The organism is Streptomyces sp. NPDC028289 (assembly GCF_055565975.1).
On the sequence record NZ_JBVHTI010000003.1, the window covers coordinates 506,840 to 563,225 of the forward strand.

Here is a 56,386-nt window from a genome sequence, read left to right on the forward strand (position 1 = left end):
AGCGCGTCGAACTTCGACAGGTCGGTGGTCGACGAACCCCCGTACGTGAGGGCGCTCGTCGCGGTCTTCAGGCTGTAGTCGCCGGTCTTCTGCAGGGCGATGCCCCATGACGACAGCGCACCGGTCCAGTCCTTGTCGGAGGACGGGGAGGAGTCCTGGGCCAGCGGGTCGGGCTTGCTGGTGGAGATGATCCAGTCCGCGTTGCCGGCCTCCTCGGCGTGGCCGTCGTCGAACAGGACGCGGTAGGTGGTGGCCGCGTGGGCGGGGGTCGCGGAACTGGTGGCCTGGACCGCCGCACCGGCGGTGAGCAGGCCGAGCACGGCCAGGGCCGTGGTGAGTTTGCGGCGCGGGATGGCGAAGCCGGGCATCTGTCATTCCTCCATCGGTGGGGGGTGCGAGAGGGATGGCGGTGCGGGTGGTGCGTCACGAGTCGTTCTGCGCGCGTAGAGAGAAAGGCGGTTCCGTGGGGCGGAACGTGTTCTGCGCGCGTAGAGTCCGAAGTTGATCGTTCACCTACGGACAGCTGGACGGTACCGGCGGCGTGCGGTGCGCCGACAGGAACCCGGCGTCTTCACATGATTTTCTTACCTGGACATGACAAGTGGGCCCCGGGCGTCGCATCGCCCTCGGCGCCCGTCTCAGGCGCTCAGAACCCCCCACAACTGCTCGATCCCCCACTCCAGATCCTCCTCCGCCACCACCAACGGCGGCGCCACCCGCACCGTCACCCCGTGCGTCTCCTTCACCAGCACCCCCCGCTCCATCAGCCGCTCCGCCACCGCCCGCCCCGACCCCACCGCGGGATCCACGTCCACCCCCGCCCACAGCCCCCGCCCTCGTACGGCCGTCACCCGCCCGCTCCCGGTCATCTCCGCCAGGCGCCGGTGGAGCAGTTCCCCCAGTTCGGCCGCCCGCTCCTGGAACTCCCCGGTCCGCAGCATCGCGATCACCTCCAGAGCCACCGCGCAGGCCAGCGGATTGCCGCCGAAGGTGGACCCGTGCTCCCCGGGCCGGAACACCCCGAGCACCTCCGCGTTCGCCACCACCGCCGACACCGGCAGCACCCCACCCCCCAGCGCCTTCCCGAGGACGTACACATCGGGTACGACCCCCTCGTGCTCACACGCGAACGTCCGCCCGGTCCGCCCCAGCCCCGACTGGATCTCGTCCGCGACGAACAGCACATCCCGCTCGCGGGTCAGCTCCCGCACCCCGGCCAGGTAGCCCTCCGGCGGCACGACGACCCCCGACTCGCCCTGGATCGGCTCCAGCAGCACCGCGACCGTGTTCTCGGTCACCGCGGCCCGCATGGCCGTCAGGTCGCCGTACGGCACGATCTCGAACCCCGGCGTGTACGGCCCGTAGTCCGCCCGTGCCTCCGGATCCGTGGAGAAGCTGATCACGGTCGTCGTACGGCCGTGGAAGTTCCCGCCCGCCACCACGACCTTCGCCATCTCGGCCGGCACGCCCTTGACCCGGTAGCCCCACTTCCGGGCGGTCTTCACCGCCGTCTCCACCGCCTCCACGCCGGTGTTCATCGGCAGCACCGTCTCCATCCCGCACAGCTCGGCCAGCGCGGTGCAGAACGCGGCGAACCGGTCGTGGTGGAACGCCCTCGACGTCAGCGTCACCCGCTCCAGCTGGGCCTTCGCCGCCGCGACCAGGCGCGGGTGGCCGTGCCCGAAGTTCAGCGCCGAGTAGCCGGCCAGGAAGTCCAGGTACCGGCGCCCCTCGACGTCCGTCATCCAGGCGCCGTCGGCCGTCGCGATCACCACCGGCAGCGGGTCGTAGTTGTGCGCGCTGTGCGCGTCGGCGGCGGCGATGAGGGCTTCCGTAGTGGTCCCGGCGACTCCAGGGGACGCGGCAGGACTGCCCCCTTTCCTACCTTCCGCCCCTGCCCGACTGGTGGACGCCACGGCCCTCGGGCCCGGCGTGCCCGGTAATGTGATCCACGGGCCGTGACTGGCGCGCTGGGATGGGACCGACCATCGGGGAGCGGCTCGTGCTGTGACCGAGTGCCGTGCGCCTGGGCCGAACCGTGAATGCCGAACGCCATGTCCGGAGGTCCCGAATGTCAGACAAGTCCGCGCCCCTGTCCACCGAGTCCACGGCCTACCGTGCCGCCCTCGACGTGATCCGCGCCGTCGAGCCGCGGGTCGCCGACGCCATCGGCCAGGAGGTCGCCGACCAGCGCGAGATGCTCAAGCTGATCGCCTCCGAGAACTACGCCTCCCCGGCGACCCTGCTCGCCATGGGCAACTGGTTCAGCGACAAGTACGCCGAGGGCACGATCGGCCGCCGCTTCTACGCCGGCTGCCGCAACGTCGACACCGTCGAGGCGCTCGCCGCCGAGCACGCCCGGGAGCTGTTCGGCGCGCGGCACGCCTACGTTCAGCCGCACTCCGGCATCGACGCCAACCTGGTCGCCTTCTGGGCCGTCCTCGCCGACCGCGTCGAGGTCCCCTTCCTCCAGAAGGCCGGCGCCCGCCAGGTCAACGACCTCTCCGAGGCCGACTGGGCCGAGCTGCGCCAGGCCTTCGGCAACCAGCGGATGCTCGGCATGTCCCTGGACGCCGGCGGCCACCTCACCCACGGCTTCCGCCCGAACATCTCCGGCAAGATGTTCGACCAACGCTCCTACGGCACCGACCCGGCCACCGGCCTGATCGACTACGACGCGCTGCGCGCCCAGGCCCGTGACTTCAAGCCGCTGATCATCGTCGCGGGCTACTCGGCGTACCCCCGTCTGGTGAACTTCCGGATCATGCGCGAGATCGCGGACGAGGTCGGCGCGACCCTCATGGTCGACATGGCGCACTTCGCCGGTCTGGTCGCCGGCAAGGTCCTGACCGGTGACTTCGACCCGGTCCCGCACGCCCAGATCGTGACCACGACCACCCACAAGTCGCTGCGCGGCCCGCGCGGCGGCATGGTCCTGTGCGACGACTCCCTCAAGGACCAGGTCGACCGCGGCTGCCCGATGGTCCTCGGCGGCCCGCTCCCGCACGTCATGGCCGCCAAGGCCGTCGCCCTGGCCGAGGCCCGGCAGCCCGCCTTCCAGGACTACGCCCAGCGCATCGTCGACAACTCGCGCGCGCTGGCCGAGGGCCTGATGCGCCGGGGCGCCACCCTGGTCACCGGCGGCACCGACAACCACCTCAACCTGATCGACGTCGAGACGTCGTACGGCCTCACCGGCCGCCAGGCCGAGTCGGCCCTCCTCGACTCCGGCATCGTCACCAACCGCAACGCGATCCCCGCCGACCCGAACGGCGCCTGGTACACCTCCGGCATCCGCATCGGCACGCCCGCGCTGACGACGCGAGGACTGGGAACGGCGGAGATGGACGAGGTGGCGGGCCTGATCGACCGTGTCCTCACCGCCACGGAGCCGGGCACGACGAAGTCGGGCGCCCCGTCGAAGGCCTCCCACGTCCTGGACGAGAAGGTCTCGACGGAGATCGCCCAGCGCGCGACCGACCTGGTGGCGGGCTTCCCGCTGTACCCGGAGATCGACCTCGGCTGATCGACACCGGTCAGGGGCAGCGCCCCGTAAGGGGCGCTGGGGGTTCCCCCGGCCGAAGGCTGGGGGAGGAACTGCGCGGGCAACCACATGCGACCCGCAGTCCCCCGCGCCCCGAAACCACCCCACCCCTCAAGGGCCGACCACCCCCTCACCCTCTGAGAGAATGGTGAGCATGGCTTCTGACCGACCCCGCGTGCTCTCCGGCATCCAGCCCACCGCCGGCTCGTTCCACCTGGGCAACTACCTCGGCGCCGTCCGCCAGTGGGTGGCCCTCCAGGAGACCCACGACGCCTTCTACATGGTCGTCGACCTGCACGCGATCACGGTCCCGCAGGACCCCGCCGACCTGCGCGCCAACACCCGGCTCGCCGCCGCCCAGCTGCTCGCGGCCGGCCTGGACCCGGACCGCTGCACCCTCTTCGTGCAGAGCCACGTCCCGGAGCACGCCCAGCTCGCCTGGGTCATGAACTGCCTGACCGGCTTCGGCGAGGCCAGCCGGATGACCCAGTTCAAGGACAAGGCGGCCAAGCAGGGCACGGACCGCGCGAGCGTCGGCCTGTTCACGTACCCCATCCTCCAGGTCGCCGACATCCTGCTCTACCAGGCCAACGAGGTCCCCGTCGGCGAGGACCAGCGCCAGCACGTCGAGCTCACCCGTGACCTCGCCGAGCGCTTCAACGGCCGGTTCGGCGAGACCTTCACCATCCCGAAGCCGTACATCCTCAAGGAGACGGCGAAGATCTACGACCTCCAGGACCCGGCGATCAAGATGAGCAAGTCGGCGTCCACGCCGAAGGGCCTCATCAACCTCCTCGACGACCCGAAGGCGACCGCGAAGAAGGTCAAGAGCGCGGTCACCGACACCGACACCGTGATCCGCTACGACGCCGAGCACAAGCCGGGCGTCTCCAACCTGCTCACCATCCACTCCACCCTGACCGGCAAGTCGATCGCCGAGCTGGAGCAGGAGTACGAGGGCAAGATGTACGGCGCGCTCAAGACGGACCTCGCCGAGATCATGGTCGACTTCGTCACCCCGTTCCGGGAGCGCACCCAGCAGTACCTGGACGACTCGGAGACCCTCGACTCGATCCTCGCCAAGGGGGCCGAGAAGGCGCGTGCCGTCGCCGCCGAGACCCTGGCCCAGGCCTACGACAGGGTCGGTTTCCTGCCCGCCAAGCACTGAGTCGCATACCAGGCGAAGCGAAGCGCTGCACATCACTTCGGCCACGGCTGCCCGGGAGGCGGCCGTGGCCGTACAGTCGATAGCCGGACGGCCGGGTACGAACCCGACATGCGTCCGCCCACCACGACCGACGGGAGATGACGTGGGGACCGTAACGATCGGCGTGTCGATCGCGGTCCCGGAGCCTCACGGCAGCCTGCTCCAGCAGCGGCGCGCGGGCTTCGGCGACGCCGCGGCCCACGGCATCCCCACGCACGTCACGCTGCTGCCGCCCACGGAGATCGGCTCCGCCGAGTTGCCGGCCGTGGAGGCGTATCTCGGCGAGGTCGCCGCCATGGGCCGGCCGTTCCCGATGCGGCTGTGCGGGACCGGTACGTTCCGGCCGCTGTCGCCGGTGGTGTACGTCCGGGTGGTGCAGGGCGCGGACGACTGCGCGTGGCTGCAGCAGCGGGTCCGGGACGCGTCCGGGCCGCTCGACCGTGAGCTGCAGTTCCCGTACCACCCGCACGTGACCGTGGCCCATGGGATCGACGAGGCCGCCATGGACCTGGCGTTCGCCGAGTTGGCGGACTTCGAGGCCGAGTGGTCCTGCATGGGGTTCGCGCTGTACGAGCAGGGCGCGGACGGGGTGTGGCGGAAGCTGCGGGAGTACGTCTTCGGGGGCTCTGTTGTTCCACCTCAGGTGGGGCATGCGGAGCGGGGGAGTATCGCGAGTCGGTAGGGCGCGGGCCGGTGGGGCCTGGTCGCGCAGTTCCTCCCCCAGCCTTCGGCCGGGGGCACCCCCAGTGCCCCTTACGGGGCGCTTCGGCCGGCCGGAACTAGATCGGCAACCTCCGGAACACCGACCGCGGCGCATGCCGCAGTGCCGACATCACCACGCGCAGCGCTCCCGGCACCCACACCACCTCCGACCGTCGCCGCAGGCCCAGCTCGATCGCCGTCGCCACCGCCTCCGGGGTGGTGGCGAGCGGTGCCTCGTCCAGGCCCCGCGTCATCTTCGTCCGGACGAACCCCGGCCGTACGACCATCACGTGCACGCCCGTGCCGTGCAGCGCGTCGCCCAGCCCTTGGGTGAAGGCGTCCAGGCCCGCCTTGCTGGAGCCGTAGATGAAGTTGGAGCGGCGGGCGCGTTCGCCGGCGACCGAGGAGAGGACGACCAGGGAGCCGTGGCCCTGGCTCTGCAGGGCCCGTGCGGCGACCAGGCCCGCCGAGACGGCGCCCGTGTAGTTGGTCTGGGCGACGCGCACCGCGTTCACCGGTTCGCGTTCGTCGGTCGCCTGGTCGCCGAGGATGCCGAAGGCGAGCAGGACCACGTCGACGTCGCCGTTGGCGAAGACCTTGCCGAGGGCCGTCTCGTGGGACTCGGGGTCGAGCGCGTCGAAGGCGAGGGTGTGGACGTCGGGGCCGAGGGCGCGCAGTTGTCCGGCGGCCTGTTCGAGGGCGGGGGAGGGGCGGCCGGCCAGCCAGACCGTGCGGGTGCGGCGGGCGATCAGCCGGCGCGCGGTGGCCAGCGCGATCTCCGACGTACCGCCGAGGACGAGCAGGGACTGGGGCATTCCGAAGGCGTCCTTCACGGCAACTCCTGAGGGCTGGAGGAGGGCTAGAGACCGAGGCGGCGGGACAGGTCGGAGACGAACACTCCGCGTGGGTCCAACTCCGCGCGCAGGGCACGGAATTCGGCGAGTCGTGGGTACATCGCGGCGAGCAGGTCGGGTCGGAGCCGGGCGTCCTTGGCGAGGTAGACGCGGCCGCCGGCGCCGGCGACCTCCTCGTCCAGTTCGTCGAGGAAGGCGCCGAGGCCGGGCAGCCCGGCGGGGATGTCGAGGGCGAGGGTCCAGCCGGGCACGGGGAAGGAGAGCCAGCCGGGGTCGGCCTCGCCGAAGCGCTTGAGGACGGCCAGGAAGGACGGGCAGCGGCGCTCGGAGATCCGGGCCACGATCCGGCGCAGGGCGGCCTCCTGGCCGTGTCCGACGACGAACTGGTACTGGACGAAGCCGGCCCGGCCGTAGACGCGGTTCCAGTGCGGGACGCCGTCCAGGGGGTGGAAGAACGAGGAGATGCGCTGGAGTTGGCCGACCCGGGCGCGGGGTGCCTTGCGGTACCAGAGCTCGTTGAAGAGGCCGACGGTGGCGGGGCCCAGGAGGCCGTCGGGGACGTGGGCGGGGGCGGGTGGCAGCTCGCGGGGGCGGAAGGCCAGCGGGGCGCGCCCGGCGCGGGTGTTCCCGGCGAGCGCCTCCCTGGGTGCGTGGTCGCCGCGGGTGAGCACCGCGCGCCCGGTCGCCGCCCCGCGCGCGAGCAGGTCGATCCAGGCGACCGAGTAGCGGTAGCGGTGGTCGGTCCCGGTCAGGCGGGTCATCAGGTCGTCGAGGTCGGCGGCGCGTTCGGTGTCGACGGACATGTACGACGTCTCGACGGGGAGGAGGCGGACGGTCGCCGTGAGGATCACTCCGGTCAGACCCATGCCGCCGGCCGTCGCGTCGAACAGCGGGGTGCCGCGGCTCACCGTGCGGACCTGGCCGTCGGCGGTGAGGAGTTCGAAGGACAGCACGTGACGGGAGAACGATCCCGAGACATGGTGGTTCTTGCCGTGGATGTCGGCGCCGATCGCGCCGCCCACCGTCACCTGGCGGGTCCCCGGGGTCACCGGGACGAACCAGCCGAGCGGCAGCAGCACCTCCATCAGGCGGTGCAACGAGACCCCGGCGTCGCACAGCACGGTGCCGCCGTCCGCGTCGATGGCGTGGACGCGGTCCAGGCCCGTCATGTCGAGCACGGCGCCGCCGGCGTTCTGCGCCGCATCGCCGTAGGCCCGGCCGAGACCCCGCGCGATACCGCCGCGCGACCCGCAGTTCCGAATCGCGTCCGCCGCCTCCTGATAGGTCCGGGGGCGGATCAGGAGGGCGGCGGTGGGGGCGGTGCGGCCCCAGCCGGTGACGGGGACGGTCTCTCCAGGCATACGGCGACCGTAACGCCCGTTATGGGCAATTGGCGCTATTGGCCACGGGGGATCGCCTGACTCCCCGAAACGGGTGATTATCCGAATGTCGCTCAATATGGTCGTAGCTTTGGTGGGGTGAGGGTGAACAGTGAGTCCAATGGACGACATGGACCACCGGATCCTCTCCGCACTGCACGCCTGCGGCGCCGATCCACGCGTCGCGTCGGCCGCGCGCGGTCTCTCCCTCGCCGGTGAGCACGGCGCGCTCTGGCTCGCGGCGGGCCTCGCCGGGGCCACCGTGGACGGCGCGCGGCGCGGCGCCTGGGTGCGCGGCACGGCGCTCGTCGCGGTCGCGCACCTCGGCAGCATGGGCGTCAAACGGGTCGTACGCCGGGCGCGCCCCGCGCATGTCCGGCCCCGGATGCGCACCGCGGGGCGGCACTCCTTCCCCAGCTCGCACGCCACCTCCGCCGCGGCCGCGGCCGTCGCCTTCGGGGCGCTCGGGGTGCCCGCCCTCGCGCCTCTCGCGGCCGCCATGTGCCTGTCCCGGCTGGTCGTCGGCGTGCACTTCCCGTCCGACGTGGCGGCGGGCGCGGCCCTCGGGGCGCTCACGGCCCGCGCCGGGGCGCGCTGGATGAGCGGAGGCGGCCGTGACTGAGACCGCGCACGCCGCCGCGAAGGGGGTCGCCGAACCGACGCCGGCGGAGCGGGCTGCCGGAACGGGGCCGGCGAAGAGCGCTGCTGAAACGACTCTGCGCGAACAGCGCGCCCACCCCTCCCTGGCGCACGGACCGGCACGTGCGCGTGTCACCCCCGGCGGCCTCCTCACGGGCCTGCTGCGGACCACCCGCCCCAAGCAGTGGGTCAAGAACACCCTCGTCGTCGCCGCCCCGGCCGCCGCCGGCCGGCTCTTCTCGGTGCCCGCGCTCGGCCGCCTCGCCCTGACCTTCGTCCTCTTCACGGCCTGCGCCGCCGCCGTCTACCTGATCAACGACGCCCGGGACGCCGAGGCCGACCGCGCCCACCCCGTCAAGTGCCGCCGCCCGGTCGCCGCCGGGCAGGTCCCGGTCCCCGTCGCCTACGCCGCCGGCGGCGTCCTGGCCGTCCTCGCGCCCCTGCTCGCGGCCCGGCTCACACCGCCCCTCGTCCCCGTCCTGCTGACCGCCTACCTGGGCATGCAACTGGCGTACTGCGTGGCCCTGAAGCACGTCCTGGTCGTCGACCTCGTCGTGGTCACCACCGGCTTCCTGATGCGGGCGATGATCGGCGGGGTCGCCCTCGGCATCCCGCTGTCCCGCTGGTTCCTGATCACCACCGGCTTCGGCGCGCTCTTCATGGTGTCGGCCAAGCGCTACTCCGAGGCCGTGCAGATGGCCGGAAAAGCGGGCGCCACGCGCGCGCTGCTCACCGAGTACACCACCGGCTACCTCCGCTTCGTCTGGCAGCTGGCCGCCGGAGTCGCCGTCCTCGCCTACTGTCTGTGGGCCCTGGAGGGCCGCGACGGGCCCGCCGCCGGCCTGCTGCCCTGGCGCCAGCTGTCCATGGTCGCCTTCATCCTGGCGATCCTCCGGTACGCCGTCTTCGCCGACCGCGGCACCGCCGGCGAACCCGAGGACGTCGTCCTGCGCGACCGCGCCCTCGCCCTGATCGGCCTGGCCTGGCTCGCGATGTACGGCCTCGCGGTGGCCCACTGGTGACCGCGCCCGCGCGCGAGCTGATCGGCTTCGCGACCGTCGGTCTGCTCGCCTACGCCGCCGACCTCGGCCTCTTCAGCTGGCTGCGCGGCCCGGCCGCCCTCGACCCGCTCACCGCCAAGTCCCTGTCCTTCGTGGCGGGCTGCACCGTCGCCTACCTCGGCAACGCCTGCGGCACCTACCGCCACACGCGTGCGACCGGGGTACGCCCCTACGCCGTCTTCGTCGCCGTGAACCTCGCCGGCGCCCTGGTCCAGCTGCTCTGCCTCGCCGTCAGCCACTACGGACTCGGCCTCACCTCACAGCGCGCCGACACCGTCTCCGGCGCGGTCGTCGGCATGGCGCTGGCTACGATGCTGCGCTTCTGGGGTACCCGCACATTGGTGTTCCGCGGAGGGGGCAGAGTCGGATCATGGACTGGCTGAGAAAACTCCCCGTCGTCGGCCCCCTCGTGGGCTGGCTCATGACGACGCACGTATGGCGGTCGTACGAGCGGCTCGACCGGGTGAAGTGGTCCCGGCTGGCCGCCGCCATGACCTTCATCAGCTTCGTCTCGCTCTTCCCGCTGCTGACCGTGGGCGCCGCGATCGGGGCCGCCACGCTGAGCGAGTCGCAGCAGCAGGACCTCCAGAAGAAGATCGCGGACCAGGTGCCCGGCATCTCCGACCAGCTGGACATCCACTCCCTGGTCCAGAACGCCGGCACCGTCGGTCTCATCGCCGGTGCCGTCCTGCTGTTCACCGGCATCAACTGGGTCGGACAGATGCGGGACTGCCTGCGCGCGGTGTGGCAGCTGCCCGACAAGGACCAGAACCCGATCCTCGCCAAGGCCAAGGACGGCGTGATCCTGATCGGCTTCGGCGGCGCCGTGCTCGTCACGCTCGCCGTCTCCACGCTCGCCTCGGCGGCGGTCGGCTGGACGGGCCGGCAGCTCGGCATGGCCGAACACAGCTGGGGGATCCTGCTCCTGCGCATCGCCGCGTTCCTCGTCGCCGTGGTGGCCGACTTCCTGCTCCTGCTCTACGTCCTCACCCTGCTGCCCGGCGTCGAGCCGCCGCGCCGCCGCCTGCTGGTGGCGGCCCTGATCGGCGCGGTCGGCTTCGAACTCCTCAAGCTGCTGCTCAGCGGCTACATCCAGGGCATCGCCGGAAAGAGCATGTACGGCGCGTTCGGCGTCCCGGTGGCCCTGCTGCTGTGGATCAACTTCACGGCCAGGATCGTCCTGTACTGCGCCGCCTGGACGGCGGAGGAGACCACCGCCGAGTTCAGGGACGAGTCCGTCGGCGCACCAGATCCGGCAGCGGCCAACGGCGGTTGACCAGGAACGCCGCGCCCACCAGCAGCAGTACCGCGCCGCCCGCGATCCCCAGCGCCACCCCGACCCCGCCCGAGCCGTTGGCGGAGGAGGCGGCCACCGGCTTCGAGCTGGTGCCCGCGTCCTTCCCGGCGGCGGTGGCCTGCGGCGAGGCACTGGAGGGCACGGCCCCCCTGGGCGGCACCAGCTCGCCCACCGGGGTCACCTTGCCGGCCGCCTGGAAACCCCAGTCGAACAGCTTGGCCGTCTCCTTGTAGACCTCGTTGTGCTCCTTCTTCTCCGGGTTCATCACGGTGACCAGCAGCACCCGGCCGTTCCGCTCGGCGACCCCGGTGAAGGTGGCGCCCGCGTTGGTGGTGTTGCCGTTCTTCACCCCCGCGATGCCCTGGTACACGGGGACGTCGGTGTCGCCGCTCAGCAGCCGGTTGGTGTTCTGGATCTCGAAGGACCCTCGGACCGACTTGCCCTTCGCGTTCTTCGTCGTGTCGCCCGGGAAACTGGCCCGCACGGTCGAGCAGTACTCCCGGAAGTCCTTCTTCTGCAGCCCGGAACGCGCGAACAGCGACAGGTCGTACGCCGACGACACCTGCCCCGGCTGGTCGTACCCGTCCGGACTCACCACGTGGGTGTCCAGCGCCTGCAGCTCGTCCGCGTGGTCCTGCATGTCCCTGACCGTCTGCTCGACCCCGCCGTTCATCGCTGACAGCACGTGCACGGCGTCGTTGCCGGAGCGCAGGAACACCCCGAGCCAGAGGTCGCGGACCGTGTAGGTCTGGCCCTCCTTTATCCCGACCATGCTGGAACCGGCGCCGATGCCCGCGAGGTCGGCCGGCGCCACCTTGTGCGGGGTCGACTTCGGGAACCGGGGCAGCACGGTGTCCGCGAACAGCATCTTCAGGGTGCTCGCCGGGGGCAGCCGCCAGTGCGCGTTGTGCGCGGCGAGCACCTCGCCCGACTCGGCGTCGGAGACGATCCAGGACCGCCCCGTGATGTCCTTCGGCAGCACCGGCACCCCGGCGGCCAGGTTCACCTGGGTACCCGGCTGCCCGAGCCGGGTACCGCCCACCGTCGACATGTCCGCCGGGGGAGTGGCCGACGGAGTCGTGGACGGGGTCGGCGCGGCGAGCGCGGCCGGCGCGGTGGACGACAGGGAGAGCAGGGCGGCGGAGGCGACCAGCAACGCGCGGCTGGCCTTCGGCTTCGGAGCGGGCACGGACGAGAACGTACCTGCCACCGAGGGCGAAGTCCCGTCACCGACTCCACCCCGGAATCGGAACCGGACAGCGGACGGCGATACTGAGTCCATGAAGCTCAGCCGTCCGGTCTCCTGGTTCCTGCTCGCGTTCGGGGTGTGGAGCTGGTTCATCTGGATCACTTTCGTCAAAAACCTCGTCAAGGACGGCAGCGGGCTCGCCTTCGACAACGGGCATCCCACGGCGTACTTCTGGATCCACCTGACGCTGGCCGTCGTGTCCTTCGTATTGGGGACGGTCATCGGGGTCATCGGGTTGCGCGGAGTCCGCGCACTGCGCCGTACGTCATAGAAACCGGACAGGGAAGAGGCAGGGCAGGGTGATCGTCGTCTTCGGGCTCCTCGCCCTGGCCGTGGTGACGGCCCTGTACGGGTACCTGTGGCGCCGCCTGGTGCGCGACACCACGACCGGGTGGGGGTGGCCGCGCCGACTGGGCACGGCGCTGTTCGTCGCCGGACCGGTGGTGATGTTCACGGCCCTCTTCGCGGAGGTGGGCCACGCCCCGTTCGCCCTCCAGCGCACCCTGGCCTGGCCGGGCTTCCTGTGGATGGTCCTGTCCCTGTACCTGCTGCTGGCGGTGGTGGCGGGGGAGGCGCTGAGGCCTCTACTGAGCCGTCTCTTGAAGCGCCGGACGCTGAGCGCCCCGCTTCGGAGCGCCCCGAACCGAAGCGCCCCGAAAGGGGCGCGGGGAACTGCGCGCCCAGCCCCCACGACGCGCCACTGTCCGCACCGGCCGAACCACCCCTGAAACAACTCACCCGCACCGAAAGTCCCGCTCCCCCCACGGCCGCCCCCACCCGCCGCCTCTTCGTCTCCCGCGTCGTCGGCGGCGCAGCCGCCACCGCCGCCGCAGCCACCGTCGGCCTCGGCACCTACGGCGTCCTCCGCGGCCCAAGCGTGAAACGCGTCACAGTCCCCCTCGCCAAACTCCCCCGCACCGCCCACGGTTACCGCATCGCCGTGGTGAGCGACATCCACCTCGGCCCCATCCTCGGCCGCGGCTTCGCGCAGCGGGTCGTCGACACGATCAACGCCACCCAGCCCGACCTGATCGCGGTCGTCGGCGACCTCGTCGACGGCAGCGTGAAGGACCTCGGCCCCGCCGCCGCCCCCCTGGCCCAGCTCTCCGCCCGCCACGGCAGCTACTTCGTCACCGGCAACCACGAGTACTTCTCGGGCGCCCGGCTGGGGGTCCCCCCAGGCCCTCAAGGCACTGGGGGAGGGTCGAGGAGGTCCGCACCCTGGGCCTGCACCCCCTGGAGAACGCCCGTACCGAACTCGCCCACTTCGACCTCGCCGGAGTGAACGACATCGCCGGCGAAAGCACAGGCCAGGGTCCTGATTTCGACCGCGCCCTGGCCGGCCGCGACCCGGCCCGCGCCTGCGTGCTCCTCGCCCACCAGCCCGTCCAGATCCACGAGGCCGTCCGCCACCACGTCGACCTCCAGCTCTCCGGCCACACCCACGGCGGCCAGCTCTGGCCCGGCAACTTCATCGCCGCGGCGGCCAACCCGACCGTCGCCGGCCTGGACCGTTACGGCGACACCCAGCTGTACGTCTCCCGGGGCGCCGGCGCCTGGGGTCCCCCGACCCGGGTGGGCGCCCCGTCGGACATCACGGTCATCGAACTCGCGTCGAAACAGGCCTGACCCGAACCGCCGCGCACACGCTGTGGAAGAGCTGTGAAATCCGGCGGAAACAAGCCATCGGTAAGTTCTTCCTCATCTAGTCAGATCACTCTTCCCCCACATGAAACTCCTGTGATTAGGTGAGCCGCGTCACTTAGGGGAGTGGCATCTGTGGAGGGCCTGGGTAGGGCCTGGAACGGACCCGTGCTGGTCCTGGGGAGGGCACCAACCATGCGATCTGTTCGCATGCGGATTCTCGTGACACTCGTCGTTCTGGCGGTCGTGGGAATCGGCGGCTGGCAGCTGCTGCCGTCGCAGGAGAACAAGAACAAGACGATCACCGTCGGCACGACCGACGCCGTCACCTCGCTCGACCCGGCCGGCGCCTACGACGCCGGTTCCTGGGCGTTGTTCAACAACGTCTTCCAGACGCTGCTCACCTTCGAGCCCGGCGGTGTCCAGCCGGTGCCGGACGCCGCCCAGAGCTGCGCGTTCACGGACTCCGGCCTCCTGACGTACCGCTGTGTGGTGCGTGACGGGATCACCTTCCCGAGCGGCCGGGCGATGACCGCCGAGGACGTGAAGTACTCCTTCGACCGGGTCAAGAAGATCAACTCGGATGTCGGGCCGGCCTCCCTGCTGTCGACGCTCGGCTCGGTGACCGCCTCCGGCAAGGCCGTCACCTTCCACCTGTCGTCCGCGGACGCGACGTTTCCGTTCAAGCTGGCCACCGGCGCCGGCGCGATCGTCGACAAGGACAAGTACCCGGCGGACAAGCTGCGCACCGACGACTCGGTGGACGGCACCGGCCCGTACACCCTGACGTCGTACACGAAGGACAAGCAGGCGACCCTGCGGCCCTACGGCAGCTACAAGGGCGAGCTGAGCGGTACCGGCCGCCCCGTCGAGCTGCGCTACTACGCCGACTCGGCCAAGCTCGAGACCGCGTACAAGGCCAAGCAGGTCGACGTGGCGACCCGGACGCTGCCGCCCAGCATGGTCTCCAAGCTGTCGCCGAGCGACCGCGACCAGCGCGTCCTGGAGTCGGACAGCTCCGAGACCCGCAACCTGTACCTGAACACCCGCAAGAAGTCGCCCCTTAACGACGTGCTGGTCCGCCGGGCCCTCGCCTGGCTGGTCAACCGGGAGGACCTGGCCTCTTCCGTGTACGACGGCACCGTGCAGCCGCTCTACTCGCTGATCCCGAGCGGCCTCACCGGCCACACCACGTCCTTCTTCGACACCTACCCGACCCAGAGCGTCGCCAAGGCGAAGGCGCTCCTGGAGGAGGCCGGCGTCAGCACGCCCGTCGAGTTCACCTTCGGCTATGGCATCGGCCACGGCGCGGGCGCCGAGGAGGCCGCCGCGCTGAAGAAGCAGCTGGAGGCGGGCGGCCTGTTCAAGGTCGACGTCAAGGGTTACGAGTGGACCGACTTCCAGAAGTCGTGGGCCGAGGGGAAGATGGACGCCTGGGCGGTCGGCTGGGTCGCCGACTATCCCGACCCGGACACCTTCGGCTCCTCCCTGGTCGGCAGCGACTCCGTGATGAGCACCGGTTACAGCAACAAGGCCGTCGACGCCCTCCTCCGGAACAGCCAGCAGTACGCCGACCGCAGCAGGGCCGAGGAGGACTTCCGCACCGTCCAGACGGACGTGGCGAACGACGTCCCGCTGATTCCGCTGTGGCAGCGCACCGACTACGTCCTCAGCAGCGAGGACGTGGGGGGAGCCCAGTACCTCAACGACAGCACGGGCGTCTTCCGCCTGTGGAGTCTGAACTGGATCTGACGGGCGTGCTGAGACGCTACGCCTTCCGGCTGCCCCGGCACCCGGCGTCCGTCGGCCTGGCCCGGCACCGGGTCCGGGACCACCTGGCCGCGTGGGGCCACGGCCCGGACACCCCGGCGGTCGGCGACGCCCTGCTCCTCGTCTCCGAGCTGGCCACCAACGTCGTCCGCCACGGCCCCCTGCAGGAGCGGGAGTTCGAGGTCGCGGTGACCGCCCTGGCCGACGGCTCCTGCCTGATAGAGGTCTCGGACGAGGGGCGCGTGGAGCCCCGGCTGCGCATCGTCCGGGAGGACGACGAGACGGGCCGGGGCCTGCACCTGGTGGAGACGATCGCGGCGGCGTGGGGGGTGTGGAGCAGGGGAGCCCACGGCAAGACCGTGTGGGCGTTGATCTCGGTCGACCCGTAGCCGTTTGCGGCTGCGGCGCCGTCGCGGTTGCTCGCGCAGTTCCTCCCCCAGCCTTCGGCCGGGGGGGACCCCCAGCGCCCCTAAAGGAAGGGCGTTGCAGTGCGCGCCCCTTAGGGGCACGGGGCTGTATTCGATGTGCGGCTGCCGCCGCGTGGGCGTGACCAGCCCCCCACGCACCCGCACCCGAAACTCATACCGATCGCAACGTAACCGTCACCGCCAGCCCCTCCCCAGGTGAGGTCCGCACCCGCACCTCACCCCCGTGCGCCTCCACCACCCCCTGCACGATCGCCATCCCCAGCCCGCTCCCCTCCGCGCTGCCCACCCGGAAGAAGCGGTCGAAGATCCGCCCCGCGTCCTCCTTCCCGAGCCCCGGCCCCTCGTCGGCCACGCACACCCGCACCACCCCGTCCGCCCGCTCCACCCCCAGCCGCACGGCGGCGTCACCGGGCGTGTGGACACGCACGTTGGCCATCAGATTCCCCAGCACCTGCCGCAGCCCCGACTCGTCCGCCCGCACCAGCACCGCCCCGTCGGCGTCCACGGCCACCGGCCGCCCCGGCTGCTGCGCCCGCAGGTCCTCCGCCGCGTCCCGCACCAGCCGGCTCACGTCGACGTTCCGGAACCGGATCTCCGGCCGCTGGTCGAGCCGGGCGAGCAGCAGCAGTTCGTCCACGAGGCGGCCCATCCGGTCCACTTCGCCGTGCATCCGGTCCCAGGCCCGCCGCCGCTCCCCGGGCTCGCTCAGCATCCCCTTCTCGTACAGCTGGAGATAGCCGCGGATGGCGGCGAGCGGGGTGCGCAGCTCGTGCGAGGCGTCGGCGACGAACCGGCGCAGCTGGGCGGCGCTGCGCTCGCGGGTCCGGTACGCCGTCTCCACCTGGTGCAGCATGGCGTTGAGGGCCAGCCGCAGCTGCTCGACCTCCTCCGTCGGATGCTGGCTGGAGGGCACCCGCCGGGTCAGGTCGCCCTCGGCGATCGCCGACGACGTCTCCACCATGTCCTCCAGCGGCAGCAGCCGTTGCCGCACGCTGTACATGGTCAGGCAGCACAGCAGCGCGAGCAGCAGCGAGCCGACCGCGAAGTCGAGCTTGAGCGCCTTGGCTATGCCCTTGTGCAGCAGCTCGGTCGACTGGGCCAGCAGGATGTAGGGGCCGTCGGCGAGCCGGGTCGCCGTCACCCGGTAGGACGCGCCGTGCACGTCGATGTCGTGCGGGTCGGGCGCGGCGGCGAGGGCTTGCGGGTCGGACACGGCCGCGGCGAGGGCGCGCTGGGCCTCGGTCGGCTTCATGGCGAAGAGGGAGATCGCGTCGCCGTTGGTGTCGATGACCGCGAAGATCGAGTCCGGGGTCGGGTCGGACTCGGCGGGGGTGATCCGCTCGCGGATCACGCCGAGCGCGCTCAGCGAGTCGACCTGCCGCAGGGTCAGTCCCGAACTCCCCAGGGACGTCCGCGTCTTGAGCAGTTCGGAGTCCACCTGGTCGAGCAGGTACAGCCGCATGCCCATGATGCTCACGATGGCCGCGACCACGATGCCGACGGCCAGCAGCCCGACGTTGGCCAGGGTGAGCTTGCCGCGCAGCGAGTGCAGTCCGTGCCGATGCCGGCGCTTGCCGAGGTTCATGTCAGGCCGTACCCGACGCCCCGCCGGGTGGTGATCACCGGCGCGCCCAGGGTGTCGAGCTTGCGCCGCAGGTAGCTGATGTAGGTCTCCACGACGGTCGACTCGGACGGTATGTGCTCGTACTGCCAGACGTGCCTGAGCAGTTGCTCCTTCGGCACGATCCGGCCGCCGTTGCGCACCAGGAAGCGCAGCAGCGCGTACTCGGTCGGGGTCAGCTCGACCGTGCGGCCGGCGCGGTGCACCGAGTACGTCGTCTCGTCCAGCTCCAGGTCGCCGTAGCGCAGCGGCGGGCGCTGCTGGATGACGTCCGCCGGGCGGGTGCGGCGCAGCACGGCGCCGATCCTGGCGACGACCTCGTCGATGTTGAACGGCTTGGTGATGTAGTCGTCGCCGTAGCCGAGCGCCCCGACTATCTCGGCGGGCGCGTCCCGCGCGGTCAGGAACACCAGCGCCAGGGCCGGCTGCCGGGCACGCAGTTCCCGCGCCAGCGCCCGCCCGTCGCCGTCCGGCAGCATCACGTCGAGCAGGGCCGCGTCCGGCCGGGTGCGCTCGGCCAGCGCGAGGGCGTCCCGGACCGTGCCGGCCGTCATCACCTCGAACCGGTGGTAGCGCAGGGCGATGGCGAGGACGTCCGCGATGCTCGGCTCGTCCTCCACGATCAGCACGGTGCTGCCTGGAGCCGTCATGCCCCCAGTATCGGCGCCGCCGCCGACAGCCGGGGGCGCGCAGCTTTGGAGTTCCTTGAGAGTCATGCGCGCCCCGTGTCCCGGCGCGCGGCCCGCTGCCGATCCTGTTGCCCAGGACCTGGGGGACCGACCGACCGAAGTGATCTACGACAAGGAGCTGTTGAGCGTGACGGCATTGGCACGGTGGTGCTATCGGCACCGGCTGGTGGTCCTGTTGCTGTGGGTGGGGGCACTCGTCGGCGTGGGCTTCTCGGCCTCGACGGCGGGCACGAACTACGCGAACGTCTTCTCCCTCCCCGACACGGACTCCAAGACCGCGTACGACCTGATGCAGAAGGCCTTCCCGAACACCTCGGGTGACACGGACACCGTGGTGTGGAAGGTCGACAGCGGCTCGGTGACGGACAAGGCGGTCCAGGGCCGCGTCCAGCCGGCCCTCGACAAGATCGCCAAGCTGCCCGGCGTGGGCGCGGTCACCAGCCCCTACGCCGGGGCCCGGGGGTCGGCGCAGATCAGCAAGGACGGCACGATCGCCTACGCCCAGCTGACCTTCACCAAGCGGGCGAACGAGATACCCAAGGAGCAGGTGCAGAAGGTCCTCGACACCGCGCAGGCCGCCGAACGGTCCGGCCTCCAGGTCGAGTTGGGCGGGCAGGCCATCCAGCGCGTCCAGGAGCCGCCGCAGGGCCTCTCCGAGATGGTCGGCATCGTCGCCGCGGCCGTCGTGCTGTTCCTCGCCTTCGGTTCGTTCTTCGCGATGACCCTGCCCATCGCGATCGCCGTCTTCGGCGTCGGCATGGGCCTGTTCTCCACCCAGCTGCTCAGCCACACCACCGACATCCCGGACATCGCGCCGCTGCTGGCCTCCCTGATCGGTCTCGGCGTCGGCATCGACTACGCCCTGTTCATCGTCACCCGGCACCGGCGCGGCATCCTGCGCGGCATGGACCCGGAGGAGTCGGCGGTCACCGCCCTCAACACCTCCGGCCGGGCGGTGCTGTTCGCGGGCGGCACGGTCTGCATCGCGCTGGCCGGCATGCTGGTCACCCGGCTGCACTTCCTGGACGGCGTGGTCATCGGCACCTCCCTCACGGTCGTCCTCAGCGTCCTCGCGGCCACCACCCTCCTCCCGGCGCTGCTCGGCTTCCTCGGCCCGCGCGTCCTCAGCCGCCGCCAGCGCCGTCGGCTGGCCGCGCAGGGCCCGGAGCCGGAGAAGGCGAGCGGCCTGGCGGCCCGCTGGTCGGCGAACGTGGAGAAGCGCCCGCGCCGCATCGCCGCGCTCGCCGTGGTCGTCATGGCCGTGCTGGCCATCCCGGTCCTCTCCCTGCGCCTCGGCGCCACCGACCAGGGCAACGACGACGCGTCCACGACCACCAGGAAGGCCTACGACCTGCTCGCCGAGGGCTTCGGTCCCGGCTTCAACGGTCCCCTCCAGGTGGTCAGCGTCGGCGGCGACACGGCGAAGCTGGTCCAGGGCCTGCGGTCGACCCCGGGCGTCGCCCAGGTGGCCGAGCTGCCCCCGTCGCAGGGCGTCACGGTCATCCAGGTGGTCCCGACCACCTCCCCGCAGTCCAAGGAGACGGACGACCTCATCGACACCCTGCGCGGCCGGGTGATCCCGAAGGCGGGCGCGGAGGCCCACGTGGGCGGTGTGACGGCGGTGTCGAAGGACTTCGCCTCCGTCACCGGCGACCGTCTGCCCCTCTTCATCGCGACGATCATCGGCCTGGGCTTCCTGCTGCTCCTGGTCGCCTTCCGCTCCCTGGTCGTCCCGCTGACGGCCGCCGTGATGAACCTGATCGCGGCGGCGGCCTCCTTCGGCGTCCTGGTGGCGGTCTTCCAGTGGGGCTGGGGCCTGGACCTGCTGGGCCTCGGCAAGGAGGGCCCGATCAACGCGTTCCTGCCGGTCATCATGCTCTCCCTGCTCTTCGGCCTCTCCATGGACTACCAGGTGTTCCTGGTGAGCCGGATGCACGAGGAGTGGGTGCACACCAAGGACAACGCGCGGGCGGTCCGGGTGGGCCTCGCGGAGACCAGCCGCGTCATCAACTCCGCGGCCCTGATCATGGTCTGCGTCTTCCTGGCCTTCGTCCTGAGCGGCGACTCGGGCGCGGCGATGGCGGGCGTGGGCCTGGCGGCCGCGGTCGCCCTGGACGCCTTCATCCTCCGTACGGCCCTGGTCCCGGCGGCGATGCACCTGCTCGGCAGGTCCAACTGGTGGCTGCCGGCCTGGCTGGACGAGCGGCTCCCGCACCTCGCGGTGGAACCCCAGGAGCCGGCGGCTCCTGAGCCGGCCGCTCCCAGCGGTCCGGCCACGGCGATCCACGGCTTCGTCCGCACGCCCGAGGGCGACCCGGTGGAGGACGCCTCGGTCACCCTGATGTCCAAGGGCGGCCGCCAACTGGACCGCGTGACGTCCCTGGCGGACGGCTCGTACATCGTCTCGGTCCCGGCGCCGGGGGCCTACCTGCTGGCGGTGACGTCCGCGTCGTACGGCTCGAAGGCCCGGCACGTGACGGTGGTGGAGGGGCCGCTGGTGTACGACGTGGAGCTGACCGGGGACGAGGTGGACGCGGTCAACTAGCCGAGCCCCTGGCCCTGCCCCCGGGATCCGGCAGTACCCGCGTCATCCCCGGCAGGAAGTCCGTGAACAGCTCGTGCACCTCGAGCACGAGCGGCCGCAGGACCCGGAACCGCGCGAGCAGCACGCCTCGCGCGGTCAGCCGGGCCCCCCGCTCGGCCAGCCGGTAGCTCCGCTCCCGCCCCTCGGTCCGGTCGAAGATCCAGTACAGGACCAGCCCCATCTGCGAGAGCCACATCAACTCGGGCAGTACGTCCCGCAGTTCGGGGGCGACCTTCGTCTTCGCGCCCGCCAGCACCTCGCGGTGCACCCGGATCGCCTCCTCGCGCGCGTGCTCGCTCTCCGGGGAGAAGGGGCTGAGCGGGCTGTCGGGGTCGGCGGCGTTCTTGAAGAAGTGGACCGCGAACTCGTGGTACGGCCGGGCGATGTCCAGCCACACCTTGAGCACGCCCGCGAGCCGCGCCTCCAGGTCGGTCTCCTTGTCCAGGACCTCGCGGACCGCCACCCGGTGCTCGGCGGCGAGCTGGTCGTAGAAGCCCTGGATCAGGTGTTCCTTGCCGGCGAAGTAGTAGTACGCGTTGCCGACGGAGACCCCGGCCTCGGTGGCGATGGCCCGCATCGTGGTCTTCTCGTAGCCCCGCTCCCGGAACAGGCGCATCGCCGTCTCCAGGATCAGCGCGCGGGTCTGCTCGGACTTGCTCTGGGCAGCGGCCTCGACGGGACCGTCGTTCTTCGCGGACACGGACAGAGCCTAACGAGTGGCGCAGACGCCGCCGGCACAGCCCGGAGGGTTGAAGATCCACCCGATGCCGGGTTCGTACACCCATCCGTCCTCCCGCCGGAAGGTCTTCCCGTTCCCCAGCCCGCCCCGCCACCAGGCGGCGGCGAGCACCGCGCCCCGCGCCAGCCGGGCCCCGGCCGGCGTGCTCAGCCGGTGGGCGAGCGGCCGCTGCTCCCGCAGGGCCCAGAGCACCACGATCCACGCGGCGGTGTCCCGGTAGACCTGTCCCGAGTCGGCGACGACGGTGACCTCGTCGAGGGTGGCCGAGTGGTCGAGGTCCGGGAAGCGGGTCCGGGCCTCGGGCGAGCCCGCCGGGACCAGCTCCAGCGGCACCAGCTGCGGCTGGCGTCCGAGCCAGTCGCGCAGGTGGGTGCAGAGGGTGCACTCGGCGTCGTAGAGGACGGTGAGTCCGCGGACCGGGACGCGCACGGCGCCCCGGTCGTCGGTCGCGGTCACGGTGCTCACGCCCCGGCCGCCGGAGCGGTCCAGCCCTGCGGCGGGACCGGCGGGAACTGCTCCTTCTCCATGATTCCGCGGCGCCTGATCCGGTTGAGCACGTAGACGTTGCCGAGGTGCATCACGCCGAGCACCAGCAGTACGACCCCGAGCTTGGCGGACAGTGCCTCGAAGATGCCCCGGGTGTCCTCGATCGTGTCGCTGGTGTGCAGGTAGAGCGCGACGAAGCCGAGGTTGACGAGGTAGAAGCCGACGACCAGGAGGTGGTTGACGGCGTCGGCGAGCTGCTCGTTGCCGTGCAGGACGTCGGAGAGGAAGATCCGCCCGTTGCGGCTGAGCGTGCGCGCCACCCAGATGGTCAGACCGATGCTGACGAGCAGGTAGATGACGTAGGCGATGACCGTGCGGTCCATGCCCCACCCCTTCTTGAACGCGTTCAAAACGCTGACGGGGATGACTGTAGACCTAGTTTTGAACACGTTCAACTCGGTTGCGGAGTGACCCCGTTCACGCGTGCCGCGCCAGCTCCGGCCGCTTGCTGTAGTCCGTGAAGCCGATGATGTTCCCCCAGGGGTCGGCGACCTCGACGGTCCAGCCGGTGGCCACGGAGAACGGCTCGTCGAGCACGGCGACCCCGGCCTCCTTGAGCCGCCTGGCCGCGCCCCGCGCGTCCGGCACCTCCAGCCACACGCGCGGCGACCCCCACACCGCCGGCCGGTGCCCCAGTCCCTCCTCGGCCCGCAGCAGGATCCCGGGCGTCTCGCCCCCGACCTTCAGCAGGGCGATCCCGCCCTCGTCGAAGCGGAACCCCACCGTGAACCCGGCCCGCTCGTAGAAGGCGACGGCGTCCGCGAGCCTCCCGACGGGCATCACCACGTTGTCGAAACCGAGCAGTTCGTACGATTCGTCATCTGACATACCGTCAGGTTAGAACCGCTCATCCGCACCGGTGGACGACACGCGGAAGGACCGCGCCGGGCAAAAGGCGAGGGGCCGTTCCTTCCGCGGTGCGGAAGGAACGGCCCCTCGCGGGGTTTCCGGCGTCCGGTCAGAAGCGGCGCGTGATCAGCGCTCGCTTCACCTCCTGGATCGCCTTGGTGACCTCGATGCCGCGCGGGCAGGCGTCCGTGCAGTTGAAGGTCGTGCGGCAGCGCCAGACGCCGTCGCGGTCGTTGAGGATCTCCAGGCGCTGCTCGCCGGCCTCGTCACGCGAGTCGAAGATGAAGCGGTGCGCGTTGACGATGGCGGCCGGGCCGAAGTACTGGCCGTCGTTCCAGAAGACCGGGCACGAGGACGTGCAGGCCGCGCAGAGGATGCACTTCGTGGTGTCGTCGAAGCGCTCGCGGTCCTCGGCGGACTGGAGACGCTCGCGCGTGGGCTCGTTCGTGTCCTTCGTGATGAGGAAGGGCATGACGTCCCGGTACGCCTGGAAGAACGGCTCCATGTCGACGACCAGGTCCTTCAGGACCGTCAGGCCCTTGATGGGCTCGACCGTGATCGGCTTCTCGGGGTTGATGTCCTTGATGAGGGTCTTGCAGGCAAGACGGTTCTTGCCGTTGATCCGCATCGCGTCCGAGCCGCAGATGCCGTGCGCACAGGAACGGCGGAAGGTCAGCGTGCCGTCGACGTCCCACTTGATCTTGTGGAGGCCGTCGAGGACGCGCTCCTTCGGGTCGATCTCCAGCTGGAAGTCTTCCCAGACCGCGTCCGCGGAGACCTCCGGGTTGAAGCGGCGGACCCGGAAGGTGACCGTGATGTACGGGGAGTCGGCGAAGCCGGGCTCGGGCTGGCCGGCCGCGTCCGCCTTGTCCAGAACGGGGGTTGCCATCAGTACTTACGCTCCATCGGCTGGTAGCGGGTCTGGACGACCGGCTTGTAATCGAGACGGATGGACTCGGCGCCGTCGTCGCCCACCTCGCGGTACGCCATGGTGTGGCGCATGAAGTTGACGTCGTCGCGGTTGGGGTAGTCCTCGCGGTAGTGACCGCCGCGGGACTCCTTGCGGGCCAGCGCGGAGACCGCCATGACCTCGGCGAGGTCGAGCAGGTTGCCGAGCTCGATGGCCTCCAGCAGGTCCGTGTTGAACCGCTTGCCCTTGTCCTGGATCGAGACGTTCTTGTAGCGCTCGCGCAGCTCCGCGATCTTCTCGACCGCCGTCTTGATCGTCTGCTCGGTGCGGAACACCATGACGTTGGCGTCCATGGTCTCCTGCAGCTCCCGGCGGAGCGTGGCGACCCGCTCGTTGCCCGTCGAGGAGCGCAGCCGCTCGATCTGGGAGACGACGAGCTCGGCCGGGTTCTCCGGGAGTTCCACGTACTCGTGACCGTGCGCGTACTCGGCGGCCGCGATGCCCGCCCGGCGGCCGAACACGTTGATGTCCAGGAGCGAGTTGGTGCCGAGGCGGTTGGCGCCGTGCACCGACACACAGGCGACCTCGCCGGCCGCGTACAGGCCCGGGACGACCGTGGTGTTGTCCGCGAGGACCTCGCCCTCGACGTTGGTCGGGATGCCGCCCATGGCGTAGTGCGCGGTCGGCTGGATCGGGATCGGGTCCGTGTACGGCTCGATGCCCAGGTAGGTGCGCGCGAACTCCGTGATGTCCGGGAGCTTCGCGTCCAGCTGCTCCGGCGGGAGGTGGGTGAGGTCGAGGTAGACGTGGTCGCCCTCGGGACCGCAGCCGCGGCCCTCGCGGATCTCCGTGTAGATGGAGCGGGAGACGACGTCACGGGACGCGAGGTCCTTCATGACCGGCGCGTACTTCTCCATGAAGCGCTCGCCGTCCTTGTTGCGGAGGATGCCGCCCTCACCGCGGGCGCCCTCCGTCAGCAGGATGCCCATGCGCCAGATGCCGGTCGGGTGGAACTGGAAGAACTCCATGTCCTCCAGCGGCAGACCCCGGCGGTAGACCGCCGCCTGGCCGTCGCCCGTCAGGGTGTGCGCGTTGGACGTCACCTTGAAGAACTTGCCGGTGCCGCCGGAGGCGTAGATGACGGCCTTCGCCTGGAAGACGTGGATCTCACCGGTGGCCAGCTCGTACGCGACGACGCCCGCCGACTTCTTGACGCCGTCTTCCTCGGTCATCAGCTGGTCGAGGACGTAGAACTCGTTGAAGAACTCCACGCCCTCCTTCACGCAGTTCTGGTACAGCGTCTGGAGGATCATGTGGCCGGTGCGGTCGGCCGCGTAGCAGGACCGGCGGACCGGCGCCTCGCCGTGGTTGCGGCTGTGACCGCCGAAGCGGCGCTGGTCGATGGTGCCGTTCGGCGTCCGGTTGAACGGCAGGCCCATCTTCTCCAGGTCGAGGACGGCGTCGATGGCCTCCTTCGCCAGGATCTCGGCGGCGTCCTGGTCGACCAGGTAGTCACCGCCCTTGACCGTGTCGAAGGTGTGCCACTCCCAGTTGTCCTCCTCCACGTTGGCGAGCGCGGCGGCCATGCCGCCCTGCGCGGCGCCCGTGTGGGAGCGGGTGGGGTAGAGCTTGGTCAGGACCGCGGTGCGGCTGCGCTTCGTCGACTCGATGGCCGCGCGCATGCCGGCGCCGCCGGCGCCCACGATGACGGTGTCGTACTTGTGGATCTTCATGATTCTCGCAGCCCCGTGCCTAGCGGATGTTCGGGTCGAAGGTGAAGATCACCAGCGAGCCCAGCAGGATGGTGAACACCGTGGCCGTGTAGAGCAGGCCCTTGAGCCACAGCCGGGTGTTCGCGCGCTCCGCGTAGTCGTTGATGATCGTGCGCAGGCCGTTCGCGCCGTGCAGCATCGCGAGCCAGAGCATCAGCAGGTCCCAGACCTGCCAGAAGGGGCTCGCCCAGCGGCCGGCCACGAAGGCGAAGCCGATCTTCGACACGCCGCCGTCGAGCACCAGCTGGATCAGCAGGTGGCCGAGGACCAGGACGACCAGCACGACTCCGGACAGACGCATGAACAGCCAGGCGGCCATCTCGAAGTTGCCGCGGGTGGAGCGCGGGGTCTTCTTGGTGCGCTTGCGCGGGGCCTCGATGAGGGGGGCCGGGTTGTCGACGTTGAAGAGGGGCGCGCCCTCGACGGGGCCGACGCCGGCTGCGGTGGTTTCAGTGGTCGACATCTGCGTCAGCTCCCGAACAGGACACGAGCGGCGTGGCCGAGAACGGGGTAAACGGCCCCGGCCATCAGGACGACCCAGACACCGACGACCGTCCAGAGCATCTGCTTCTGGTAGCGCGGGCCCTTCGACCAGAAGTCGACGGCGATGACACGCAGGCCGTTGAGCGCGTGGAAGAGGATGGCGGCCACGAGGCCGTACTCCAGCAGTGCGACGATCGGCGTCTTGTACGTGGCTACGACCTTGTCGTAGTCCTCGGGGGAGACGCGGACGAGAGCGGTGTCCAGCACGTGAACGAACAGGAAGAAGAAAATGAGGACGCCGGTGACTCGGTGAGCCACCCAGGACCACATTCCTTCCCGGCCGCGGTACAGCGTTCCAGCCGGCACGGAAGTCCCTCCGGGAGCGGGGTATCGGGGCCGCGCCGGCTTGTGGGTGTCGGTCGGGCCCGGCCGGGTACGGTCCACCGGCCCCCAGCATCGTAGCGAGGCGCCACCGCTGGGCTTACGCCGGGCCTACCGGTGTGATCAAAGTGGCACGCGTATGGGTTAGCCGGGCGGAGTCCGGGGTGGGTTGTCCTGTTATTTGCCGGGTGCGGGAGCGTTGGGGCTGGTCGCGCAGTTCCCCGCGCCCCTGAGGAGTTGCAGCAGACGTCCCCGTGCAAGGCGCCGGAGCTCCTCCGCCGTCACGATCCGTTCCTCCTCCGGATCGTTTGTCAAACGTGACCGGATGCCTTCCAGGACGTGGTCCAGGGATTCCGTGGGCGGCGTGTCGCCCAGGTAGATCACGAACACGTGTCCGAACTTGGCCTCGTAGGCCGCGTGTGCCGCCGTCAGGGCCGTGTGGGCCGCCGAGTACGTGTCCTCGGGCAGCTCCGGGAGGCACTCGCCCGCCAGGGCCTCCGAGAGGTCCTCCGGGGACAGGTCGTACGCCGCCTCGTCCGCCGCGGCCAGGAGGGACTCCACGTCGGGGTAGGGACGGTGGTCGGCGATGCGGCGGGACCAGCGCACACTGTGCAGGCAGTGCAGGAGCAGCGCGCCGGCCTCGTCGTCGGGGGCGGCGTTGAAGGCGTCCAGCGGGGTGGGGAGATGGGGCAGGCGGTGGGCGGGCAGCGTGGGTCCTCGCGTCACATGCGGTGTGGCAGGGGTGGCAGGGGATGCTGTGAGAGATGTGTCGTCGACGTTATCGAGGACGTTCATGGTGTGTCCGTTGGTTGCCTGAATTTCACCCGAACGGGAGAGTTTCAGATTGCGTCGATGACGGCTGTGCGGCGGGTGCGTCGTAGGTTGTAGCCGTGAGCCAGCACAGGCGCAGGCCGTCGACACGGCAGTTCGCGCGGAGGCGGGCGGTGGTGGTCGCCGCGGCCTTCGCGGGGACCGTCGCGCTCGGAACGGGTATCGGAGTATGGGCCTCCTCGGGCGGCGACGGCGGGAACACCCCCGGAGCGGCCCGGCAGCCCTCCGGAAGCGACCGGGGGGCCTCGTCCGGCGCACGCTCCGGGGCGCCGACCCCCACTCCCACGCCCACCCGCAGCTACCCCCTCTCCCAGGCCCCCCGCACCATCCCCGCCGTCCGCTCACACACCGCGGCCCGCGGCCCCGGCTGGCGCCCTCGGCAGGGCGGCCGGGTCGTGGTGAGCAACGCGGCGCTGGCCGACGAGGGGCGGCTGACCGCGGGCGAGCTGGGGCTGACGTACGCCGGGCAGAAGGGCGCGAACGACGACGTCCGGCCGGGCGACCTGCGGCTCGACCTCGGCGGCAGCGGGGACCCGGAGTCGTACACCATGACCGTGCGCGGCGGGTCGGTCCGGATCAGCGGGCCCGGGGACGCGGGCGTCTTCTACGGCACCCGGACCCTCAAGCAGGAGGTGCACGGCGGCGGTACGGCCCCGGAGGGGGTGGTGCGGGACCAGCCGGCCAAGCCGCAGCGCGGGTTCATGCTGGACATCGCGCGCAAGCCGTTCACCGCGGGCTGGATAGAGGCCCGGATACGAGAACTCGGCGACCTGAAGTTCAACGAGCTCGGGCTGCACTTCTCCGACGACCAGGGCTTCCGGATCGAGTCCGACACCCACCCCGAGATCGTCTCCCGGGACCACCTGACCAAGGCCCAGGTGAGGGAGATCGTCGCGCTCGCCGCCGCCCGGCACATCCAGGTCGTACCGGAGATCGACTCGCCGGGACACCTCGGCGCCGTCCTCGCCGCCCACCCGGAGCTGCAGCTGCGCAACGCGCAGGGCGTCGCCACCAGGGGCGCCATCGACATCTCCAAGGACGCCTCGGCGAAGCTCGTCGACGACCTGCTCGACGAGTACGCCGGCCTGTTCCCCGGCTCCTACTGGAACCTCGGCGGCGACGAGTACCAGGCCCTGACCGTCGCGAACCCGCAGGCCTCCTACCCGCAGCTCGCGGCCGCCGCCCAGCGGGAGTACGGCTCCGGCGCCACCGTCGCCGACCTCACCACCGGCTGGCTGAACGCCCGCGCCGACACCGTCCGCGCCCACGAACGCACCATGCGGGCCTGGAACGACGGCTTCCTCCGGGGCGCCTCCGTGCAGCCCGCCGACGACCTCCAGGTCGCCTACTGGACCGGCAAGGAGATCGGTGCCCGGCAGCCCGTGGAGTACCTGAGGGCGGGCCGCAAGGTCCTCAACTACAACGACGAGTACCTGTACTACGTCCTCGGCGAGCCCAACACCTTCGTCTATCCGACCGGAGAGCGCATCTACGAGCGGTGGATCCCGCGCATGCTGCGCGGCACCTCGGCCGTGGCCGCGCGGTACGAACCCCAGGTCCTCGGCGGCTCCTTCGCCGTCTGGTGCGACCTCGCGAACTCCCAGACCCAGGACCAGGTGGCGGCCGGCATCCGGATGCCGCTGCGGGCCACCATCGAGAAGCTCTGGGACCCGGAGACCACCCCGGCGATGTCCTGGGCGGACTTCAAGGCGCTCGCGAACCGCCTGGGCTGATACGGGAACAACGGTGGACGTGCGGCGGTGACGGGCCGTATGTTCCGCATTCCGCGCGCGGGCCAGGGGAGGGTTCCGTGCACTGCCGCGTCCCGGGGGAACCGTCTTGATCTGCGCCCGTTGCCACCACTTCGCCGCCGCGCCCGGCGCCACCCTGTGCCACCGCTGCCTCGGCGACTCGCCCGAGCCGGCCCCGGCCTTCGGCAGCACGCCGGGGCTGTGGCTGCGCTCGCCCGTGGGTCTCGGCTGGGCCGCCGCCGTACTGCTCGGGGCGGTCGTCGCCGCCGACCTCTTCGCCGTCTGGGCGGACGTCCTGCAGTACGACGCCACGGGCGCCCTGGCCGACGGCGAGACCGGCGCTGCCGCGTTCCGCCGGGCCGACCGCGCCGACGAGCTGCTGGGTGTGGCCGCCGGGGCCCAGGCCGTCTCGCTGGTCGCCTGCGTGATCGTCTACCTGTGCTGGTTCCAGCGGGTGCGGGCCAACGCCCAGGTCTTCGACCCGCTCGGGCACCGCAAGTCGCCGGGCTGGGCGATCGGCGGCTGGTTCGTGCCGGTCGTCAACCTCTGGTACCCGCGCCGGATCACCCTCGACATCTGGGACGCCAGCAGCCCCTGGGGTACGACCCGTTCGCACACGCTGGTCAACACCTGGTGGGCGCTGTGGCTCGCCTCGCTGTTCGCCGACCGTGCCGGGGCGACCGGCTACGGCGACGAGGCCGAGGGCGCGGCCCAGGTCCACGACGGCGCCCTGCGGTTGATCCTCTCGGACTCCCTCGACATCGCCGCCGCCGTCCTCGCGATCCTCCTCGTCCTGCGGCTGACCCGCATGCAGCACGAGAAGGCGATGGCGGGCACCGCTCCGGCCGCGTTCTGAGTCACGGCCGCACGTCTGCCGTTGGCCGAAAAGCCTTTCTTCGGACTCCTCCTGATCCCGGGTGTCCTGGCTGTGTGACACTGCCGTACCGTCGCACGCAGTTAGGGAAAGTACGAGCTCCGTGCAAGTGGGCCTTGGTATGTACCGTTTCTGGGAGGCGTGGGATGAGCCTGGTGGAGCTGATCGCTCAGGCCGATGAACGCGGACTGGCAGCCAGCGGACTGGCTTGTTTGGATCGGTGCGTGCCGCTGCTGGGCGGGGACGACCTGGTGCTGCGGCCGCTGTGGGCGAGCCTCGCCGACGGCTCCGACTGGAGCGCGGGACTGGAGAAGGCGCGCGGCTCGCTCGGCGCCGGCGACGAGAGCGTCAGGAGCGCGGGCGGGCAGGCCGACGAGGCCGAGGGGCTCGCCCGGCGGATGCTCGACGCCGCGCCCGTGTCGCAGGAGGCAGCGGGCGTCCGCCTGTGGGCCGACGCCTGTTCCGTCGCCTCGCTGCAGATCCACCGGCTCCTCGACCCCGCCGAGGACGCGGCCCCCTCGGTCGACACCCGCCGCGAGGGCGGTACCGAGGGCATGTCCCCGCTGGTCGCCGCCGAACTGCGCCGCCAGGTCACGGTGCTGGAACTGCTCGCGGGGCACGGCGCGGCCGGGCTGCGCCGGGCGCTGGACGTCTCCACCGAGGGCCGCCGGGTGCTGCGCGCGGTGGTGTCGCGGCGGGCCCGCGGGCTGGGGTGAACCATTGGTGAGGGCGGTGCGCGGGTCCTGCGCCGGTTGCGGGAACACCCCCGGATCCGGGTGACGAATCCGCCGCCCACCTCGCTCTTCCCTGTGTGACAGCCCACTACGTGACACCTCGCCATGGGACCGCGCAGCAGCAGACCAGGCCGCACGCCGCCGCCAGACCGGCCCGGTGGGCCGCGGACGCGGTCGCCGTGATGCGCGAGGGCGCCCGGGTCCGGCTCGACTACTCGGCGCAGAGCCTGTGGCGGGTCGACCGCATGATCGAGGAGATACGCCGGGAGGACGCGCCCTACGACGCGGTGCGGGAGACGCTGCGCGGTCTAGGGGCCTACGCCGGTGAGGTGATCGTCCGTCACACCGGCGCCGAGTGGTGGTCGTCCGGCGGCGACCACTGGATCCGCACCCCCGACGGCCGGCTCTGGGACCCGATCGACGAGGCCCGGCGCTGCTACGGCGGCAGCGGTTCGCTGCGGCTGCTGTGCCGGGACGCCCTGGGGTAGCGGGCGGGCGGCCCGCGGCTCGGCAAAAACACGGTAATAGGAGACGCGGGCGTTCCCAACTGGCCGGAGGCGGAGCACGATTGCCCCATGGCCGACAACCGACGCTGGTGGGCTCTGGTCGTCATCGCACTGGCCCAGCTGATGGTCGTGCTCGACATGACCATCGTCAACATCGCGCTCCCCTCCGCCCAGGTCGCTCTGCACATGTCCGACGGCAACCGGCAGTGGGTGATCACCGCCTACACCCTCGCCTTCGGCGGACTGCTGCTGCTCGGCGGCCGGATCGCCGACCTGGCCGGACGCCGGGTGGCGTTCATGACCGGCCTGGTCGGCTTCGCGGCCGCCTCCGCGCTCGGCGGGGCCGCGGCGAACCAGGGGATGCTGTTCGGGGCGCGGGCGCTGCAGGGCGTGTTCGCCGCGCTGCTCGCGCCGGCCGCGCTGTCGCTGCTCGCTACGACGTTCACCGACCCGAAGGACCGAGGGAAGGCGTTCGGCATCTTCGGCGCCATCATCGGCGCGGGCGCGGCCGTCGGGCTGCTCGCGGGCGGCTTCCTCACCCAGTACCTGGACTGGCGCTGGTGCCTGTACGTCAACGTGCCGATCGCGCTGGTCGCCTTCGCCGGCGCCTGGGCCCTGCTGCCCGGCGGCGGCCGCCATCCCGACGCGCGCCTCGACGTCCCGGGCGCCCTGCTCGGCTCGGCCGGCATGCTCTCCCTGGTCTACGGCTTCTCCGAGGCGGAGTCCCGGAGCTGGACCGACGGCCTGGTCCTCGCGCTCCTGATCGGCGGGGTCGCGCTGCTCGGCCTCTTCGGCTACTGGCAGACCCGCGCCCCGGTCCCGCTGCTCCCGATGACCGTCGTACGCGACCGGCAGCGCATCGGCGCGTTCCTCACCGTGCTGCTGGTGACCGTCGGCATGTTCGGCGTCTTCCTCTTCCTGACGTACTACATGCAACGCGTCCTCGGCTACTCGCCGGTGAAGACCGGCGTCGCCTATCTCCCCATCACCGTCGGCATGGTCACCGGCTCGACCCAGATCGCCGCCCGGCTGCTGCACCGGGTCCCGCCCCGCGTGCTGATCGTGCCCGGGCTGCTGCTGGCGGCCGGAGCGCTGGCGCTGATAGCCCAGGTCGGGGTCGAACCGGCGTACGCCTCGCACATCCTGCCCGGCATGCTGATGCTCGGCCTCGGCATGGGCACGGCGATGATGACCTCCGTCTCCCTGGCCACCGGCAACGTCGCTCCGCGCGACTCGGGCGCGGCCTCGGCCACCTTCAACACCGCCCAGCAGGTGGGCGGTTCGATCGGCACGGCACTCCTCAACACCATCGCGGCGAGCGTCACCACCCGGTACGCCACCGCCCATGCCGCGAGCATCCCGAACCGGGCGCTGCTGGAGGCGAAGGCCGCCGTGCACGGCTTCAACGTGGCCACCTGGTGGGCGATGGCCGCACTGCTGCTGGGTGCCCTGATCGCCGGGGTGGTCGTGAACGCGGACCGGGCACCCACCCCGCAGACAGCGCAGGAGCGGGCGCCCGAACCGGTGGACTCGGCTGCCTGAAGGACTACTTGATGTAGACCAGGCCGTCCGTCGTGACCGTCGGGCGGCCGCTGGTGCCGACCACCACGACCTTCACGGTGTGCTTGGCACTGCTCGACCAGGTCCTGGTCCAGATCGCCTGGCGGTACGAGGTCGTCGTGGACTTCAGGTCGACGGTCGCGACCTTGGTGCCGTCGACGTACACGTACGCCTGACCCGAGGTGGACGCGCGGCTGACCACCCAGGAGGCGGACCGGCCGGTGAAGGTCCAGCTCAGGCTCGCGCCCTTGGAACCGCTGGAGTACGACTTGCCGCCCAGGTAGCTGGTGGACGAACGGGTCGTCCAGCTCCCGGACCTGGTGGCCGAGGTCTCCTGCAGGATCACCGGGGTGAAGGAGGGGGACGAGGTGCGGGTGTTGCCCGCATAGTCGGACGCCTTCATCGACCAGGTGGACGCGGTGCCGGGCTTGGCGGTGCGGCTGGAGCTGGTGGTGGTCGGGCCGAAGGCGGCCGTCGTCGGGGACAGCAGGCTCACCGACTTCAGGGCCGCGTTGTCGGCGGCCTTCCAGCCGAGGGTGACCGGGACCGCGGTGGTGCTGACGGTGCCGGTGCGCAGGGAGAGCTTCGGCGCGGTGGTGAAGGTGGGCGCGGTGGTGTCGGTGACGACGGTCAGTGCCGCGGTCGTCGTGGTCTTGCCGGACTGGTGCACGGCCCGGACGGCGACGGTGTGGCTGCCCGCGGCGAGCGTGGCGCTCGCCGAGGTCGCCGTACCGGAGGCGGTGGCGGCCACCTTGCCGTCCACCAGCACCTCGAACTTCGAGATCAGCGCACCGGGCGTGGTCGTCGACCACTTCGCCGTGACCGCGCCCCTGGTGTAGTACGTCGAGCCCGACGGGCTCGCACCCGACAGCGAGGTGAGCTTCAGGCCCTGCACCGGGCCGGCCGCCCAGGCGCGGACGGTCGGCAGCTGGGGGTAGAGCGAGTTGCCGGGGCACTGGGTGTTGTAGCCGTCGCGGTGACCGGAGATCCGGTTGAAGGTGTACGCGGTGCCCGAAGTGAAGCTGGTGCCGAAGTAGTTGGTCTGGGTCGCGCCCGCCGTGAGCTTGACGGTACCGGCCGGGTCGGCGCCGTACTGGCCGAGCTTCCAGGCCGCGAGACGGGCGATCGACGTCAGGGCCGCGTCCGTGGCACCGGCCGATGTGTAGTCACCGAGCACGGCGATACCGGCCGACTCCCGGTTCCAGCCGTAGGTGTGCGCGCCGAGCACCGGCAGGCCGACACCGCCCTTGCGGCCCTCGAAGATCGTGCCGCACTTGTCGACCAGGAAGTTGTAGCCGATGTCGTTCCAGTGCTCGGTCTGCGTGTGGTACGCGTAGATGCCCCGCACGATCGCCGGGGATTCCGCGCACGTGTAGTCGTTGGTGCCGTCCGTGTGGTGGACGAAGACGGCCTTCACGTCCGTGTTGTAGTCCGACGGGTCGGGGCTCAGCGACTCGTCGGCGCCCCAGCCGGCCCGCGAGACGATCGGTGGCTCGGGCACCGTGGACGGGGGCGCGGTGGGGGTGATGGAGGCCGACGGGCTCGCGGACGCGTTGTCCGTACCGGTGGGGGAAGGGGAGGCGCTCGGCGGGGCCGAGTCGGTGGCCGGCCCGGAGTCGGTCGGCGTCACGGACTCGGTGGGCGACGCGGAGTCCGCGGGGGAAGCCGAGTCGGCCGGGGACACGGAGTCACCGGGCGAGGCGGAATCCGTGGGTGACGCGCTGTCGCCCGGGGTGCCGTCCGCCACGAACGCGGCCGGTTCCGCCTCGGTCTCCGCGGCGGTCGCCACGCCGGGGTCGACCAGGTTCACCTGGAGCCCCTTCGGCAGACCGGTGGCGGAGCCGTCCTCGTGGACGACCTGGACCTGGACGCCGTCGGAGGGCCCCACCCACAGCGGCTCGGACGCGCCGCGCGCGTCGGGGCCGGCCTCCGGGTCCTCCAGCGGGTCGGCCGCCTCCAGATCGTGCCAGGCGGTCCACTCACCGCTCTCGACGCTCCGGGTGCGCACCTGCGCCGTGCCGTGCAGCCGCTTCGCCGCTCCCGTCCAGGAGACGCCGAGCAGTGAGAACTGCCCGGTGCCGGTGCGCGGCAGCTCCCGAGTGCCGTTCGTGGTGCCCTTCAGCGCCAGGTCGTAGACCTTCACCGGCCGCCTGGCCTGCCCGCCGGCCCCGTGGCCGGAGGACGGGCTGGCAACCGCGTACGTCACCACACCCCCGCCGCCCAGGACCACCGCGCCGAGCGTCAGCCACGCCCGTCGTCTCATGCTCAACGGTCTGTACGCACGCTTCCCGCGTGGACTCACTCGTCCCCACCCCTAGGAAAGAACCATCACTGTCACGCCTTACACACCTGTCGCACAGGTAACGCTTAGAGACAGCGTCCGGTCCTGACCAAACGTCACTCGCCGCCCGTCGGCGTCGTCGACGACCCGCGAGAAAAGGGGGTTGGGGGCCGCGCAGGCGCGTGAACAGGCCGAGGGCGCAGCACCGAAGCAACGGCCGGGGCCGCCACCCCCCACAGGAGAGGCCCCGGCCGTCGCGCGGCACGGGCCGCGCGGCGGCCCGTACTGTGTTCAGCGCCATGAGTGCGTTTTCTGTCACACCCGAGGGCGTCACGAGTTAGTTGCACTCTGTACGGACGTGGACGGCGAGCGGTTTCAAGTCGTAACGTGCAGTTCGCGCCGGGCCGCGGAGGACGCATGACCACCGCAACGATCTGCGGTCCCGAACACCGCAACGATCAATCGATGAACCACGACGGCGAGAACCACGACCGCGAGAGCGGCGCCGGTTCAGGCCCAAAGTAGGGAACACACGGGTGCTGGGGGACGACGCGGAGTTGACCGCCGCGGTACGTGCTGCACAGGACGGGGACGAGACCGCGTTCCGCATCGTCTATCGCGCGGTGCAGCCCCGCCTGCTCGGATACGTCCGCACGCTGGTCGGCGATCCGGACGCCGAGGACGTCGCCTCCGAGGCCTGGCTGCAGATCGCCCGGGACCTCGACCGGTTCAGCGGTGACGCGGACCGGTTCCGCGGCTGGGCCGCCAGGATCGCCCGCAACCGCGCCCTCGACCACATACGGATGCGCGGCCGCCGCCCCGCGATCGGCGGCGACGAGACGGAACTGACCGGCCGGGCCGCCGAGTCGGACACCGCCGGCGAGGCCATCGAGGCGCTGGCCACCGACTCCACCCTCTCCCTCATCGCCCGGCTGCCGCAGGACCAGGCCGAGGCCGTCGTCCTCAGGGTCGTCATGGGCCTCGACGCCAAGACCGCCGCCGAGACCCTCGGCAAGCGCGCCGGCGCGGTACGGACGGCGGCCCACCGGGGGTTGAAGAAACTCGCGGAGCTGCTCGGGGCCGACCCCGAGGCGGCGGGCGTCCTCGACGCGCTGCCGCCCCAGCGAGAACCGAACGCTCGTGCGGTGACGTCCGCGAGTGTGACGCATACGCGTTCGCGGACGCAGAAGGACATGTGATGGCCGACGAGCAGTACAAGTGGCTGAACCGGGTAACGGCGGAACGCCTGCTGCGCGGTGAGCCGCTCGAAGCTGTCGACGCCACCGCCCGTGACCAGGCAGAACGCCTCGCCGACACGCTCGGCGCGCTCTCCGCGCGGGCCACGCCGGCCGCCGCCGAACTCCCCGGTGAGGAAGCCGCGGTGGCTGCCTTCCGCAAAGCGCGCGAATCCGCCGAGGACGCACGGACCGCCGTGGCCGCGCGGACCGGTGCCGCCGCGTGGCCGGGCAGGGGCGCGCGGGACGCCGACGCGGGCCTCTTCCGTATCGGGGCCGGCTCCCGGCCGGCCCGGGCCCCGGGCTGGGCCCGCCCCGCACGGCTCGGCCTCGCCGCCGCGCTGACCGTCGGCATGCTCGGCGGGGTCGCGGTGGCCGCGGGCACCGGGGTGCTGCCGACGCCGTTCGACGACAACCACCCCGGACCGGCCGCCTCCGTCTCGGCCGCCGGGACCCCCGCACGCCCGCAGGGCTCGCAGTCGCCCGAGTCGCTGCTCGGCGGCGAGACCCGGACGCCGTCCTCCGACGCCACGTCCGGCGGCTCCGGGCAGCCCTCGCCCGACCCGTCCGGCAGGTCGAAGAACCGGGACACGGGGTCGGCCGGTATCCCGTCCGGCGGGTGGAGCGGTGCGCTGACGTCCTGCCGCGCGATCCGGAACGGCAAGTCCCTGGGCGCCGACCGCAGGAGTGCTCTGGAGGGACTGGCGGGCGGCGCCGGCCGGGTGGACAAGTTCTGCAAGGCCGTCCTCGGGGACGGGCTGAACGGCAGGGACGGCGTCTCCGGCGACGGCAAGGGCGGCGACAGCGGCCAGGGCGGCCAGAACGACGGCCAGGGCGACAACAACGGCCAGGGCGGCGACGACGGGGGCCGGCCGGGCAGCGGCACCGGCGGCGGCAAGGGCGACGGCTGGGGCAACGACCACCACCAGGACGGCGTGGCCACACCCGCCCCGACCGCCTTCACGCCCCTGCGGCCCAACCGGCCCGCCACCTCGCCCAGCCCCACGTACAGCGCACTCTGACCTTTGCGCACCGCTGTGACCTGCGTTTTTAAAAGTCCCTGAACTTTTTTCCCGCAGGGTGTGACGTTTTCGGCGGCGGTGGCGCAGTACAGAGTGAGCCGACTGGTCATCGGCCGTCGCACAGAGCCGGGGTTCCCCCCGTACCCGTGGCTCGTGCATCGGCGCGGGCGGGACACGTTCCCCCGGTCCCGCCCGCGCCCCGCTCGTCATCCGCTCACCAGGAGACGACGACCTTGTCGCCGTTCCTCACCTGGGCGAACAGATCCGCGATCGCCGCCTCGTCCCGCACGTTGACGCACCCGTGCGAGCCGCCCGCGTAGCCCCTCGCCGCGAAGTCGTAGGAGTAGTGGACCGCCTGGCCGCCGCTGAAGAACATCGCGTACGGCATCGACGAGTGGTAGAGCGTCGACACGTGGTGGCGGGACTTCCAGTAGACGTGGAACACCCCCTCACGGGTCGGGGTGTACTGCGCCCCGAACCGCACCGACATCGTCGACACCGTCCGCCCGTCGATCATCCAGCGCAGCGTCCGGCTGGTCTTGCTGATGCACAGCACCCGCCCGGTCAGACACCGCGGATCGGGCGCGGCGGCCGGCTGACCGCCCATCAGGTACAGCTCCCACTTCCCCGGCCTGTGCGTCATCCGCACCAGCCGCCGCCAGGTCACGGCGTCGGTCTCGCCCGTCTGCGGCAGCCCGCGCTTGCCCTGGAAGCCCTCGACGGCCTGGGCGGTGAGGTCGTCGTAGGTCCCCGTCGGCCCGTCGAACAGCCAGGCGACCTGGCGCAGCCGGGCCTGGAGCTCGCGGACGCCGGTGCCGGTGTCGCCGCGGGTGAACACGATGTGCGGCGGGACGGTCTCGACGGCGGACGGCGACGGAGAGGGAGAGGTGGCGGGAGCGGCGGGAGGGGGAGTGGCGGGAGCGGTGCCGACGGGTGTCGGGCTGTGCGGCAGGTCGATGTGGACGGGCGAGTGCCCCTTGGCGTCCCCGCCGCCCGGTGGCTGCACCGTGCACCCGCACAGCACGGCCAGTACGGCGGCCAGGATCCCCGAGTACCCCGAGACCTTCATGCCGAGGATGCTTCCCCGCGTGACCGCCGTTGAACAAAGGGGCATCGTAGGAACCAACAGACGTACCGGCATATTGGCGTATCGGCGTACTGCGGAGGTCACCGTCATGGCCCGTGAGTCCGAGTCCGGACTGCCCGTCGAGCCGGTCTACGGTCCGGGAGACCTCGCGGGCTGGGATCCGGCCGGGAAGCTCGGCGACCCGGGGGCGTACCCCTACACCCGGGGCGTCTACCCGACGATGTACACCGGCCGTCCCTGGACCATGCGCCAGTACGCGGGGTTCGGTACGGCCGCGGAGTCCAACGCCCGCTACCGGCAGCTCATCGAGCACGGCACCACCGGTCTCTCCGTCGCCTTCGACCTGCCCACCCAGATGGGCCACGACTCGGACGCGCCCCTCGCGCACGGCGAGGTCGGCAAGGTGGGGGTGGCGATCGACTCGGTCGACGACATGCGGGTGCTCTTCGGCGGGATCCCCCTGGACAGGGTCTCGACGTCGATGACGATCAACGCACCGGCGGCCGTGCTCTTGCTGCTGTACCAGCTGGTGGCGGAGGAGCAGGGCGTACCGGCGGCGGCCCTGACCGGCACCATCCAGAACGACGTCCTGAAGGAGTACATCGCGCGGGGTACGTACATCTTCCCGCCCAAGCCGTCCCTGCGGCTGACCGCGGACATCTTCGGGTACTGCCGGACCGCGATCCCGCGCTGGAACACGATCTCGATCTCCGGCTACCACATGGCCGAGGCGGGGGCGTCCCCCGTGCAGGAGATCGCCTTCACCCTGGCCGACGGCATCGAGTACGTGCGCACGGCGGTCGCGGCCGGCATGGACGTCGACGAGTTCGCGCCGCGTCTGTCCTTCTTCTTCGTGGCGCGTACGACGTTCCTGGAGGAGGTCGCCAAGTTCCGTGCCGCGCGCCGGATCTGGGCGCGGGTGATGCGGGAGGAGTTCGGCGCGCGGGACCCCAGGTCGCTGATGCTGCGCTTCCACACCCAGACGGCCGGCGTCCAGCTGACGGCCCAGCAGCCGGAGGTGAACCTGGTGCGGGTGGCGGTCCAGGCCCTGGGCGCGGTCCTCGGCGGCACCCAGTCGCTGCACACCAACTCCTTCGACGAGGCGATCGCGCTGCCGACCGACAAGAGCGCCCGCCTGGCCCTGCGCACCCAGCAGGTGCTGGCGTACGAGACCGACGTGACGGCGACGGTCGACCCCTTCGCGGGTTCGTACGCGGTGGAGCGGATGACGGACGACGTGGAGGCGGCGGCCCTCGCTCTGATGCGGCGGGTCGAGGACCTCGGCGGCGCGGTGGCGGCGATCGAGCACGGCTTCCAGAAGGGCGAGATCGAGCGGAACGCCTACCGCATCGCGCAGGAGACCGACGCGGGGGAGCGGGTGGTGGTCGGCGTCAACCGCTTCCGGCTGGACGAGGAGGAGCCGTACGAGCCGCTGCGCGTCGACCCGGCCATCGAGGCCCGGCAGGCGGAGCGCCTCGCCCTGCTGCGCGCCGACCGCGACCGGGCGGCCGTCGCCGGGGCCCTCGCCGCCCTGCAGAAGGCCGCCGAGGGCGACGACAACGTGCTCCCCCCGATGAAGGAGGCGCTGCGGGCGCGGGCCACGGTGGGCGAGGTGTGCGACGCGCTGCGGAAGGTGTGGGGGGTGTACGTCCCGACGGACGCGTTCTGACGGACGCGTTCTGACGAAGGCACCCAGGGCCGTACGGCACCCGGGGCGGTCGGCACCCGGGGCGCTGTCGGACCCGCGTGCGAGACTACGTCTCATGTTCGGCGTCATCGATCTCCCCACCTACCTGGCAGGACTCGTCCTGATCGTCCTGCTGCCCGGCCCCAACTCCCTCTACGTGCTGTCCGTCGCCGCCCGGCAGGGCATCCGGGCCGGTTACACCGCCGCCGCGGGCGTGTGGTGCGGGGACACCGTGCTGATGACGCTGTCGGCGGCCGGGGTGGCCTCGCTGCTCAAGGCCAACGTCGTGCTGTTCGGGATCGTGAAGTACGCGGGCGCCGGCTATCTCACCTGGCTGGCGGCAGGGATGCTGCGGGCGGCCTGGGCGACGTGGCGGTCGCGGAGGGAACAGGCGGCGGAGCGGACGGCACCGGCCGCCGCCCCGGCGCAGGAGCGCCCGTACCGCCGGGCCCTGGTGATCAGCCTCTTCAACCCGAAGGCGATCCTGTTCTTCATCGCCTTCTTCGTGCAGTTCGTCGACCCGGGGTACGCCTACCCGGCGCTGTCCTTCGTCGTCCTCGGCACCTTCGCCCAGCTGGCCAGCTTCCTCTATCTCAGCGCCCTGATATTCAGCGGCACCAAGCTGGCCGACGCGTTCCGCCGCCGCAAGCGGATGGCGGCGACGGCCACGTCGGCGGCGGGGGTGCTGTTCCTCGGGTTCGCGGTGAAGCTGACGCTGGCCAGCGCCTGAGCGCGCTGCTCACCGACGCTCGGTGAGCTGCTCGGCGGCCCGGAGCGCTCAGGCCCCGGTGCGCGCCGCGTATGCCCGCAGTCCCTCGGCCGTCTCACCCGCCCAGCCCACATAGCCGTCCGGGCGGACCAGGAACACACCCGGGCCGTACGACTCCGGGGCCGGCAGGCCGCCGTCCATGCCGGTCACCGGTTCCGGGGTCAGCAGCGTCCAGTGCGGCCCCCGGAACGCGTCGAACATCCGCACCCCGTCCGCGTTCCGGCCGTCGGGCGCGCGGTCGCCCGCCCGCACCGGTCCGGGATTCGCCCGGGTCTCCTCGGTCAGCGAGGACTCCCGGTAGCCGATGCCCAGCTGCACGGTGGCCTCGCCCCGCCGGACCTCGCCGCGGTGGACGCTCGTCGAGAGGCCCAGCATGGCGGCGGCGTTCGCCCGGCGCTCCTCCTCGTACGTGTCCAGGAGCGCTTCCGGGGCCCGCCCGGCGAGCACCGCGGCCAGCTTCCAGCCCAGGTTGTAGGCGTCCTGGACGCTGGTGTTCAGACCCTGGCCGCCGGCCGGGGAGTGGACATGGGCCGCGTCGCCGGCCAGGAAGACCCGGCCCACCCGGAACCGGTCGGCCAGCGCGGCGCGGGGGCGGAAGTCGGAGGCCCAGCGCACCTCGGCGATGTCCGCCGCGTCGAGGTGGGTGTACGTCGTCACCAGCCGACGCAGGCCGTCCAGGGACAGGTCGGTCTCCGTGCCCTCGGGCAGCCGGGCGCTCAGCTGGAAGTCGTCGGTGCCGGCCAGCGGGCACAGCGCCACGCCGCAGCCGTCGTCGCCGACGAAGGTGTGCCAGTGCTCGCGGTCGAGGCCCCGCACGCGCAGGTCGGCCACCAGGAAGGGGCTCGGGTCGACCGGCTCGCCGGTCATCCCGACGCCCACCGCACGCCGTACGGTCGAACGCCCGCCGTCCGCCGCCACGACATACCGTGCGCGAGCCGAGGTGCCGTCGGCGAAGCGGGCGGTCACCCCCTCCGCGTCCTGTTCCAGGCCCGTCAGTCCGCGCCCGAACGCGACCCGGCCGCCCAGCTCCCGCAGCCGCGCGTACAGCACCTCCTGCGTGCGCCACTGAGCGACCATCAGCGGTTCGGTGTACGGCGCCCCCTCGTCCGCCGCCACCGAGTCGAACATCGGCTTCGTCCCGAGGGGCTCGCCGTTCTTCCAGAGCAGCTGGGGCGGGTAGGGGCCGCCGACCGCGCGCATCGCGTCGAGCACGCCGAGGTCGTCGTACACCTCCTGCGTCCGGGGCTGGATCCCCTTGCCGCGCGAGCCAGGGAACAGCTTCTCGCCGGCCTCCACGACCCGTGCGTCCACCCCGCGCCGGGCGAGGTCGATCCCGAGGGCGAGCCCGGTGGGCCCGGCGCCCACGACCAGTACATCCATCGCATCCATCGCATTTCTCCCTAACGTTGTTAAGTGCCGTCGACGGCAAGGCTGCCCTTAACGCTGTTAAGCTGTCAAGCGTGAGTACGGAACGACGCGCCCCCCTCGACCGCCGCCGGGTCGCCGACACGGCCCTGCGCCTGCTGAACGAGGCCGGTCTGGAGGGGCTGACCGTGCGGGCCATCGCCAAGGAGCTGGACGTCAAGGCCCCGGCCCTCTACTGGCACTTCAAGGACAAGCAGGCGCTGCTCGACGAGATGGCGACGGAGATGTACCGCCGCATGGCCGCGGTCACCCGGCTCGACCCCGCCGGCACCTGGCAGGACGGGCTGCGCACGGTGAGCGGAGGGCTGCGCACGGCCCTGCTCGGCTACCGCGACGGCGCGAAGGTCTACAGCGGCTCACGCTTCACGGGCATCGACCATGCCCCCGAGCAGGAGGCCTACCTGCGCATGATGACGGAGGCCGGCTTCACCCTCGCCCAGGCGGCCCGGGCGGGCATGACGACGAACGCCTACACCATCGGCTTCGTGACGGAAGAGCAGGGCGTACAGCCCCTCCCGGGTGAACGCCGTGAGGGTTACGGCCTCGCGGAACGTGCCCGCCTGCTGGCCGGGTTCCCGCTGGCGGCGGCGGTGGGAAAGGAAATGTTCGACGACTACGACCGCCACTTCGAAGAGGGTCTGGAAGTGGTCATCGCGGGGATCGCGGCGCGGTACGGAATAGATGGTCGAACGTGAAGAGCCCGGTTCTGGATGATGTGACGACATCAGCCAGACCCGGGCTCGTGGGATTTCAGCAGTGGTCGGTGTTCGTTCCGTACCAGCCGCCCCACGTGTTCGTCGCGTAGTCGTCATAGTTGCAGTAGTAGTTTCCGGCCGCCGTCACGACCTTGACGGCCTTTCCGGCGGAGCTCTCGAAATAGCCGACGAGGCGCAGGGCTTTGCCGTTGCCCGGCATTTCCTTCCAGCCGCCGGCGCCCGACCAGGTGTGCCAGATGGTTCCGGAGGGCGCGACCCCGAAGCACTCGTCGGGCCCGTACTGCCAGGCTACGTAGTCGTACCCGTAATCGTTGACGTTTCCCGTGTAGCCGAAACAGGTGGCGGTTGCGGCGGCCGCGGGTGAGGACGACAGCCCCACCGCACCGAATGCGGCCAACGCCACTGCCGCAGCAGCGGCAGCCGATGAACGGAAACGAGACCTCACGAGCTCTCCTTTGTTCCCACGTGCATCGCCAGCTTCTTACGGATCACACGCTATGAAGAGCTGATCACGTCGTACAAGCGGTTTCCGGCTGACCTTGGTAAGTGGAGGTTATGCCTCCGTACAACCGCGTGAACGGCGGAATTCAGGGCCGCGACATGTTGCCAACTGTGAGGTGGTGCGCATTATGGAACAACTGCAAGGAATCTGCGCCTCCGTATCCCGGCCGGACATCCGGACGAGGGCTTTCCGCGGTCCTGAAAACACCCCTACCCGGTCGCGGGCGGCGCGGCTTTCAGCGCCTTCCTCAGCCGTGGCCCGAACGGTGTCTCCACGAAGCGGTGGAGCAGCCAGGCGAGCCCGAGCATCGTGAGCACCGTCACCGCCAACGTGGGCCACGGCGGCACCCCCCACCCTCGGTGCAGCACCCGGATCACGAACCATCCGAGGTGTTCGTGCACGAGGTAGAAGGGGTACGTCAGTGCCCCGGCCGTGGTCAGCCACGGCCACGCCGCCCATCGCGTCCAGCCCGCCGCCACCGCCGCGACCGCGGCGAACGCCAGGGTGACGACGAGCATCACGACGTACGGGTCGCGCGGTGTTCCCGCGTGCCACAGCCCCTCGGTGGCCGTGCGCAGTCCGAGGATCCAGGAGAGCGCCACGATGCCCCAGGGCAGCAGCCGGTTGCCGAAGCGGTGGACGAGGTAGAGGGCCAGGCCTCCGATGAAGTAGGGGGCGTACTGGGGCATCACGACCAGCTGGGCCCATGACCCGTCGCCGGCCGCGGTGGACAGGACGGCGGCCAGGGTCCACACCGAGCAGAACAGCACCACCCTGCGGTAGGTGACGCCCGGCAGGACGACGGCCAGCGCGAACAGCGCGTAGAAGCGGACCTCGACCCAGAGCGTCCAGCAGACGCCGAGCACCCGCGGTACGCCCATGGGCTGTTGGAGCATCGTCAGGTTGACCAGGAACTCGTCGAGGCGGACCGGGTGGACGACGGCGGGCAGGACCAGGGACGCCCCGGTGACCAGCACCAGAGCGACCCAGTAGGCGGGGTAGAGGCGGGCCGCGCGGGAGCGGAAGAAGTCGCCCAGCGAGCGGCCCCAGCTGCTCATGCAGATCACGAAGCCGCTGATGACGAAGAAGAACTCGACGCCGAGACAGCCGTAGACGGCCGCCCGGGACAGGGTCGGGAAGACGTGCTCGGGGTTCTGGTGCCAGGACGCGGAGACGACTCCGCCGCGTCCCGCGTAGTGGTAGAGGCAGACCATCAGGGCGGCGGCGAGCCGCAGTCCGTCGAGGGCGAGAAGTCGGGTGCGGGGGTGCCCGGGTGGGGCCGGGACGACCGGGGTCTTCGCAGGCGAGGGCGCCAGAGTGGGGGTCGCGAGTGACATGGTCCGGGACGCCTACCCGGGGCCGGACTGTTAATCATCCGATCTGTTCGCGAAGTCCCCGGGACGTGGGAAGTCCCATACCGTCACCTGGGGGAATCATAGAAAGTGTGCGGTGAACCTGCTAACCATTCTCTTACCCTTTGGGGTTCGTTAACCATACAGTCGTTTTGGCTTCCTAGTTTCTCCATCCATCCCCCCGGTGCGGGGCACCCCACCACACACAGCCGTTACACAAGCTTTGCTTGGCAAAATCAGGAGAGCTATGACGAGGGTCCAGAACAGGCGGGCACCTGCGCGCGGAGGGGAGCTGGACGACTGCCTGCACGCCTGCGCTGTGCACAGCGGCAAAGTGGTCGGCAGCCTCGACCGCCGCCGCGCGGAGCTGGCGGAGCAGCTGCGCAAGCTGCTGGTGGTCGTCGCCACGGAAGGCACCACCACGCCCGCGCCCGCCTCGGCCGGGGGTGCGACGGCGCTCCTCAAGCGCGCCGTCAAGGGCGCCGCGAGCCCCTCGGGCGGGATCAACAACGACCTGCTGGACGCTCTGCTCGCGGTCGCCAACAAGGCCCTGGAGTGCGGCTACAACGACGAGCTGAACCTCGCCCTGGTGATCAGCGACACCGTCCTCGCCCAGCGCAAGAACTCCCGCGCCGGCTGGCGGCTGCGCGCCCGCATCCTGGAGGGTCTCGGTGAGGAGCGCGAGGCCGTCGAGGCCTACGAGCGCTACCTGGAACTCACCACCGACGACGGCTTCGGCGTCGCCAACCGGATATCCGGCATGCGCCGCGCCGCCGAACGCGAACGCGAACTGCTCGACCTCCTCAAGCGCCAGGTCCCCGCGGCCACGGACCACGTCCGCGGGCCCGCCACCGCCACCTGGGCCGAGGGCCTCGCCCTGCACGCCATCGGCGACTGGCGGGCCGCCGAGCCCCGCCTGGTCGGCGCGCTGCTCGCCCTCGCCGAGGACGAGGCGCCGGTGAACGACCGGCAGGAGCTGCTCAGCCAGTACCTGGACCTGCGCCTGGCCGAGGGCAACGACGCCGGCATCACCCAGGCCGTCGCGCTCTACTCCGAGCAGCGCCGGGTCCGGATGCGCGGCCCGGTCGCCAACCCCACCGTCGACGGCGTGCAGTGGATCAGCCTCGGCGAGTTCCGCAACCAGATCGCCGGCAAGTCCGTCTGCCTGATCGCCAACTCGGGCCGGGTCGGCGCCGGCGGCATCGGCAAGCAGATCGACGACTACGACCTGGTCGTGCGCTTCAACTCGTACAAGATCGACCCGAAGCACACCGGCGAGCGCACCGACATCCACGTCAGCATCCACAAGCACGCCTTCAACTGGGAGAAGCCGGTGACCACCCGGCTGATCTTCGGCGGCGTCTCGGGCGACTGGAAGCACTCGCTGCGCAACAAGCTGGTGCCCGGCGCCCAGAAGTACCTCGGCGACGAGTCACTGCGCTGGCCGATGCGGAACATCGGGCAGATCAGCACCGACACCTGGTCGGGCATCCCGACCTCCGGGTTCAACATGCTGTGGCTGCTGGACTTCCTGGACGTCAGCCCGACCCTGGACCTGATCGGCTTCGACTTCTACGAGAGCGGCGCCTACCGCGTGCAGGAGGCCATGAAGCTGGCCATCACCTCCGTGCACGAATACACCAGCGAGAAGGACTGGGTCATGCAGCGGGCCCAGAGCGTGACGGACATGAGGATCTCCCTGCGATGACGACCACCTTCACCTCGGCGGCGCCGAACACCGACGCCAGCGCCCTCACCAAGAAGCGCCGGGTCGCCTTCGCGTCCTACGTGGACGAGAACTACCTGCCCGGCTTCCTGGTCCTGCTGCGCAGCCTCGCCCTGTCCAACCCGGGCGTCTGCGAGGACTTCGTCGTGCTCTACGACGACCTGCGCCCGGCCTCCATCGCCAAGATCCGCGCCCTGCACCCGCGGATCGTGCTGCAGCGGGTCAACGACACGCACTACGACTCGTACGTCAAGGGCGACCAGGACAACTACCTGGTCCGCAAGGCGTACTTCATCCTCGACATCTTCCGGCTGCGCGACTACGACACGGTCATCACCCTCGACACCGACATGGTCGTCCTCGGTGGTCTCGGCGAACTCCTGGAGCTGCGCGAGGGTCTCGCCGCCGTCCCGCAGTTCTTCTACGGGCAGCACAAGCTGAACTCCGGTCTTCTGGTGATCCAGAAGGAGTACCTGTCCGACGAGTTCTGCGCGAAGATCGACAAGACCGGCCGCAGCGGCGAGTACGAACTGGACAAGCACGACCAGGGCATCCTGAACGCCGTCCTGGACGGTGACTTCGTCCGCCTCGACGCCAAGTACAACTTCGTCAAGCGGCGGCTCTCCGGCGACCTCCCGGTCCCGGAGGACACCAAGATCCTGCACTTCACCGGGCGCCACAAGCCCTGGCAGGGCGGCGAGAGCGGCTACGCGCAGGCCGAGGACCGCTGGCGCGAGTTCGAGATGACCGACGCCGAGTTCCACGCGGCCTACTTCGCCTCCTCCGGCGGCCTCCACCACGACCTGGTCGTCCACTTCGGCGCCCCGCACGTCAAGCGCACCGGTGACGTGGAGATCGCCCGCAAGGTGGCCGCCGCGCACATCGCCTCCGGCGACTACCAGGACGCCGTCGACGTCATGAGCAGCGTCCACATCCCGCTGGACGAGGCCTGGCCGCACGAGGTCCTGGGGCACGCCCTGATGAGCGTCTCCCGCTACGAGGAGGCCAAGACCCAGCTGCTGCTCGCCACCGCCGCCCCCAACCGGGCCGCCACCGCCTTCGCGCGGCTCGCCCAGATCGCCTGGGTGCACGGCGACAACACCGAGGCCCTCCGGTACGCCACCGCCGGCCTCACCGTCGACCCCACGCACCGCTCCAGCCGTCTGTGGGCCCAGCGCGCGGCCGCCGTCCCCTCCCAGGAGCAGGGCAGCGCCGAGGACCAGCTGGCGCACGTCGCGTTCTACATGGACCGGCAGGGCAACGCGGGCGACAAGCTGCTCCCGGAGACCGTCCGGCTCGGCTTCGGCCCGGACACCACCTCCCGGCGCTGGCACTCCGTCCACGCCCACCGCTACTTCGACAAGGCCGCCCTGGAGCGCGTCAACGCCCGCCGGGGCCTGGTCATCGGCGGCGGCGGTCTGTTCATCCCGGACACCATGCCCAACGGCAACAGCGCCTGGCAGTGGAACGTCCCGGACGAGCACCTGCGCGCCATCGACGTCCCGATCATGATCTACGCGGTCGGCTTCAACGCCTTCGACGGCCAGTCCTACCGCGCCCAGCGGTTCAACGACAGCCTGCGGCTGCTGGTCGAGAAGTCCTCCTTCTTCGGCCTGCGCAACCACGGCTCCATCGCCAAGGTCCGCGGCATGCTCCCGCCGGAGCTCCAGGACAAGGTCGTCTTCCAGCCCTGTCCCACCACGGTCATGCGCCAGCTGGTGACCGGCTGGACCGACCCGGCGTACCGCGAGGACACGGTCATGCTCAACGCGGCCTACGACCGCGCGGGGCTGCGCTTCGGCCACGACTACGCGCACTTCCTCGCCGAGATGGCCAAGGCCGTCCGCAAGATCGGCGAGCACACCGAGGTCAAGTGCGTGGCGCACTCCCTCGACGACGAGAAGATCGCCTTCGACCTGCGCCGCGAGCACGGCATCTCGCTGCCGGTGATCCCGATGTACGACTTCTCCAACGACGAGATCCGCGAGACGTACGCCAAGACCCGCCTGGTCATCGGCATGCGCGGGCACGCCGGCATGATCCCGTTCGGGGTCGGCACGCCGATCATCTCGCTGATCTCGCACCCGAAGATGGCGTACTTCCTCAACGACATCGCGCGGCCCGAGTGGGGCGTCTCGGTGCACGAGAAGAACCTCGGCGACGTCCTCACCGAGCGCGCCATCGGCATCCTCGACAACCACGGCCGCACCGTCGCCGACGTGCACGACCGGCAGGAACAGCTCTGGAAGGTCACCCAGGAGAACCAGGCCACGATCAAGAAGATCCTGGGCCGGTGACGCCGAAGGGGCGGGTCCGGTCATCCGGACCCGCCCCTGATCGGCTGATCGGCGGCGCAGCCGCCGCCTGGGGGCTCGGGGCTGTAGTGGATATGCGGCTCCGCCGCGTGGGCGCGACCAGCCACGACGGCGCGGCAGACGAACGACGGCAGACGCGCCGCTTCCGGCGAAGCGCCTAGCGACGAACAACCCGCCGCAGGTTGCGTGCCTTACGCGCCATCCGCCGCACGGTCGCGTTGCGCGGCAGGAAGGCCAGCTGCGCGGGCACCCCACCGGGCAGCCCGAGCGAGGTCAGACGCTTGCGCTTGAAGTAACGGATGGTGGTGTCGCTCAGGTGCTTGGTCAGATAGCGCTCGGTCTCCCCGCGCAGCTGCGGGTAGATCTTCGGCTGCATGGCGAAGCCCACCGCGCGGATCAGCTCGCCGAGCGCCTCGACGCTCATCCGCGGGCGCTGCTCCTCGACCGCCTTGCGGTCGGTGAGCTCGGGCACCAGTGCGTCGACGACGGTGACCGGGACGCGGTTGCTGTTCTCGTACGGCGTGAGCCTGTCGAGGAGCGTGTCGGTGCCGATGCGGGCGGTCGGCAGGCCGTACAGGGCGGACGCGGTGAGCAGCGCGGTGGAGAAGCAGCCGACGACCAGGGCGGGGCGCATCCGCTGGTAGAGCACCTCGGCGAGGACCGTGGTGTCCAGGACCGTGAGGTCGACCTTGAGCTTCTCGGCCTCCTGCTCCAGGGTGCGGGCGAACCGGGCCGGGGCGGAGGGGTGCGGCTTGAACACGACCTTGGTGTGGCCGAGCTGGACGGCGCCCTTCAACATCCGGACGTGCAGGTTCTCCTCCTGCTCCGGGGTGAGGATGTCGAGCGCGGAGAGGTACTGGCCGAGCAGCAGAGCCGGTTCCTCGATCTGCGGCAACTCGTCGCCGCTGGGGGCGAGTTCGGCGAGGACCTTGGTGAACGCCGCGGTCGGCACGACCTCGCCCTCGACACCGAACTCGGTGAGCAGCATCGGCTTCAGGCCGGGCACCAGGTCGAGGTGGAGGACCCGGTCGACGCGGGTGCCGACCAGCGGGTCGATCTTGTTGCGGGTCGGGCCGTAGCTCATCAGGCCGTCGGCGTAGACCGTGACCGGGGCGCCGGTGAAGATCTGGGTGAGGCTCTGCGAGGGGTTGACCTGGATCGACTCGACGGCGAACTCGATGTCGTCGTCGCCCAGCTGCCACTCGTGGCGCAGGAAGCGTTCCCACAGGGGCATGTCATCCACTCGGGGGGCCCAGCCGCCCGGGTGGAACGGGAAGATCGTCTCGTTGTACGAGATCACGTCGTCGAAGCGGTCGCGCAGCCGCTCGAAGCCGGGCGCCTCGTCCAGGCCCGGGGTGGTCTCGGGGGTCGCCGCGTTGTTGCAGACCAGCAGGATGCGCCGGTCGGCCGGGCGGAAGGCGCCGGAGTCCAGGGCGGCGGCGAGGGTGGCCGTGCCGTAGAGGGTGGACGCCTGGAAGATCTGGGTGGTCACGCGGCGGCTCCCGCGGGGGCGGGACGGCGGCGCAGCCGGCGCAGCTTGGTGGCGCGCTGGAGGTCCATGGAGTCCAGGGCCTCGTCCAGCACGTCCTGCGGCATGCGCCGCAGTGCGGCCGCACTCATGGATTTCAGCTTCTTCGCCACCGCGGGCTCGAACCTTTCGATGGATCCCAGGTGATGGGAAATGATGGCGCAATAGGTGCGGACGGCCTTCGGCAGGAGTTCCTTCGCGTCGGCGTCCTGGGCCGTTTCCTCGATCACCTGGTCGAACGCGCGAATGAAATCGAGCTGACGGACGTCGCCGATCTGCGTGAGTGAAGAGGCTACGCCACGCCGGTAGAAGACGCCGAGCAGGTTCACCGCGGCGAAGGACCCGGCCTCCCGGTGCAGCTTCCAGATCCACGGCCGGTCCTCGGCCGTGCGCAGCCCGTCCGTGAAATGCACGAGCCCCTTGTCCACCAGACGGCGGTGGTAGACGCCCGCCCACGCGTAGGCGTAGTCGACGGAGGTGGACCGGTCGGCGGGCAGGATGGCGTCCCGCGGGTTCATCACGACGTTGCGGCGGCCGACCGGCACCCGCGTCACGACCCGGGCGCGCGCGGTGCACTGCACATGATCGGTACGGACGAAGTCGCAGCCCAGCGACTCGATGGCGTCCACCAGTTGCGGGTAGTAGCCCGGCGCCAGCCAGTCGTCGCCGTCCAGGAAGGTCACGTACTCACCGCGCGCTTTGTCGATGCCGGTGTTGCGCGCGGTGGCCAGCCCTCCGTTCAGCTCGTGTCTGACATGGACAGCGCCGGGGAGCTCGCGCTCGGCCCGCGCGAGAATCTCTGGTGTCCCGTCGGTCGAGCAGTCGTCGACGAGAATGAATTCGAAGTCCTCACGCGCGTTCGCGCGCAGGCTCCTCAGGGTGTCGGGCGCGTATTGCTGCACGTTGTAGAACGGCACGATGACGGAGAGCTTGACCACGTGGAGGACGTTAGGCGGACGCCCGTCATCCGTCTTGACTGTCGCCTTGAATCCAGGTGAACGACGCGTGGCGAAGCTGTGAACCAGGCAATTTTGAGGGCTTATCCCGAGCTGATTCCCCATCCGGAGACGTGTTGTTAACCTTTTGTTGGATTCGGGTTCGGGAGTTCCTCGGAATGGCTTCCTAGCGTCTTCGATGTGCCAGCAAGTGCAACGAAGTCCCTGCGGGTGGCAGTCCTGGCGGATTCCGACACCCGGTGGAAGTGGGGGGCGCTCACCGCGAAGCGCCTGATTCCCAACGAAACCGACAGTTCGGACGTCCGGCTCGACGGCTACCTCCTGCGCGGCCGTGCCACCCCGACCGCCCGCCAGCTCCAGGAGGTCGGCGTCCACGCGGACTCGCTCCGCGAGGTCACGGCCGTCGAGTTCCTGAGAGAGATGGACCAGCAGGAGTACGACATCCTCGTCCTCTCCCTCGTCGGCGGCGGCACGCAGGCCATGCTGCACGGGCTGCGCAGCACCTGGGCCGGCCGGGAGAAGCGGCCCGTCGTCGTCACCGGCTATGTCGGCGTCGTCTACGAGAAGCTCGCCGACGGTCTGCTGCTGCGGCACGGCGCGGACCTCGTCCTCGCCAACTCCCGCCAGGACGCCGAGCGTTTCCGCGCGGTGTACGACGGGGTCGGCGCCGACTCCTCGTCGGTGACCGAGGTCGCGCTGCCGTTCCTCGGCGGGACGCCCTACGAAGGCGAACACGACCCGTACACCGTGGTGTTCGCCGCCCAGCCCTCGGTCCCCGACAGCCGCAAGGACCGTACCTACCTGCTCGACCGGCTGATCGAGCACGCCCGCAGGCACCCCGAGCGGGAGGTGCTGCTCAAGCTGCGCTCCAAGCCCGGCGAGCACACCACCCACATCGAGGAACTGCCGTACCAGAAGCTGGTCCAGGGCAAGGACGTGCCCGCCAACTTCCGCCTCGTCTACGGCCACATGGGCGAGGTGCTCGACCGCACCGACCTCCTGGTCACGATGAGCTCGACGGCCGCCCTGGAGTCCCTGCACCGCCGGATCCCCACCGTGGTCCTCACCGACCTCGGCATCCGCGAGGCGCTCGGCAACCACCACTTCGTCGGCTCCGGCTGCCTCGCCTCCTGGGACCAGCTCGACGCCGGACACCGCCCGGTGCCCGACGCCGAGTGGGTCTCACGGCAGGGCGTCGCCGCCGACGGCACGTACGCCACCGCCTTCGACGCGGGCCGTGAACGCATCGCGAAGCTGCTCGCACGGCCCGGCGGGCTGCCGCCCCTGAACCCGTACTACACACCCGAGACCGCGTCCGGTTACCTGCCCGGCATCCTGGCCCGCCACCACCTCGGCCCCGACGGCGTCCCGCTCCCGGGCGCGCCCGCCGCCGACAAGGCCCCGGGCCCCGTCCGCCAGATCGTGCGCCGGGCCGCACGCGGCGCCTACCGCCACGGCGTCCAGCGGGTGGCCCCCGTGATCCGACGAATGGGAGAGCTGTGAGCGACCGGATCCCGCGTCAAGCTTCAGTTGCCGAAGGAACAGAGCCGATGCCTCACCCCGAAGGGGCCGTAGTGCCCCGCGTCCTCGCCGTGATCCCCGCCCGGGGCGGCTCCAAGGGCGTGCCCGCCAAGAACCTCGCCCCGGTCGGTGGTGTCCCGCTGGTCGCCCGCGCGGTCCGCGAGTGCGTCGCCTCCCGCCTGGTCACCGACGTGGTCGTCTCCACCGACGACCAGGCGATCGCCGCGGCCGCCCGCTCCGCCGGCGCCGAGGTCGTGCTGCGCCCGGCCGCCATCGCCGGTGACACCGCCACCTCCGAGGCCGCCGTCCTGCACGCCATGGACGCCCACGAGGCGCTGCACGGCGCCACGGTCGACGTCGTGCTGCTCGTGCAGTGCACCAGCCCGTTCATCGTCCGCGAGGACATCGACGGGGTGGCCGGCGCGATCGTCGACAACGGCGCCGACACGGCCCTGACCGTCGCACCCTTCCACGGCTTCGTCTGGCGCGACGAGGTGCACGCCCCGGTGCCGGTGGGCGCCGACGAGGCCTCGGCCAGCGGCGGCTTCGGCGTCAACCACGACAAGTCGTTCCGTCCGCGCCGCCAGGACCGTCCCCAGGACTTCCTGGAGACCGGCGCCGCCTACGCGATGCGCGCCGACGGCTTCCGCGAGCACCAGCACCGCTTCTTCGGCCACACCGAACTGGTGCGGACCGACCCCGCGCGCGTCCTGGAGATCGACGACCCGCACGAGCTCGCGCGGGCCCGCGCCCTGGCCCCGCTCTTCGACGCGGACCGCCCCGGCGCGCTCCCGACCGCCGACGACGTCGACGCGGTCGTACTGGACTTCGACGGCACCCAGACCGACGACCGGGTGCTGATCGATGCCGATGGAAAGGAGTTCGTCTCCGTGCACCGCGGCGACGGACTCGGCATCGCCGCCCTGCGCAAGAGCGGGCTGAAGATGCTGATCCTCTCCACGGAGCAGAACCCGGTCGTCGCCGCCCGGGCCCGGAAGCTACAGATTCCGGTCCTGCACGGCATCGACCGCAAGGACCTCGCACTCAAGCAGTGGTGCGAGGAGCAGGGCATCGCTCCCGAGCGCGTGCTCTACGTCGGAAACGACGTCAATGACCTCCCGTGCTTCGCCGTAGCCGGCTGGCCCGTGGCGGTCGCGAGCGCCCACGACGTCGTACGCGGCGCCGCACGCGCGGTCACCACCCTCCCCGGCGGTGACGGCGCGATCCGAGAGATCGCCAGCTGGATCCTCGGCCCCTCTCTCGATTCCCTCCCGAAGTAAGGACACCCCACAGTCATGAGCAACTCCCGTCTGCGCCAGTTCGGTTCCCGTGAGGTCGGCCCCGGCAAGCCCGTCTACATCTGCGGCGAGATCGGCATCAACCACAACGGTGAGCTGGAGAACGCCTTCAAGCTGATCGACGTCGCCGCCGAGGCCGGCTGTGACGCCGTCAAGTTCCAGAAGCGCACCCCGGAGATCTGCACCCCGCGCGACCAGTGGGACATCGAGCGCGACACCCCCTGGGGCCGCATGACCTACATCGACTACCGCCACCGCGTGGAGTTCGGTGAGGACGAGTACCGTCAGATCGACGAGTACTGCAAGACCAAGAACATCGACTGGTTCGCCTCCCCGTGGGACACCGAGGCCGTCGCCTTCCTGGAGAAGTTCGACGTCCCCGCCCACAAGGTGGCCTCCGCCTCCCTCACGGACGACGAGCTGCTGAAGGCGCTGCGCGCCACCGGCCGTGCGGTCATCCTCTCCACGGGCATGTCGACCCCGAAGCAGATCCGCCACGCGGTCGAGGTCCTGGGCTCCGAGAACATCCTCATGTGCCACGCCACCTCCACCTACCCGGCGAAGGCCGAGGAGCTGAACCTCCGCGTGATCAACACGCTGGAGAAGGAGTACCCGAACGTGCCGATCGGCTACTCCGGCCACGAGACGGGCCTGCAGACCACCCTCGCCGCGGTCGCGCTCGGCGCCACCTTCGTCGAGCGTCACATCACCCTCGACCGCGCCATGTGGGGCTCCGACCAGGCCGCCTCCGTGGAGCCGCAGGGCCTCACCCGCCTGGTCCGCGACATCCGCATCATCTCCGAGTCCCTCGGCGACGGCGTCAAGAAGGTCTACGACTCCGAGCTCGGCCCGATGAAGAAGCTGCGCCGCGTCACCGGTGTCGTCGCCGAGGCGGAGATCGCCGCGGCCGCCGGCGAGCCGGTCCAGGTCTGAGCCCGAGCCTGATTGATGTGTTACGACGACGGGACGGTCGTACGTCGATGAGCCCCCGCGCCGGGAACACCGGCCCCCACACACTCGCGTTCGTCGAGAGTCCGGTGCAGCTGCTGAACGTGCTGGAGTGGGCGCATGTCCACGCCCTGCGCGGGGCGGCGGACCCCGTGCCGGCCGTGCCCAGCCAGGTACGGCGCCCGGCATCCGGCATATCTGCACCCGGCGCGGAACTCACGATCGTCGTCCTGTCCCCGACGGACCCCATGACCCGGGGCCAGCTGCGCCGCATGGCGGACCTGGCCCGGGACGAGGGATACCGGGTCCGCTGGGAGGAAGCACGGGGCGGTACCGCCGCCCCCTTCCAGACGATCGGCGGCCTGGCGGGTTCCCTCCGCCGGGCCGACCGCATCGTCATGGGAGACCCGTTCTCCCGCTACGTACAACTGCTCCTGACCATCACCCGCGCCCGTGACCTGGTCGTGGTCGACGACGGCACGGCCACGATGGAGTTCGTCGCCCAGCTGGCGCGCGGCGAACGCCTGGTCCGCTGGCACCGCAAGGGCGGCAGACCCGGCGCGCGGGACCTGCTCTTCGCCCCGGTCTCCTCCTCCGCCCGCCGCCGCCTCACCCCGAGCGACCGCCGCCGGGTGGAGGTCTTCTCCTCCATGCCGATGACGGAGACGCCGGCCGGGGTGACGGTCACCGCGAACGACTTCGGCTGGACCCGCGCGCGCTTCGGCCCGCCGCGCATCACCAAGGGCGCCGACATGGTCGGCACCTCCCTGGTGGAGACGGGGGTCGTGGACGGCGACCGCTACCTGGAGGCCGTCCAGACCCTGGCCAAGGCGCACGGCGCGACCCGCTACTTCGCACACCGCCGCGAGAGCACCGAGAAACTCCACCGCCTGGCCGCCGAGACGGGCCTGGAGATAGTCCGCCCGGACCTCCCCCTGGAGCTGATCGCCCGCCGCGGCCCCATCGGCCGTACGATCCTCAGCTTCCCCTCGACGGTCGTGCACACCCTCCCGCTGGCCCTGGTCGGCACGGGCGTCCGCGTGGCCGTCTGCGACATCGACCCGGCCTGGTTGACGGAGAACGCGTCCCCGCGCGCCCAGGGCTTCCTGTCCGGCGTCACCGGGACGGCGAAGGACGTCCACCGACTGGCGGCGGTGACTGGCCCGGCCCAGCCCCTGCTCACGCCCCCCTGACTCTGGCCTCGCGCACGCCGCGCAGCGCTTCGGACCAGGCGGTGACCTGGTCGAGCATGCCGTGGACGGCGGTGTCGAGGCCCTCCTGGGGGACGAAGGCGCCGCTGGCGAACGCGGGGATCAGCGGCACGGCGGGCTGGGCGCGGACCGTGGCCACCTGAAGTTCGGCGAGGACGAGCCGGAGCGCCTCGCGGCGGCCCGGACCCCGGCGGCGTGGCCGC

Annotated in this window: 50 protein-coding genes, 2 pseudogenes and 1 riboswitch (2 of these 53 cut by a window edge); of the genes and pseudogenes, 28 read left to right on the forward strand and 24 right to left on the reverse strand. The window is 71.0% G+C overall.

The annotated features are described in order from the left end of the window. Together ACZ4UV_RS16475 and rocD are read right to left on the reverse strand one after the other, a co-directional pair. Positions 1–368: pseudogene (locus ACZ4UV_RS16475) on the reverse strand (hydrolase); its annotated part reaches 571 nt to the left of the window's first position; the annotation flags it as partial. A gap of 270 nt (positions 369–638) precedes the next feature. Then, a complete protein-coding gene (rocD, locus tag ACZ4UV_RS16480) occupies positions 639–1,823 on the reverse strand; it encodes an ornithine--oxo-acid transaminase (protein WP_467839380.1) in 1,185 nt (394 codons plus the stop codon). A 125-nt stretch (positions 1,824–1,948) separates the two neighbouring features. After that, a riboswitch (ZMP/ZTP riboswitch) is annotated at positions 1,949–2,039 on the forward strand. Between the two features lie 32 nt (positions 2,040–2,071). Here rocD and ACZ4UV_RS16485 point away from each other — a divergent pair. The 3 genes from ACZ4UV_RS16485 (at position 2,072) to ACZ4UV_RS16495 (ending at position 5,433) form a co-directional block, all read left to right on the forward strand. Then, entirely contained in the window at positions 2,072–3,526 is a 1,455-nt protein-coding gene (locus ACZ4UV_RS16485) for a glycine hydroxymethyltransferase (protein ID WP_390044231.1), read from the forward strand. 172 nt (positions 3,527–3,698) lie between these two features. After that, positions 3,699–4,712, forward strand: a complete 1,014-nt coding sequence (trpS, locus tag ACZ4UV_RS16490) for a tryptophan--tRNA ligase (RefSeq protein ID WP_390044233.1) — start codon at positions 3,699–3,701, stop codon at positions 4,710–4,712. Positions 4,713–4,854: 142 nt separating this feature from the next. Continuing rightward, on the forward strand, positions 4,855–5,433 hold the full coding sequence (locus ACZ4UV_RS16495; RefSeq protein WP_390044234.1) for a 2'-5' RNA ligase family protein: 579 nt from the start codon (positions 4,855–4,857) through the stop codon (positions 5,431–5,433). A gap of 97 nt (positions 5,434–5,530) precedes the next feature. On the opposite strand, the gene ACZ4UV_RS16500 is transcribed toward ACZ4UV_RS16495, so the two are convergent. Both ACZ4UV_RS16500 and ACZ4UV_RS16505 read right to left on the reverse strand, forming a co-directional pair. Continuing rightward, positions 5,531–6,286 carry a decaprenylphospho-beta-D-erythro-pentofuranosid-2-ulose 2-reductase gene (locus tag ACZ4UV_RS16500; RefSeq protein WP_390044236.1) on the reverse strand — a complete coding sequence of 252 codons (756 nt, stop codon included), beginning with the start codon at positions 6,284–6,286 and terminating at the stop codon, positions 5,531–5,533. A gap of 26 nt (positions 6,287–6,312) precedes the next feature. Then, complete coding sequence (locus ACZ4UV_RS16505; protein ID WP_467838539.1) at positions 6,313–7,668, reverse strand: FAD-binding protein; 1,356 nt, start codon at positions 7,666–7,668, stop codon at positions 6,313–6,315. Between the two features lie 139 nt (positions 7,669–7,807). Here ACZ4UV_RS16505 and ACZ4UV_RS16510 point away from each other — a divergent pair, with 139 nt between their 5' ends. From ACZ4UV_RS16510 to ACZ4UV_RS16525, 4 genes are all read left to right on the forward strand, one after another. Next, on the forward strand, positions 7,808–8,308 hold the full coding sequence (locus ACZ4UV_RS16510; RefSeq protein WP_451022746.1) for a phosphatase PAP2 family protein: 501 nt from the start codon (positions 7,808–7,810) through the stop codon (positions 8,306–8,308). Positions 8,309–8,429: 121 nt separating this feature from the next. Further along, the gene (locus ACZ4UV_RS16515; protein ID WP_451022749.1) at positions 8,430–9,347 is read left to right on the forward strand and encodes a decaprenyl-phosphate phosphoribosyltransferase; all 918 of its coding nucleotides are present in this window, start codon (positions 8,430–8,432) and stop codon (positions 9,345–9,347) included. After that, positions 9,344–9,769: a GtrA family protein gene (locus ACZ4UV_RS16520; protein WP_390044240.1), complete on the forward strand. Its 426-nt coding sequence runs from the start codon at positions 9,344–9,346 to the stop codon at positions 9,767–9,769. The genes ACZ4UV_RS16515 and ACZ4UV_RS16520 overlap by 4 nt, the downstream gene beginning before the upstream one ends. Beyond that, positions 9,757–10,662 carry a YihY/virulence factor BrkB family protein gene (locus tag ACZ4UV_RS16525; RefSeq protein WP_451022747.1) on the forward strand — a complete coding sequence of 302 codons (906 nt, stop codon included), beginning with the start codon at positions 9,757–9,759 and terminating at the stop codon, positions 10,660–10,662. Before ACZ4UV_RS16520 ends, ACZ4UV_RS16525 begins: the two co-directional genes overlap by 13 nt. Here ACZ4UV_RS16525 and ACZ4UV_RS16530 read toward each other — a convergent pair. Continuing rightward, on the reverse strand, positions 10,610–11,872 hold the full coding sequence (locus ACZ4UV_RS16530) for a D-alanyl-D-alanine carboxypeptidase family protein (protein ID WP_467838544.1): 1,263 nt from the start codon (positions 11,870–11,872) through the stop codon (positions 10,610–10,612). The genes ACZ4UV_RS16525 and ACZ4UV_RS16530 overlap by 53 nt on opposite strands. 91 nt (positions 11,873–11,963) lie before the next feature. Between ACZ4UV_RS16530 and ACZ4UV_RS16535 the strand changes: the two genes are divergently transcribed. From ACZ4UV_RS16535 to ACZ4UV_RS16550, 4 genes and pseudogenes are all read left to right on the forward strand, one after another. Then, positions 11,964–12,203 carry an SCO4848 family membrane protein gene (locus tag ACZ4UV_RS16535; RefSeq protein ID WP_093508084.1) on the forward strand — a complete coding sequence of 80 codons (240 nt, stop codon included), beginning with the start codon at positions 11,964–11,966 and terminating at the stop codon, positions 12,201–12,203. 28 nt (positions 12,204–12,231) lie between these two features. Next, positions 12,232–13,561: pseudogene (locus tag ACZ4UV_RS16540) on the forward strand (metallophosphoesterase). Positions 13,562–13,771: 210 nt separating this feature from the next. Then, positions 13,772–15,328, forward strand: a complete 1,557-nt coding sequence (locus ACZ4UV_RS16545) for an ABC transporter substrate-binding protein (RefSeq protein ID WP_467838547.1) — start codon at positions 13,772–13,774, stop codon at positions 15,326–15,328. Positions 15,329–15,333: 5 nt separating this feature from the next. Then, positions 15,334–15,735: an ATP-binding protein gene (locus ACZ4UV_RS16550; RefSeq protein WP_467838550.1), complete on the forward strand. Its 402-nt coding sequence runs from the start codon at positions 15,334–15,336 to the stop codon at positions 15,733–15,735. Positions 15,736–15,925: 190 nt separating this feature from the next. Here the strand turns inward: ACZ4UV_RS16550 and ACZ4UV_RS16555 are convergent, their stop codons facing one another. Together ACZ4UV_RS16555 and ACZ4UV_RS16560 are read right to left on the reverse strand one after the other, a co-directional pair. Beyond that, positions 15,926–17,359 (reverse strand): sensor histidine kinase, encoded by a 1,434-nt coding sequence (locus ACZ4UV_RS16555; protein ID WP_390044249.1) that lies wholly within the window; start codon positions 17,357–17,359, stop codon positions 15,926–15,928. After that, complete coding sequence (locus ACZ4UV_RS16560; protein ID WP_467838553.1) at positions 17,356–18,045, reverse strand: response regulator transcription factor; 690 nt, start codon at positions 18,043–18,045, stop codon at positions 17,356–17,358. The genes ACZ4UV_RS16555 and ACZ4UV_RS16560 overlap by 4 nt, the downstream gene beginning before the upstream one ends. A 175-nt stretch (positions 18,046–18,220) precedes the next feature. Here ACZ4UV_RS16560 and ACZ4UV_RS16565 point away from each other — a divergent pair, with 175 nt between their 5' ends. Next, on the forward strand, positions 18,221–20,629 hold the full coding sequence (locus ACZ4UV_RS16565) for an MMPL family transporter (RefSeq protein ID WP_467839382.1): 2,409 nt from the start codon (positions 18,221–18,223) through the stop codon (positions 20,627–20,629). Here ACZ4UV_RS16565 and ACZ4UV_RS16570 read toward each other — a convergent pair. From ACZ4UV_RS16570 to ACZ4UV_RS16610, 9 genes are all read right to left on the reverse strand, one after another. Then, positions 20,622–21,368, reverse strand: coding sequence for a TetR family transcriptional regulator (locus ACZ4UV_RS16570; protein WP_390044253.1), 747 nt, complete (start codon positions 21,366–21,368; stop codon positions 20,622–20,624). The two genes, ACZ4UV_RS16565 and ACZ4UV_RS16570, sit on opposite strands and share 8 nt — an antisense overlap. A gap of 9 nt (positions 21,369–21,377) precedes the next feature. Continuing rightward, a complete protein-coding gene (locus ACZ4UV_RS16575) occupies positions 21,378–21,872 on the reverse strand; it encodes a thiol-disulfide oxidoreductase DCC family protein (RefSeq protein ID WP_390044255.1) in 495 nt (164 codons plus the stop codon). Next, on the reverse strand, positions 21,869–22,276 hold the full coding sequence (locus tag ACZ4UV_RS16580) for a hypothetical protein (protein WP_351485382.1): 408 nt from the start codon (positions 22,274–22,276) through the stop codon (positions 21,869–21,871). Before ACZ4UV_RS16580 ends, ACZ4UV_RS16575 begins: the two co-directional genes overlap by 4 nt. Before the next feature lie 94 nt (positions 22,277–22,370). Continuing rightward, positions 22,371–22,781, reverse strand: a complete 411-nt coding sequence (locus ACZ4UV_RS16585; RefSeq protein ID WP_451019810.1) for a VOC family protein — start codon at positions 22,779–22,781, stop codon at positions 22,371–22,373. Positions 22,782–22,911: 130 nt separating this feature from the next. Beyond that, positions 22,912–23,691 (reverse strand): succinate dehydrogenase iron-sulfur subunit, encoded by a 780-nt coding sequence (locus ACZ4UV_RS16590; RefSeq protein WP_046729767.1) that lies wholly within the window; start codon positions 23,689–23,691, stop codon positions 22,912–22,914. Beyond that, a complete protein-coding gene (gene sdhA, locus ACZ4UV_RS16595) occupies positions 23,691–25,445 on the reverse strand; it encodes a succinate dehydrogenase flavoprotein subunit (RefSeq protein ID WP_451019811.1) in 1,755 nt (584 codons plus the stop codon). Before sdhA ends, ACZ4UV_RS16590 begins: the two co-directional genes overlap by 1 nt. 19 nt (positions 25,446–25,464) lie before the next feature. Further along, positions 25,465–25,947, reverse strand: a complete 483-nt coding sequence (locus tag ACZ4UV_RS16600) for a succinate dehydrogenase hydrophobic membrane anchor subunit (protein WP_390044261.1) — start codon at positions 25,945–25,947, stop codon at positions 25,465–25,467. Positions 25,948–25,952: 5 nt separating this feature from the next. Further along, positions 25,953–26,333 carry a succinate dehydrogenase, cytochrome b556 subunit gene (gene sdhC / locus ACZ4UV_RS16605; protein ID WP_071659649.1) on the reverse strand — a complete coding sequence of 127 codons (381 nt, stop codon included), beginning with the start codon at positions 26,331–26,333 and terminating at the stop codon, positions 25,953–25,955. A gap of 192 nt (positions 26,334–26,525) precedes the next feature. Further along, positions 26,526–27,074, reverse strand: coding sequence for a 2-oxo-4-hydroxy-4-carboxy-5-ureidoimidazoline decarboxylase (locus ACZ4UV_RS16610; RefSeq protein WP_451019812.1), 549 nt, complete (start codon positions 27,072–27,074; stop codon positions 26,526–26,528). Positions 27,075–27,238: 164 nt separating this feature from the next. Here ACZ4UV_RS16610 and ACZ4UV_RS16615 point away from each other — a divergent pair, with 164 nt between their 5' ends. The 5 genes from ACZ4UV_RS16615 to ACZ4UV_RS16635 all read left to right on the forward strand — a co-directional run bounded on the left by ACZ4UV_RS16615 (position 27,239) and on the right by ACZ4UV_RS16635 (position 32,586). Beyond that, a complete protein-coding gene (locus ACZ4UV_RS16615) occupies positions 27,239–28,912 on the forward strand; it encodes a beta-N-acetylhexosaminidase (protein WP_451019813.1) in 1,674 nt (557 codons plus the stop codon). Between the two features lie 106 nt (positions 28,913–29,018). Further along, positions 29,019–29,786: a DUF4328 domain-containing protein gene (locus tag ACZ4UV_RS16620; protein ID WP_390044268.1), complete on the forward strand. Its 768-nt coding sequence runs from the start codon at positions 29,019–29,021 to the stop codon at positions 29,784–29,786. A 164-nt stretch (positions 29,787–29,950) separates the two neighbouring features. Further along, positions 29,951–30,520, forward strand: a complete 570-nt coding sequence (locus tag ACZ4UV_RS16625) for a hypothetical protein (RefSeq protein WP_451019814.1) — start codon at positions 29,951–29,953, stop codon at positions 30,518–30,520. Between the two features lie 110 nt (positions 30,521–30,630). Beyond that, a complete protein-coding gene (locus ACZ4UV_RS16630) occupies positions 30,631–31,026 on the forward strand; it encodes a hypothetical protein (protein WP_451019815.1) in 396 nt (131 codons plus the stop codon). Between the two features lie 87 nt (positions 31,027–31,113). Continuing rightward, positions 31,114–32,586 (forward strand): DHA2 family efflux MFS transporter permease subunit, encoded by a 1,473-nt coding sequence (locus tag ACZ4UV_RS16635; RefSeq protein ID WP_451019816.1) that lies wholly within the window; start codon positions 31,114–31,116, stop codon positions 32,584–32,586. 4 nt (positions 32,587–32,590) lie between these two features. Here the strand turns inward: ACZ4UV_RS16635 and ACZ4UV_RS16640 are convergent, their stop codons facing one another. Beyond that, the gene (locus ACZ4UV_RS16640; protein WP_467838566.1) at positions 32,591–34,867 is read right to left on the reverse strand and encodes a peptidoglycan recognition protein family protein; all 2,277 of its coding nucleotides are present in this window, start codon (positions 34,865–34,867) and stop codon (positions 32,591–32,593) included. Between the two features lie 554 nt (positions 34,868–35,421). Between ACZ4UV_RS16640 and ACZ4UV_RS16645 the strand changes: the two genes are divergently transcribed. Then, on the forward strand, positions 35,422–36,084 hold the full coding sequence (locus ACZ4UV_RS16645) for an RNA polymerase sigma factor (protein WP_390044277.1): 663 nt from the start codon (positions 35,422–35,424) through the stop codon (positions 36,082–36,084). After that, positions 36,084–37,142: a hypothetical protein gene (locus tag ACZ4UV_RS16650; RefSeq protein WP_467838569.1), complete on the forward strand. Its 1,059-nt coding sequence runs from the start codon at positions 36,084–36,086 to the stop codon at positions 37,140–37,142. Before ACZ4UV_RS16645 ends, ACZ4UV_RS16650 begins: the two co-directional genes overlap by 1 nt. 214 nt (positions 37,143–37,356) lie before the next feature. Here ACZ4UV_RS16650 and ACZ4UV_RS16655 read toward each other — a convergent pair whose 3' ends face one another. Further along, positions 37,357–38,211 (reverse strand): L,D-transpeptidase family protein, encoded by an 855-nt coding sequence (locus ACZ4UV_RS16655; RefSeq protein WP_451022312.1) that lies wholly within the window; start codon positions 38,209–38,211, stop codon positions 37,357–37,359. A 106-nt stretch (positions 38,212–38,317) separates the two neighbouring features. On the opposite strand from ACZ4UV_RS16655, the gene ACZ4UV_RS16660 reads away from it, so the two are divergent. Then, positions 38,318–39,898, forward strand: coding sequence for an acyl-CoA mutase large subunit family protein (locus ACZ4UV_RS16660; protein ID WP_451022313.1), 1,581 nt, complete (start codon positions 38,318–38,320; stop codon positions 39,896–39,898). Between the two features lie 94 nt (positions 39,899–39,992). Continuing rightward, the gene (gene leuE / locus ACZ4UV_RS16665; RefSeq protein WP_390044285.1) at positions 39,993–40,646 is read left to right on the forward strand and encodes a leucine efflux protein LeuE; all 654 of its coding nucleotides are present in this window, start codon (positions 39,993–39,995) and stop codon (positions 40,644–40,646) included. Positions 40,647–40,694: 48 nt separating this feature from the next. Here leuE and ACZ4UV_RS16670 read toward each other — a convergent pair whose 3' ends face one another. Then, positions 40,695–42,074 (reverse strand): FAD-dependent monooxygenase, encoded by a 1,380-nt coding sequence (locus ACZ4UV_RS16670; protein WP_467838574.1) that lies wholly within the window; start codon positions 42,072–42,074, stop codon positions 40,695–40,697. A gap of 71 nt (positions 42,075–42,145) precedes the next feature. Between ACZ4UV_RS16670 and ACZ4UV_RS16675 the strand changes: the two genes are divergently transcribed. Then, positions 42,146–42,805 carry a TetR/AcrR family transcriptional regulator C-terminal domain-containing protein gene (locus ACZ4UV_RS16675; RefSeq protein WP_467838576.1) on the forward strand — a complete coding sequence of 220 codons (660 nt, stop codon included), beginning with the start codon at positions 42,146–42,148 and terminating at the stop codon, positions 42,803–42,805. A gap of 55 nt (positions 42,806–42,860) precedes the next feature. Here the strand turns inward: ACZ4UV_RS16675 and ACZ4UV_RS16680 are convergent, their stop codons facing one another. Continuing rightward, positions 42,861–43,271, reverse strand: coding sequence for a hypothetical protein (locus ACZ4UV_RS16680; RefSeq protein ID WP_390044291.1), 411 nt, complete (start codon positions 43,269–43,271; stop codon positions 42,861–42,863). Positions 43,272–43,537: 266 nt separating this feature from the next. Next, positions 43,538–44,665, reverse strand: coding sequence for an acyltransferase family protein (locus ACZ4UV_RS16685; RefSeq protein ID WP_451020900.1), 1,128 nt, complete (start codon positions 44,663–44,665; stop codon positions 43,538–43,540). Between the two features lie 262 nt (positions 44,666–44,927). On the opposite strand from ACZ4UV_RS16685, the gene ACZ4UV_RS16690 reads away from it, so the two are divergent. Both ACZ4UV_RS16690 and ACZ4UV_RS16695 read left to right on the forward strand, forming a co-directional pair. Then, positions 44,928–46,388: a hypothetical protein gene (locus ACZ4UV_RS16690; protein ID WP_451020899.1), complete on the forward strand. Its 1,461-nt coding sequence runs from the start codon at positions 44,928–44,930 to the stop codon at positions 46,386–46,388. Then, complete coding sequence (locus tag ACZ4UV_RS16695) at positions 46,385–48,703, forward strand: glycosyltransferase (protein WP_467838580.1); 2,319 nt, start codon at positions 46,385–46,387, stop codon at positions 48,701–48,703. Before ACZ4UV_RS16690 ends, ACZ4UV_RS16695 begins: the two co-directional genes overlap by 4 nt. A gap of 175 nt (positions 48,704–48,878) precedes the next feature. On the opposite strand, the gene ACZ4UV_RS16700 is transcribed toward ACZ4UV_RS16695, so the two are convergent. Together ACZ4UV_RS16700 and ACZ4UV_RS16705 are read right to left on the reverse strand one after the other, a co-directional pair. Continuing rightward, entirely contained in the window at positions 48,879–50,213 is a 1,335-nt protein-coding gene (locus ACZ4UV_RS16700; RefSeq protein ID WP_451020897.1) for an alpha-2,8-polysialyltransferase family protein, read from the reverse strand. Beyond that, positions 50,210–51,187, reverse strand: a complete 978-nt coding sequence (locus ACZ4UV_RS16705) for a glycosyltransferase family 2 protein (RefSeq protein WP_351715083.1) — start codon at positions 51,185–51,187, stop codon at positions 50,210–50,212. Before ACZ4UV_RS16705 ends, ACZ4UV_RS16700 begins: the two co-directional genes overlap by 4 nt. A gap of 198 nt (positions 51,188–51,385) precedes the next feature. Here ACZ4UV_RS16705 and ACZ4UV_RS16710 point away from each other — a divergent pair, with 198 nt between their 5' ends. Genes ACZ4UV_RS16710 through ACZ4UV_RS16725 form a run of 4 tightly spaced genes read left to right on the forward strand, consistent with a single transcriptional unit; the run spans position 51,386 to position 56,165 of the window. Then, complete coding sequence (locus tag ACZ4UV_RS16710; RefSeq protein ID WP_451020896.1) at positions 51,386–52,708, forward strand: DUF6716 putative glycosyltransferase; 1,323 nt, start codon at positions 51,386–51,388, stop codon at positions 52,706–52,708. Between the two features lie 47 nt (positions 52,709–52,755). After that, entirely contained in the window at positions 52,756–54,006 is a 1,251-nt protein-coding gene (locus ACZ4UV_RS16715) for an acylneuraminate cytidylyltransferase (RefSeq protein WP_351485341.1), read from the forward strand. A 15-nt stretch (positions 54,007–54,021) separates the two neighbouring features. Beyond that, positions 54,022–54,957: an N-acetylneuraminate synthase family protein gene (locus ACZ4UV_RS16720; RefSeq protein ID WP_390044304.1), complete on the forward strand. Its 936-nt coding sequence runs from the start codon at positions 54,022–54,024 to the stop codon at positions 54,955–54,957. 47 nt (positions 54,958–55,004) lie between these two features. Continuing rightward, positions 55,005–56,165, forward strand: a complete 1,161-nt coding sequence (locus tag ACZ4UV_RS16725; RefSeq protein ID WP_451020895.1) for a hypothetical protein — start codon at positions 55,005–55,007, stop codon at positions 56,163–56,165. Here ACZ4UV_RS16725 and ACZ4UV_RS16730 read toward each other — a convergent pair. Beyond that, positions 56,152–56,386 carry the 3' portion of a hypothetical protein gene (locus ACZ4UV_RS16730; RefSeq protein ID WP_451020894.1) on the reverse strand. The gene runs 35 nt beyond the window's last position, so 235 of the gene's 270 nt are visible here — the last part of the coding sequence; its start codon lies beyond the right edge, outside the window; its stop codon occupies positions 56,152–56,154. The genes ACZ4UV_RS16725 and ACZ4UV_RS16730 overlap by 14 nt on opposite strands.

Excerpts from the sequence above, each read along its gene's own strand:
- ACZ4UV_RS16650 (WP_467838569.1), top strand. The coding sequence starts at position 36,084 with ATGGCCGACGAGCAGTACAAGTGGCTGAACCGGGTAACGGCGGAACGC.
- leuE (WP_390044285.1), top strand. The coding sequence starts at position 39,993 with ATGTTCGGCGTCATCGATCTCCCCACCTACCTGGCAGGACTCGTCCTG.
- ACZ4UV_RS16505 (WP_467838539.1), bottom strand. The coding sequence starts at position 7,668 with ATGCCTGGAGAGACCGTCCCCGTCACCGGCTGGGGCCGCACCGCCCCC.
- ACZ4UV_RS16715 (WP_351485341.1), top strand. The coding sequence starts at position 52,756 with ATGCCTCACCCCGAAGGGGCCGTAGTGCCCCGCGTCCTCGCCGTGATC.
- ACZ4UV_RS16585 (WP_451019810.1), bottom strand. The coding sequence starts at position 22,781 with ATGTCAGATGACGAATCGTACGAACTGCTCGGTTTCGACAACGTGGTG.
- ACZ4UV_RS16555 (WP_390044249.1), bottom strand. The coding sequence starts at position 17,359 with ATGAACCTCGGCAAGCGCCGGCATCGGCACGGACTGCACTCGCTGCGC.
- ACZ4UV_RS16590 (WP_046729767.1), bottom strand. The coding sequence starts at position 23,691 with ATGGCAACCCCCGTTCTGGACAAGGCGGACGCGGCCGGCCAGCCCGAG.
- ACZ4UV_RS16545 (WP_467838547.1), top strand. The coding sequence starts at position 13,772 with ATGCGATCTGTTCGCATGCGGATTCTCGTGACACTCGTCGTTCTGGCG.
- ACZ4UV_RS16560 (WP_467838553.1), bottom strand. The coding sequence starts at position 18,045 with ATGACGGCTCCAGGCAGCACCGTGCTGATCGTGGAGGACGAGCCGAGC.
- ACZ4UV_RS16720 (WP_390044304.1), top strand. The coding sequence starts at position 54,022 with ATGAGCAACTCCCGTCTGCGCCAGTTCGGTTCCCGTGAGGTCGGCCCC.
- ACZ4UV_RS16670 (WP_467838574.1), bottom strand. The coding sequence starts at position 42,074 with ATGGATGCGATGGATGTACTGGTCGTGGGCGCCGGGCCCACCGGGCTC.
- trpS (WP_390044233.1), top strand. The coding sequence starts at position 3,699 with ATGGCTTCTGACCGACCCCGCGTGCTCTCCGGCATCCAGCCCACCGCC.
- ACZ4UV_RS16580 (WP_351485382.1), bottom strand. The coding sequence starts at position 22,276 with ATGGACCGCACGGTCATCGCCTACGTCATCTACCTGCTCGTCAGCATC.
- ACZ4UV_RS16640 (WP_467838566.1), bottom strand. The coding sequence starts at position 34,867 with ATGAGACGACGGGCGTGGCTGACGCTCGGCGCGGTGGTCCTGGGCGGC.
- ACZ4UV_RS16600 (WP_390044261.1), bottom strand. The coding sequence starts at position 25,947 with ATGTCGACCACTGAAACCACCGCAGCCGGCGTCGGCCCCGTCGAGGGC.
- sdhA (WP_451019811.1), bottom strand. The coding sequence starts at position 25,445 with ATGAAGATCCACAAGTACGACACCGTCATCGTGGGCGCCGGCGGCGCC.
- ACZ4UV_RS16685 (WP_451020900.1), bottom strand. The coding sequence starts at position 44,665 with ATGTCACTCGCGACCCCCACTCTGGCGCCCTCGCCTGCGAAGACCCCG.
- ACZ4UV_RS16635 (WP_451019816.1), top strand. The coding sequence starts at position 31,114 with ATGGCCGACAACCGACGCTGGTGGGCTCTGGTCGTCATCGCACTGGCC.
- ACZ4UV_RS16660 (WP_451022313.1), top strand. The coding sequence starts at position 38,318 with ATGGCCCGTGAGTCCGAGTCCGGACTGCCCGTCGAGCCGGTCTACGGT.
- ACZ4UV_RS16655 (WP_451022312.1), bottom strand. The coding sequence starts at position 38,211 with ATGAAGGTCTCGGGGTACTCGGGGATCCTGGCCGCCGTACTGGCCGTG.
- ACZ4UV_RS16510 (WP_451022746.1), top strand. The coding sequence starts at position 7,808 with ATGGACGACATGGACCACCGGATCCTCTCCGCACTGCACGCCTGCGGC.
- ACZ4UV_RS16690 (WP_451020899.1), top strand. The coding sequence starts at position 44,928 with ATGACGAGGGTCCAGAACAGGCGGGCACCTGCGCGCGGAGGGGAGCTG.
- ACZ4UV_RS16535 (WP_093508084.1), top strand. The coding sequence starts at position 11,964 with ATGAAGCTCAGCCGTCCGGTCTCCTGGTTCCTGCTCGCGTTCGGGGTG.
- ACZ4UV_RS16525 (WP_451022747.1), top strand. The coding sequence starts at position 9,757 with ATGGACTGGCTGAGAAAACTCCCCGTCGTCGGCCCCCTCGTGGGCTGG.
- ACZ4UV_RS16725 (WP_451020895.1), top strand. The coding sequence starts at position 55,005 with ATGAGCCCCCGCGCCGGGAACACCGGCCCCCACACACTCGCGTTCGTC.
- ACZ4UV_RS16625 (WP_451019814.1), top strand. The coding sequence starts at position 29,951 with ATGAGCCTGGTGGAGCTGATCGCTCAGGCCGATGAACGCGGACTGGCA.
- ACZ4UV_RS16695 (WP_467838580.1), top strand. The coding sequence starts at position 46,385 with ATGACGACCACCTTCACCTCGGCGGCGCCGAACACCGACGCCAGCGCC.
- ACZ4UV_RS16485 (WP_390044231.1), top strand. The coding sequence starts at position 2,072 with ATGTCAGACAAGTCCGCGCCCCTGTCCACCGAGTCCACGGCCTACCGT.